Raw genomic sequence first — 57,671 nt, forward strand, 5'->3', positions numbered from 1 at the left:
ACGCGCGCAAACTTCCGCCGCATCATCGGCAACGAGCCGGCAAATCTTGCACCCGGATCACCTGTCGATCGTTTCCTCCCCTCAACGCTTGCCGCAGCGATCGAGCTTGGCCTGATCGAGCATCCCAACGTCACGGCTGCGATGTTCGGCATCGACGTCAATTACCTGCAGGTCAAGGTCGCCGAAGGTGCGTTGCTGCCCACGATGACGATCCAGGCATCGGCCACACAGGCCAACGAACAGTCCTTGATTTCGTTGCGCTCGTTCAACGCATCCGCGATCGCGCAGCTCTCGGTGCCGATCTATCAGGGCGGCAGTGAATACGCGCTGATCCGCCAGTCCAAGGAAAACCTGGCGCAGCAGCGACTCAACCTCGAAACGACCCGCGACCAGACCCGTGCGACGGTTGTGCAATGGTGGGGCTCGCTGCAGGCCACCAAGGCCCAGGTCCAGTCGGCCCAGGCGCAGGTGGCGGCATCCGAGATCGCCCTGAACGGCGTACGTGAGGAGGCCAAGGCCGGCCAGCGCACCACGCTGGACGTGCTCAACGCGCAGCAGGCGCTGGTGAATGCGCGCGTTGCGTTGGTGACCGCGCAGCACGATCGCGTCGTTGCATCCTATAACGTCCTCGCTGCGGTCGGGCGTCTCTCGCCGCAAGTCCTCGGCCTTGCGACCACGGTCTACGACCCCAGCGTTCACTACCATCAGGTCCGCGACAGCTGGGCCGGCGTGCGCACGCCTGACGGGCGCTGATCCCGCAATCATCCGGTCGATCTCGCCAACGGCCGAGGTCGACCGGTGCTTTGCTTGCAATCATCAAATTCCCTGACATAGCCTTGCCAAGATGATGCGGGTCGATTCGCCCCGCGTTGATGTCGTGTGCGTAACGCTTCGGTGCCGGGGGCAGGGGCACGCCGCTGCACGTTGAGCCGTGATCTGGGGACAAGTCGGGCTGCGGCGACGAAAATGACGGGCCTGTCGTTGCGGAACCGGCCAATCCTGCCGTGCTTGGTGTAAAACAACGCATGCGAGGGCGTTGATGATGTGGAGTCGGAGATGACGCAGCCTGCAAAGGTCACAGAACCCTCCATGGAGGAGATTCTGGCCTCGATCCGGCGCATCATTGCCGACGATGAGGCAAAGCCCCCGCCGGCCGAGGCCGCCAAGCCCGAGAAGGCGGCGGCGCCCGCCGCGCCGGCGAAGCCGCAGGCGATGAACGACATTCCGCCATCCAAGGTCGCTCCACCCAAACCCGCTGCCGAGAAGCCCGCTGCACCGCCGCCGGCCGCAAAGCCGGCGCCGCCACCTGCGCCGGCGCCCGCGGCGGACGCATCCAACAGCCAGGACGATATCGACGCGTTGCTGGCTGGCCTCGATGCGGCCACACCTGCGCCCGAGGTCCGCGCGCCCGAACCAGAGCCAGAGCCCGAGCCGGACGTGCTCGAGCTGACCGACGACATGGCGATGGACCCGACGCCGCCTCCGCCGCCGCCGAGCTTCCGCAAGGTCGAGCCGCGCGACGATCTCGAATTCGCCGAACCGCCGCGGCCCGCTCCGCCGCCGTCCTACGCGCCGGTGGACTTCGACGCGCCGCCGCTGCCCCCGCAGCAGCCGATCCTCGCGCAATCGACGGTCTCCGCGGTCGAATCCGCCTTCAACTCCCTGGCCCATACGGTGCTCAGCAGCAACGCGCGCACGCTGGAGGACCTGGTCAAGGAGATGCTGCGGCCGATGCTGAAGTCCTGGCTCGACGACAACCTGCCCGGCCTCGTTGAACGCATCGTGAAGGCCGAAATCGAGCGGGTCTCGCGCGGCGGCCGCTGAGGGCGGCCGACAGGCCCTCATAAAGCCCGGCTTGGGTGTCATATCCGCGCCCTGACCGGGCCGGAAAGCGCCGTTGCCGCCTCGTTTTTCCCTGACCTTTTCGTTGACTTGGCCCCCTCCCGCGGCTTTCTAGCAGCCCCATGATCGAGAAAAATTACCAGCCCGCCGATATCGAAACCCGCATGTCCGTGGTGTGGGAGGACAGCCTTGCGTTCAAGGCTGGCCGGCCCGACCGCCGTGATGCCGTGCCCTTCACCATCGTGATCCCGCCGCCGAACGTGACGGGCTCGCTGCACATGGGCCACGCGCTCAACAACACGCTGCAGGACATCCTGTGCCGGTTCGAGCGCATGCGCGGCCGCGACGTGCTGTGGCAGCCCGGCACCGACCATGCCGGCATCGCCACCCAGATGGTGGTCGAGCGGCAGCTGATGGAGCGCCAGCAGCCCGGCCGCCGCGAGATGGGGCGCGAGAAGTTTCTGGAGCGGGTCTGGCAGTGGAAGGCCGAGAGCGGCGACACCATCATCAACCAGCTCAAGCGGCTCGGTGCGTCCTGCGACTGGTCGCGCGAGCGCTTCACGATGGACGAGGGGCTGTCGAAGGCCGTCATCAAGGTGTTCGTCGAACTGCACCGCGAGGGCCTGATCTACAAGGACAAGCGGCTGGTGAATTGGGACACCAAGCTGCTCACTGCGATCTCGGATCTCGAGGTGCAGCAGACCGAGGTCAAGGGCAGCCTCTGGTATCTGCGCTATCCGATCGAGGGCAAGACCTTCAGCCCCGAGGATCCCTCGAGTTTCATCGTCGTCGCCACCACGCGGCCCGAGACCATGCTCGGCGACACCGGCGTGGCCGTGCATCCGGAGGATGAGCGCTATCAGAAGCTGATCGGCAAGAACGTCGTCCTGCCGCTGGTCGGCCGCAAGATCCAGATCGTCGCCGACGAGTACTCCGATCCCGAGAAGGGCTCGGGCGCGGTGAAGGTGACGCCGGCGCACGACTTCAACGATTTCGAGGTCGGCAATCGCCACGGCCTGCGTCGCATCAGCGTGCTCGACAGGGAAGGCTGCCTCGATCTCCTCGACAATGAGGACTATCTGCGCGACCTGCCCGAAGGCGCCGCGCAATTCGCCGAGGAGTTCCACAAGGTCGACCGCTTCGCCGCGCGCAAGCGCATCGTCGAGCGGCTGGAATCGTTCGGCTTCGTCGAGCGAATCGAGCCGCACACCCACATGGTGCCGCACGGCGATCGTTCTGGCAGCGTGATCGAGCCCTACCTGACCGACCAGTGGTACGTCGACGCCAAGACACTCGCAAAACCCGCGATCGCGGCGGTGCGTTCGGGCGAAACGACGTTCGTGCCGAAGAATTGGGAAAAGACCTATTTCGACTGGATGGAGAACATCCAGCCCTGGTGCATCTCGCGCCAGCTCTGGTGGGGCCACCAGATCCCGGCCTGGTACGGGCCGGACGGCAAGGTGTTCGTCGCCGAGACCGAGGAGGAGGCCGTCAGCCACGCGCTCGGCTATTACGTCGAGCAGGAGGTCATCACGGCCGAGCAGGGCCGCGAGATGGCGCTCGACCGCAACAAGCGCGAAGGCTTCATCACGCGCGACGAGGACGTGCTCGACACCTGGTTCTCCTCGGCGCTGTGGCCGTTCTCGACTCTCGGCTGGCCCGACGACACACCCGAGGTGCAGCGCTACTACCCGACCAATGCGCTGGTGACCGGCTTCGACATCATCTTCTTCTGGGTCGCCCGCATGATGATGATGGGCCTGCACTTCATGAAGGAGGTGCCGTTCTCGACCGTCTACATCCACGCCCTCGTCCGCGACGAGAAGGGCGCCAAGATGTCGAAGTCGAAGGGCAACGTCATCGATCCCCTCCACCTGATCGACGAATACGGCGCGGACGCGCTGCGCTTCACGCTGGCGGCGATGGCAGCGCAGGGCCGCGACATCAAGCTCGCCACCAGCCGCGTCGAAGGCTATCGCAATTTCGCGACCAAGCTCTGGAACGCGTGCCGCTTCGCGGAGATGAACCACTGCGCCGTGCCGGAAGGCTTCGAGCCGGCGAAGGCCAAGGAGACGCTGAACCGCTGGATCGCGCATGAGACCGCGCACACCACGCGCGAGGTGACCGAGGCGATCGAGGCCTATCGCTTCAACGATGCCGCCGGCAGCATCTACCGCTTCGTCTGGAACGTCTATTGCGACTGGTATGTCGAACTCGCCAAGCCCGTGCTGCTCGGTCCGGACAGCCCTGCCAAGGACGAGACCCGCGCCATGGTCGCCTGGGCGCGCGACGAGATCCTGAAGCTGCTGCATCCCTTCATGCCCTTCATCACCGAAGAGCTGTGGGAGGTGACGGCCAAGCGCGACGGCCTGCTCGCGCTGGCACCGTGGCCGCTGAGGCCGGTCGAGCCGACGCCGGAGCAGCTCGCGATGCTCGCGGTGACCACGGGACCGACCGATGCGCTCGTCTCGCCGGCCTGGGTGCTGCCGATCTTCGATCATGCCGACTTTGCCGATCCCAAGGCCGAGGCCGAGATCGGCTGGGTCATCGACCTCGTCACGCAGATCCGCTCGGTGCGCGCCGAGATGAACATCGCGCCGGCAACGCTGACGGCGCTGGTGCTTGCCGGCGCCTCCGCCGAGACGAAGGAGCGCGCGCCGCGCTGGACCGATGTCATCAAGCGCATGGCGCGGCTGTCGGATATCTCGTTCGCCGACCGCGCGCCTGATGGCGCGGTCCAGCTGCTGGTGCGCGGTGAAGTCGCCGCGCTGCCGCTCAAGGGCGTGATCGACGTCGCCGCCGAGCGCACGCGTCTCGACAAGGAGATCGCCAAGGCCGAGGCCGACATCAAGCGTGCCGAGTCCAAGCTGGCCAACGAAAAGTTCGTCGCCAACGCGGCCGAGGAGGTCGTCGAGGAGGAGCGCGAAAAGCGCGAGGCGGCGCTGGCCCGCAAGGCCAAGCTGCTGGAGGCGCTGGAGCGGCTGAAGCAGGCGTCTTAGGGCTACTTCGGAAACGGCTTGCTCAGAAACTTCGAGCCCCTGACGCCGTAGCGCCAGGGCAGCTCGACCGCCTTGGTGATGCCGATGCGGATGCCGGTTGCGACCTCCATCTCCTCCGTCCGCGCATGCAGTGAGATCGGCGGCCGATCCAGCGGCAGGGCGTTGTGCGCGATGGTGATGCCGAGTGCCTCGGTCAGCTTGCCCGGGCCCGAGCATAGCGCATGCACGTCCTGCAGGTGCCGGCGTCGGCGCATCGCAGCCAGGCCATGCGTCGGCTCCAGCGCACGGATCAGCACGGCGCTGGCCGAGCCTTCCTCCTCGCAAACGAAGTTCACGCACCAATGGATGCCGTAGGAGCGGTAGACATAGGCAAAGCCGGGCGGGCCAAACATGACCTGGTTCCGCGGCGTCGCCCCGCGGTAGGAGTGCGCGGCCGGGTCGGTATGATGATAGGCCTCGACCTCGACGATGATGCCGCCGACACCATCGACCAGCATGGTGGCACCGATCAGGTCGGGTGCGACCTCGTGCACGCTGCGTCCGAAGAAGGCGCGCTTCAGGGGCTTGCCGAGCCGCGGTGGAGAAGACTTCGAGATTGGAGCCATTCGAGGTGAGAATCGCCTGAGAACAGAGCAGGATATTGCCCATATCTGCCATGTTCCCTGAAGCGGGGCGAGCCGGGTTGCGATGCCGGGCCAGACCGACTAGGTAGGACCTGAACAGACCGGACACCCCATGGTCGTTATTGTCGATACCATCGCGAACCCGCTGCGCCCACGCCACCCCGAAAAGGTGAACCGCCCCGATTCCGCTTCGCCGCCGAAGCCGGACTGGATCCGCGTGCGCGCACCCAACACCCGCGGCTACGCCGACACCCGCAACATCGTGCGCGCGAACGGCCTGCATACGGTGTGCGAGGAGGCGGGCTGCCCGAATATCGGCGAGTGCTGGGACAAAAAGCACGCGACCTTCATGATCATGGGTGACACCTGCACCCGAGCCTGCGCTTTCTGCAACGTCAAGACCGGCCTGCCGAACGCACTGGATGCGGCCGAGCCGCAGAACGTCGCCGAGGCCGTGGCCAAGCTCGGCCTCGCCCACGTCGTCATCACCTCGGTCGACCGTGACGACCTCGCTGATGGCGGCGCCGAGCATTTCGCAGAGACCATCCGCGCCATCAGGGCCGCGTGTCCCTCGACGACGATCGAGATCCTGACGCCCGACTTCCTGCGTAAGGAGGGGGCACTCGAAATCGTCGTTGCGGCGAAGCCTGACGTGTTCAACCACAATCTCGAGACCGTGCCGTCGCGCTATCTCACGGTGCGGCCCGGCGCGCGCTATTTCCACTCGATCCGGCTGCTGCAGCGGGTCAAGGAGCTCGATCCCACCATCTTCACTAAGTCCGGCATCATGGTCGGCCTCGGCGAGGAGCGCCACGAGGTGCAGCAGGTGATGGACGATCTGCGTTCGGCCGACGTCGATTTCCTGACCATCGGGCAATATTTGCAACCGACCCGCAAGCATCACGCGGTGATGCGCTACGTGCCGCCGGACGAGTTCTCGTCCTACGAAAAGATCGCCTACACCAAGGGCTTCCTGACGGTGTCGGCGAGCCCGCTCACCCGCTCGTCGCATCATGCCGGCGAGGATTTCGCGAGACTGAAGGCTGCGCGGGCAGCTCACGCCAGCTGACGTACCATGCATCGAGTTTCGAGCAAGCACCGTGTCAACCACAGCGCGTCCGAGATGTTCGATCTGGTCGCCGATGTCGAGCGCTACCCGGAATTCGTGCCGCTGTGCAGCGCGCTGAAGGTGCGCCAGCGCATGGCGAAGCCCGACGGCACTGAGGTGCTGGTCGCCGACATGACGGTGTCGTTCAAGCTGGTCAAGGAATCCTTCACCAGCCGCGTGACGCTCGACCGCGCCAACCTGAAAATCCTCGTCGAGTACCTGCAAGGTCCGTTCAGGAATCTGGAAAATCGTTGGACGTTCGAGCCCAAGGGAGAGGGCGTCTGCGACGTCGGCTTCTTCCTCGCCTACGAATTCAAGAGCCGCATGCTGGCGATGCTGATGGGCTCGATGTTCGACGCCGCATTTGCGCGGTTCTCGACGGCGTTCGAGAAACGGGCAGACGCGATCTACGGTCGGCCGAAGGTGGCATCGACGTAGGCACACTCTTTCCGCCGTCATTGCGAGGAGCCCTTGCGACGAAGCAATCCAGAATCCCTCCGCGGAAAAGATTCTGGATTGCTTCGCTTCGCTCGCAATGACAGTGAGGCTCAATCCACCGCCTTCACCACATCCGGCGGCTGCGAGGCGTAATACGCCGCCGCCTGCTCGATATCCTGCGGCGTCATCGCGCGCGCGATGTTGCGCATCTGCTGGCTGATGTCGTTGCGGCGCTCGCCTGACGCGAAGGCCTGGAGCTGCGCCTTCATGTACGTCTCCGATTGTCCTTCGAGCCATGGGCTACCGGTCTTGTTGTCGAGGCTGCCATGGCAGGAGCCGCAGGGCGCGATCCCGCGCATCGGCGCGCCATAGATGACGATGTTGGGCTTCGGCAGTTGCGGCGTCGGATGATAGGCCGGCAGCCGCGGCAGATAGGCATAATAGTGAGAGAGATCGGCGATCTCCTGGTCGGTCAGATTGACCGCAAACGGCGACATCACGGCATTGGTGCGCGCGCCCGAGCGGAAGTCGTGCAGCTGCTTGTAGATGACCGCGGCATACTGGCCCGCAAGGTTGGGGGAGTCCGCGCGACTGATGCCGGTCGGGCCGTGACAGATGGCGCAACGCTGTGCCAGCGTCGCGCCGCGGCCGATCGCCTCCTGGCTCGGCCGTGAGAGCGTATTCGAGGTGAGCACGACCTCGGACAGACGCTTGGTCTGCTCGGGCGCCGTGACGGTTGCCGCTCGCTGTGGCAGGCCGGCGGCACTACAGATCGCATCCCAGACATTGGCGAACTGGACCCAGGGCTGCGCGAACGGCAGCACGATGAAGCCGCCGATCGCGGTCACGATGAGGATCGCGGCGGTGATGCCGACAGCCGTCGTAAAATGCGGGTTACGGAAGCTGAAGAGGTCGCGCGCACTCATCACTGCGCTCCCACATAGACGGCCGGCACCGAGGTGCCTTCGTTCAGCGCCAGCGTCAGGATCGGGTAACCGTAATTGGTGAGGGTGAGCGCGATCATCAGCCCGACCCACAGGGCGTAGGTGTTGAGCGCGACCGGCACGGTCGCCGGCTGGTGCACGGCCAGCGCAAACCGATAGGGCCCGGCGTCAGCCTGCGGCGCGCGCATGCCGCGCGCAAGAATGACCAGGAACAGAACCCCCGAGGCCAACAGGATGAATCCGCCGATCGCCGAAAGGGTCACGGACAGCGCCTGCGGCGAGATCGCTGGATCGGCGAAGTCGAAATAGGCCATGCGGCGCGGCATGCCCAGAATGCCGACCCAGTGCCACGGGAAGGTGGTGACCATCATGCCGACGAACCAGAGCCAGAGCTGGGTCCGGATCCGGCGGAGATCGATCAGCTCGCGGCCGGTCAGATGCGGCCACAGATCATAGGCGATCGCGAAATACATGATCACGATGGCGCCGCCGAAGATCAGGTGGAAATGGCCGGTGATCCACTGCGTATTGTGGATGGACGCATCGAGCTGGTAGCTCATGTTGATCAGGCCGCCGGCGCCGCCGAAGCCGAGCATGACGAACGAGAAGGCCAGCGCCAGCATCATCGGATTGTCCCAGGGCAGGGCCCTGATCCAGCCGAACAGGCCGCGCCCGCCGCGCAGCCGCGCAGCGATCTCGACCGAGGCGCAGATCGTGAACACGGTCAGCAGCGTCGGCAGCGCGACCAACGCGGTGAAGGCCGAATGGATGAACTTGAAGCCGGCGCCGACCTGCGGATCGGCAAAGGTATGGTGCATGCCGATCGGCATCGCGACCACCAGGAACAGGATGAAGGAGATGCGAGCCATGGTGTCGGAATAGACCCGCCCGCCGATCGCGCGCGGCACGATGGTGTAATAGGCAATGTAGGTCGGCATCAGCCAGAAATAGACGATGGCGTGAAGCGTCCAGGAGAAGAACACGCGGGCAAGGCCGGCATCGATTGTGCTCTTCAGGCCCGCCGCGACGGGAATGATCTGGAGCAGCAGCTCGAGCGCGGCGCCGACTGCGGTCCAGGCCCATAAATAGGAGCCTGCGACATTGGCGAACATGGCGAGCGGCACCGGCGCGCCGGGATGGGCCTTGCGCCAGACGCGCAAATTGATCGACATCAGCGCGACCCAGACCCACGAGCCGACCACGACCAGCACGACGCCGAGATAGTAGAACACGTTGCCGATCAGCGGCGGATAGAAAGTGTAGAGCACCGAGGCGCGGCCGAGCGCGATCGGGATCACCGCCATGATGCTGCCGGCGACGATCAGCCAGAACCCGGTCCAGGCCCAGCGCACCCCGACCAGGCGCTGCTCCAGCGCGGACTCGGCTATGGCATAGCCAAAACCCATCGCGACCAGCGTCGGGAAAACGTAGCCCATCACCGTGCCATGCGCGGTCAGCGAGCGGTAGTACAGTTCGGGATTGGACAGCCAGGTGCCGATCGGACTGCGGATGAACATCTGCCAGGCGCCGAGCGCGAGCGCGATGCCGAACACGGCAAAAGCGAGCCAGAAATGAGCTAGGATGAGCTTCCTATTGGCCAACACAGCTCAGCCTCCCGCCACCCTTCGCACGACCGGCGAATTCGGCCTTGTCGATCACCTTGACCTTGCCCCACATGCCTTCGTGGCCGAAGCTGCAAAACTCCTGGCAGGGCATCAGATAATCGCCGGTCTTCGTGAAACGCATGAGCTGTTCGGAGATGTAGCCCGGCACCAGCATGGCGTTGACGTTGGTGCCCTGGATCAGGATGCCGTGCACGACGTCGGCGCTGGTGGCGCGCAAGGTGATCGGCGTGTCCGCAGGAACCAGGATGCAGGCCGGTGTGAAGGAATATTGCTGGCCGATCGCGCGCACGGTCACATTGCCGTTCGCCTCGAGCACGCTGCCGAGATTGCTCTCGACGAATTCGCCTGAGAGATGCAGCCGGGATGGATCGGTCGTTTCGACGCGCGGCTGGGGCATGGTCGCGCGATGGATACCGGCGAATGCCGCGAGCAGCGCCATCATCACGATGATGATCACGGCAATGGTCGCCCAGCGCCGCTCGACGCGGGCCGCGACCTCGGCGCTGGCGCTGGCGTGAGTGTCCTGGGCGCTCATTGCAGCGGTCCGCGCGGCAGGAAGACGAACAGGTAGAAGGCAAACCACATTGCGACGACGCAGGCCGTGGCGATGCCGGCAAGCACGATCGCCCCGGACGGGCCTTGGGCGACGACCTCGTCGATCGCCTGGTCGGCGGCGGCTGGGCTGGTCGGCGGGTCGGAATTGATCATGACGGATCTCTGGGTCTCAGTTCAGCGGTGCGGAGCGCAGCTCGTTGGCCTCGCGCGCCGAGACCGGCGTGCCGCGATTGCCCCAGGCGGTGCGGATGTAGGAGACGACGGCAGCGATCTCGTTATCGGACAGAAGCCCCGCAAACGGCGGCATGCCGTAGGGCATCGGGTTGCCCTTGGTGCCCGGCGGATAGCCGCCATTGAGCACCATGCGGATCGGATTGACCGCCGACTGCATCTCGATCGACTGGTTGTTGGCGAGCGGCGGCCAGTGCGGCGGCTTGCCTTCGCCCTGAACGCCGTGACAGCTCGCGCAGTGCTTGTCGTAAACGGTCTTGCCGAGGCTGATCAAGAGGCTGCTCTCGCTGGTCGGCAGTGTCGAGCTTGCCGGCGGCGACGGCGAGGGCTCCGCAATGCTCTTGAGGTACACCGCCATGGCGCGCGTGTCCTCGTCGCTGAGATATTGCAGGCTGTTGTGCACGACCTCGGCCATCGGGCCGTAAACGACGCCGCGCATGGAGACGCCGGTCTGGAGCAGGTCGGTGATGTCCTTGATGCTCCAGTCGCCGAGCCCCGCTTCGCGATTTGAGGTGAGGGACGGCGCGTACCAGTTTTGCATCGGGATCAGGCCGCCCTTGAAGGCGTCCGATTGCGAGGTGCCGCCGAGCGCGTTGATCGGCGAATGGCACATGCCGCAATGGCCGAGGCCCTCGACGAGGTAGGCGCCGCGATTCCATTCCGCCGATTTCTTCGGATCCGGCTTGAACTCGCCCTCGGTGAAGAACAACGTGCGCCAGCCGAGGATGAGCTGGCGATTATCGTAGGGGAAGCGCAGCTCGTGCGGCTTGTTCTTCTGGTTCACAGGCTGAATCGAGCGCAGATAGGCGTAGATCGCGTCGCTGTCGGCGCGCGTGACCTTGGTGTAGGAGGCGAACGGCATCGCTGGATAGATCAGCCCGTCGTCCGGGAAGCGGCCGCTGTGCATGGTCTTGTAGAAATCGTCGGCGCTCCATTTGCCGATCCCCGTGTCGGGATCCGGCGTGATGTTGGAGGTGTAAAGCGTGCCGAACGGGGTCGGCATAGGCCGGCCGCCGGCGAACAGGCGTCCCTCGGGTGCAGTGTGGCACGCCGTGCAATCGCCGGCGCGGGCGAGATATTCGCCGCGCGCGACGACATCGCTGCTCTTGTCTTGCGCGTGCGCAATTGTCGTGAGCGCGACGATGGCAAAGAGCGTGATCGACAGTTTCGAGACCATCATCCGCCTCGTCAGTTGGGCTGGCTGCCGCAGCCGAAGGGCAGGGCGTAGGTGCCTCTCGGGAGGGGGGCCGGGTTGGCGGGCGCAGGCCGCGTCGCGAGCCAGGCGGCCACGGCCGTCACGTCGGCCTCGGTGAGATGACCGGCGACGAGCTGCATGCAGTCCGGCGACTTGGCCGTACGGGTGCCGTAACGCCAGGCGCCGAGCTGTGCGCTGATATAGGCGGCGCGCAAGCCCAACAGGCCGGGGATGCCTGGCTGCATGCCGGTCAGGTCGGGGCCGTGGCAGCTCACGCATGCCGGAATGTTGCGATTGGCATCGCCGCTGGTGGCGAGCTGTTCGCCCTGTGCGAGGACGTCCTTGCTGACCTCGCTCGGCGTCGGCTGCGGCAATGGCGGATGCTCGTTGGCAAAATACTCCGCCATTGCCTGAAGATACGGATCAGGCAGAAACTCCAGGAGATAGTTCATCGGCGGATATTTGCGCCGGCCGCTGCGGAAGGCCAGAAGCTGGTTGTAGAGATAGCCGGCCGGCTTGCCCGCGAGGCGCGGGAAATAGACGTCGCTGGTGCCTTCGCCCTTGTTGCCATGGCAGGGCGTGCACGCCTCCACCCGCGCTGCCATCGTGTCCGGCGGCTGGTTGGCCATTTGCGCGGACGCACCATCAATGGCGGCCAAAGTGATGATCACGGCGGCCGAGGCCGCGACGCGAGCGAACAATTGCGTCGCCCTCCACGATGCTGGTCCGGTTGATTCCGGAGCACAGCCTAAGTCGGCATTATTGCGCCAATATTTTTCCGTGCAAGATCGGACACCAGCGATGAGGTTTGGTCGCGCCGGTCGCATGGGCGTTCCGATCGGAATCGACGAATTTGCGTGCTTTCTGAAAACGGAACATAACGCTGCAGCCTCGCGACAGTTCCTGCCCGAGCTTTGCGTTGTCATGACGCCCTCAAATGTCAGAAGGCGCAGGGAAGACCGGGTGCCGGCCGGGCACCCACGGTCCACTGTGCGAAGGTTGCGCTACAAGAGGCTGCACAGCGGCATACAGGTGAAGCCCAACAACCGGCCTTCCCTGCGCAGTGGTTTGACGGCTTATGCCGAGTTCTCCCCGGGGAGCGATGCACTATTGCCCCCGTCGCCTTGCCGATAGCTGACGCGCGCGTCCGGTTGGACCGCCACATCACCGCAAGACTTGGCGCACAGACCCCGGGCGCCAGGACGACACGGTTTTGCCGTACGCAAATCACACCGGTCGTGTGCGCGACGGTTTTCGCTCACGGTTGCCCGCCCTGCGAACCCTTCGCGCCGATGTGACATGCGTCCACCGCAGCTCACCCCGCGTTCGTGACGATCGCGATGCGCCCCTCTGACCGGGATGAGGTGCAACGAGAATGCGACAAATCGGAAATTCTGTAAAGGCGAATCTTTTCGCGCACGCGGATTGACCAGCCGATCGGGTGTTTTGCCCGTCGGGCAACGCAAGATCTCGTTAGGGTGGATGAGCCGAAGGCGTAATCCACCGTGACTGCCGCCGCGGGGACAGACGAGGTGGATTACGCCGACCAGATGCGCGTGGCGCATCTGGTCGACTAATCCATCCTACCAAGAGTTTCCTCCCGTGTTCCGCCTCAGCCGTCGCGGGGATCATTTCGCATTGCGGCGCGTTCTCAACCGACGAGTCCGGGTTGGAGCCGCCATGACCATCAATTTCGACACGCTGAAAGCGTCGCTCGTCCTGTACGGCCTGAACGCGATCTACGCGATCCTGTTGCTCGCGGTCGGCTGGTATCTGTCCGGCGCCATGCAGCGTTTCGTCACGCGAGTCCTCAGCGTCACGCACCGCGTCGACCCGCTGGTGACGCTGTTCGTGGGCAGCCTTGCGCGCTATGGCGTCCTCGCGGTCGTCGGCATCGCCGTGCTGCAGCTCTTCGGCATCCAGACGGCGAGCCTGGTCGCCGTGCTGGGCGCGACCTCGCTCGCCATTGGTCTCGCCTTGCAGGGCACGTTGTCCAATCTCGCCGCCGGCGTGATGCTGCTCTTGTTCCGGCCCTTTCACATCGGCGACGATGTCGAGGTCGCCGGCAAGGCCGGCAAGGTGAGGTCGTTGTCGCTGTTCATGACCGAGCTGGTCGCGCCCGACAACACGCAGATCCTGTTGCCGAATGGACAGGTCTGGGGCGCGGCCATCATCAACCATAGCGCCTATCCCGGCACGGGTGAGGTCAAGGTGACGTTTCCGGTCCCCGCCGGCGCGGCCAATACGCTGGCCGATCGCATCCTGAAGGAATTGCGCAACGACTCCCGCATGGACGAGCAGGCTGCGCCTGCCGTCTCCGTCACCAAGGTTCTCGATGTCGCCAATCCCGCGGCACCGATCCTGGAATTGACGGTTCGCGCAAAGGCGAAGCCGTCTGAAGCCGACGCGGTCAAGCAGTGCGTGCTCGATCATGCGAGCGCGTTGCTTGCGGCGGCGGCCTGAGGCGTTTTATCCCCGCGGCGAACGTGGCGGCCGGCGCTTCACCACATGCCGGCGCGGCGAGCGGGTCACGCGCGGGCGCAGACGGCTTGCCGCGGCTCGTTGCGGCTTGGCCGCGACTTGCGGGCCGCGGGCCAGATCCATCAGCATGCGCAGCGCCTCGACGACCGAGCGGGCGCGCACCGCGCTGCGGCCGATGGCGCCGAAGCGGTGCTCGCGGTGGATGATGCGGCCGTCGCGCGCGGCGGCGGCGAAGTGCACGAGACCGACCGGCTTGCCGGGCGTGGCGCCGCCCGGGCCGGCGATGCCGGTGATGGCGACGGCGAGATCGACATCGGCGCGCTCCAGCGCACCGATCGCCATCGCGGTCGCGGTCTCCTTGCTCACCGCACCGAAATTCGCAAGCGTGCTCGCCTCGACGCCAAGCATCGCGCGCTTGGCCTCGTTGGAATAGGTGACGAAGCCGCGGTCGATGACATCCGACGAGCCGGGGATGTCGGTCAGCGCGCCCGCAACGAGACCGCCGGTGCAGGATTCGGCGGTCGCGATCGTCAGCTTGCGCATCCGACACAGATCGAGCAGCGAGCGGGAGAGGGCGCGTGCGTCGCTGCCGCCCATGGCCTTACACGCCCCAGGGCAGGCGGATGGTGGCGCTCGCGGTGGCCGCGATGCCTTCCTCACGGCCGGTGAAGCCGAGCCGCTCGCTGGTGGTCGCCTTTACCGCGACGCGCGAGATCTCGACGCCGGAGATCTCGGCGATGCGCGCGCGCATGGTGTCGCGCAATGGACCGATCTTCGGCCGCTCGCAGATCAGCGTCACCTCGAGATTGGCGACGCGGCCGCCGCGCGCTGCGACGCGCTCGATGGCATATTTCAGGAACTGGTCGGAGGAGGCGCCCTTCCATTTCGCATCGCTCGGCGGAAAGTGCGAGCCGATGTCGCCGTCGGCGAGCGCGCCGAGAATGGCGTCGACCAGCGCATGCAGGCCGACGTCGCCGTCGGAATGAGCCAAAAAGCCCTTGGTGTGCGGCACGCGCACGCCGCAGATCATGACATGGTCGCCTTCGCCGAAGGCGTGCACGTCGTAGCCGGTGCCGATCCTGATGTCGCCAAGCTGGGCGGCCAGGCGCGCTTCCTCGCGCACGAAATCCTCGGGAGTGGTGAGCTTCATGTTGGCAACATCGCCTTCAAAGGTTGCGACCGTCAATCCCGCCCATTCGGCAATCGCGGCATCGTCGGTGAAATCCGAGCGTCCATCCCTTGCCGCGCGACGATGCGCCTCGAGGATGACGTCGAAACGAAAGGATTGCGGCGTCTGTGCGATTCGCAAGGAAGCGCGGTCCGGCGTGGCCTCGACGTTGCCGCTCTCGCCGGTGACCTTGATGGTGTCGGTGACGGGAACAACGGGGATCGCAGCACCAGTGCGGCCCGCCGCCTCGATCGCGCGCGAGATTACGCCTTCCGAAACGAAGGGCCGCGCGGCGTCGTGGATCAGCACGATGTCCGGCTTGTGCTTGGCCAGGGCCTCGAGGCCGGCGAGCACCGAAGCCTGCCGCGTCGCGCCGCCATTGGCCGGCGGCTCATGCCTCAGCCCTGCGACCGCTGCCGTGAACATGGCGCTGTCGTCGGGGTTCACCACCGGCTGCACCGCAAACACATCGGCGTGGCGGCTGAAGGCTTCCATCGCGCGATAAATCACGGGCACGCCGCCGATCTCGCGATATTGCTTCGGCCCGCCGGCGCCGGCGCGCAATCCACGCCCGGCTGCGACGAGGACGACCGCGGTGCGCTGTGATTTCGCCATAGGACTCAAATACTCAGTTGCCAATGAAAGAGCAGGGGTGATTTGCCGGCATGCCTCTAGCACGGCAGGCCCGCAAAAAAAGGGGGTTTCCCTGGATTGTGGGAAACAGCATTTTGCTGCACTGCACTTGAAAGATCTACAGAACTGTCTAAACTGTAGGCATGACGCTTGACTGCACAAGAATTGTGCGCAAGATAGATCATGGCAGGCGCGATGAGGCCCTGCCCAGTCAACGAGACCCCCGTGACCGGCTCGGCAGTATCAGGCTCTAAGCCGTTGAAAATAGGCGATATTGAAGTCGCCGCCCCGGTCTTCCTGGCACCGATGTCGGGTGTGACTGACTCGCCCGTCCGCCGGCTGGCTGCCGAGCTTGGGGCTGGTCTGGTCGTGTCTGAAATGACCGCGAGCGATGAGCTCGCCAATGGCCACCGGATGTCCCGGTTGCGCTGCGAAGCCACCGGCATCGGCCCGCACGTGGTCCAGCTCGCCGGCTGCGAGACGCACTGGATGGCCGAAGGCGCCCGGATCGCCGAAGCGGAAGGCGCCGATATCATCGACATCAACATGGGCTGTCCCGCCCGCCACGTCACCGGCGGCCAGTCCGGCTCGGCCTTGATGCGCGACCTCGACCATGCCGTCAGCCTGATCGAGGCGACGATCGCGGCGGTGAAGGTGCCGGTGACGCTGAAGATGCGGCTCGGCTGGGACGACCGCAGCCGCAACGCGTCGGAGCTGGCGCGGCGCGCGCAGGCCGCCGGGGTCAAGCTCGTCACCGTGCACGGCCGCACCCGCTGCCAGTTCTACAAGGGCGAGGCCGATTGGGATGCGATCCGCGCCGTGCGCGAGGCCGTCTCCATTCCGCTCGTCGTCAACGGCGACATCACCTCCTACGAGAAGGCGCTCGCGGCATTGGACGCCTCGGGCGCCGACGCCGTGATGATCGGCCGCGGCGCGCAGGGCCAGCCCTGGCTGCCGGGCCAGATCGGCCGCCGCCTGAAGGGCGGGGCCGAGGAAGCCGCGCCCTCGCTCGAAACGCAGCTGCATTATGTCCGCACGCTCTATGACGGCGTTTGTGCGCTCTATGGTCTGCGCATCGGGCTGAGGCACGCCCGCAAGCATCTGGGCTGGGCGCTCGACGTCGCAGCGCAGGCGAGCCGTGCGCCGGCCGAGAAGCTGAAATCCTGGCGGCAGAAAATCCTGGTCTCGGAGGATCCGCGCCTCGTTCACGATTCACTGCAAGACGCCTTCGACGACTTCGCATGGAGCGCTGCTGCATGAGCTCAGCCGCTGAACATCGTCGGCCGCTTCAGTCCGACAGCGACGCCATCCTGGATGCCTTGCCCAACCCCGTGCTCATGATCGGGCCGGACGGCAAGATCGTCGCCGCCAACATCGCCACCGAAGCCTTCTTCGAGATCTCGACGCAATTCCTGAAGCGGCAGTCGTTGAAGGAGCTGGTGCCGTTCGGAAGTCCGTTGCTGGCGCTGATCGACCAGGTGCGCTCGTCGAACTCGCCGGTCAACGAATACAAGGTCGATCTCGGTACGCCGCGCATGGGCGGCGACCGCCAGGTCGACCTGCATGTCGCGCCGCTCACCGAGCGGCCCGGCCATATCGTCGTGATGCTGCAGGAGCGCACCATCGCCGACAAGATGGATCGGCAGCTCACTCACCGCAGCGCAGCGCGCTCGGTGATAGCGCTAGCAGCGATGCTCGCGCACGAAATCAAGAATCCGCTTTCGGGCATTCGCGGCGCAGCACAGCTACTGGAGCAGCAGGCCTCGTCCGAGGACCGCATGCTGACGCGGCTGATCTGCGACGAGGCCGACCGCATCGTGACGCTGGTGGACCGCATGGAGGTGTTCGGCGACGAGCGCCCCGTGGTGCGCGGCCCCGTCAACATCCATTCGGTGCTCGATCACGTGAAGCGGCTGGCGCAGTCGGGCTTTGCCCGCAACATCCGCTTCATCGAGGACTACGATCCCTCGCTGCCGCCGGTGCTGGCGAACCAGGACCAGCTGATCCAGGTGTTCCTCAATCTCGTGAAGAACGCCGCCGAAGCGTTGATCGACGTGCCCGACGCCGAGATCCAGCTCACCACCGCGTTCCGTCCCGGTGTGCGCCTGTCAGTCCCCGGTCAAAAATCCCGGGTATCCCTTCCGCTCGAATTCTGCGTGAAGGACAACGGACCCGGCGTGCCCGACGATCTTCTGCCCAACCTGTTCGACCCCTTCGTGACCACCAAGCAGACCGGCTCGGGTCTCGGCCTGGCGCTGGTTGCCAAGATCGTCGGCGATCACGGGGGCATCATCGAATGCGAATCTCAGCCGCGCAAGACCACCTTCCGCGTGCTGATGCCGATGTATTCCACATCGGTGAAACACGCCGATCAAAGCAGTCGCGACGGCTCTGCCGGGAAGTCGTCGCCTGCGTCACAGGGGGCAAAATGAGGATTAACAATGCCCGCAGGTAGCATTCTCGTAGCCGATGACGATACCGCCATCCGCACCGTTCTCAATCAGGCACTGTCCCGCGCCGGTTACGAAGTGCGGCTGACCGGCAATGCCGCGACGCTGTGGCGCTGGGTCAGCCAGGGCGAGGGCGATCTCGTCATCACCGACGTGGTGATGCCGGACGAAAACGCCTTCGACCTGTTGCCGCGGATCAAGAAGATGCGGCCGAACCTGCCCGTCATCGTCATGAGCGCGCAGAACACCTTCATGACGGCGATCCGCGCCTCCGAGCGCGGGGCTTACGAATATCTGCCGAAGCCCTTCGACCTCAAGGAGCTGATTGCCATCGTCGGCCGCGCGCTCGCCGAGCCGAAGGAGCGAACCTCGACGCCGGACGAGGACGCCGAGATGGAGGCGATCCCACTGGTCGGCCGTTCGCCGGCGATGCAGGAAATCTACCGCGTTCTGGCGCGCCTGATGCAGACCGACCTCACCGTGATGATCACGGGCGAGTCCGGCACCGGCAAGGAGCTGGTGGCGCGGGCGCTGCACGATTACGGCAAGCGCCGCAACGGCCCGTTCGTCGCGGTCAACATGGCGGCGATCCCGCGCGATCTCATCGAGTCCGAATTGTTCGGCCACGAGCGCGGTGCCTTCACCGGCGCCAACACCCGCGCCTCCGGCCGCTTCGAGCAGGCCGAGGGCGGCACGCTGTTCCTGGATGAGATCGGCGACATGCCGATGGAGGCGCAGACCCGCCTGCTGCGCGTATTGCAGCAGGGCGAATACACCACCGTCGGCGGCCGCACCCCGATCAAGACCGACGTGCGCATCGTCGCGGCCTCCAACAAGGATCTGCGCGTCCTGATCCAGCAGGGCCTGTTCCGGGAAGACCTGTTCTTCCGCCTCAATGTCGTGCCGCTGCGGCTGCCGCCGTTGCGCGAACGCATCGAGGACCTGCCGGATCTCGTGCGGCACTTCTTCACGCTGGCCGAGAAGGACGGACTGCCGCCGAAGAAACTGGATACGCTGGCGCTGGAGCGGCTGAAGCAGCACCGCTGGCCCGGCAACGTGCGCGAGCTAGAAAACCTCGCCCGACGCCTCGCCGCGCTCTATCCGCAGGACGTGATCACGTCCTCCGTCATCGATGGCGAGCTCGCACCGCCCTCGGTCAGCCCGGGCGCCGCGGTCCAGCAGGGCGTCGACAATCTCGGCGGCGCCGTGGAGGCGTATCTGTCCTCGCACTTCCAGGGCTTCCCGAACGGCGTGCCGCCGCCGGGCCTCTATCACCGCATCCTCAAGGAGATCGAGGTGCCGTTGCTGACGGCGGCGCTCGCCGCCACCCGCGGCAACCAGATCCGCGCCGCGGACCTGCTCGGTCTCAACCGCAACACGCTGCGGAAGAAGATCCGGGACCTCGACATCCAGGTGTATCGGAGCGGGGGCTAGTCTCTCGAAGCGGACGGTGGCTCAGCTCCCCCTACCAAGGCAGAGCTGAGCCTGTCCGGATCGCGCTGGCCGTTGTGGCTGACGCGGTGAGCAGAAGTCCGCGCTGGGCCCAAATGTTCCGGTCGCCCATTTAAATTTGTTAGGCCGCAGCGCGCGGCATCACATCTATCTGACCAGCCGCCCAGATGCCGGCATCACGCTGGCGAGAGTCACCGGGTCCTGCTTATGGCCGAGGCCGTTGACCAGGAGGTCGGAGGCCACGATCAGCAGCAGAACGGCCGAAACCATCGTCGCGAGACAGATCTTATCCATGCTGATCAAGCCGGAATGGCGGGAATCCGTTCCCGTCCCTCCGGCATGTGCCTGTGGATTGCGCGGGGCGGCCGCGGCCAAGGCGCCGCGGAATTGTCGCAATTCGGCAACAATGTGGTACGAATACATCAGTATCCGCGCGTCCGCGGACCCGTTTTCAGCACCACCATTGCCGGAATGACCAGCGCAGAGACCTCGGCCGCACACTTTGACACGGCCCCAGCGGAAGAGCCCCGGCGTTGGTCGGTGCGACGCTGGCTGGCGCCCTTTGCCGTCGCGCTGGCGCTGCTGTCGGCCTTCCTGACCTTCCTGGTCCTGACCGGTCTGAGCACGATCGAGCCGACGCCCGGGGTGGTCCGCACATTCTATCTGATCAATGCCGCCACGATCCTGCTGCTGGTCGGGATCATCGTCCGGGAACTCTGGCAGCTGATCCTGGCGCGGCGGCGGGGCAGGGCGGCGGCGCGTCTTCACGTCCAGATCGTCAGCCTGTTCTCGATCGTCGCGGTGCTGCCGGCGGTGCTGGTCGCCGTCGTCGCCAATGTCACCATCGAGCGCGGCCTCGACCGGCTTTTCTCCGGGCCGACCAAGCAGGTCATCCAGAACTCGCTGACGATCGCGCGGGCCTATATGCAGGACCATGCGCAGCTGATCCGCGGCGACATTCTCGGCATGGCCAACGACATCGCCCATGCCCGGCCGCTCTATGACCAGGACCGCCGCACGTTTCGCGAGATGCTGACGGCGAGCGCCGCGTCCCGCAACCTGCCGGGCGCGATGATCATCGACAAGAACACCAACATTCTGGAATCCGCCGACACCGGCATGCGGCTCGCTTATTCGCCGCCCGCGCCCGACTTTCTCAGCAACGTCAACGAGGCCGAGCCCGAGATCGCGGTGCTCCCCGATGCGAGCTTCGTCGCCGCGGTGATCCGCCTGCGTGCCTTCAACGACACCTTCCTCTATGTCGCCCGGCCGCTTGATCCGAATGTCGTCAATCAGCTCAAGCAGACCGAGGTCAGCGTCGCCGAATACGCCCAGATCGAATCGCGCCGGCTCGGTATCCAGGTCGCCTTCGCGCTGATGTTCGCGGTGATCGCGTTGACCATCTTGATGGCTTCGGTGCTGATCGGTCTCAATTTCGCCAACTCGCTGGTCTCGCCGATCCGGCGGCTGATGAATGCGGCCCACACGGTCTCGACCGGCGACCTGCACGTCCAGGTGCCCGTGCACCAGTCGGAAGGCGACCTCGCCCAGCTTGGCGAGACCTTCAACAAGATGACGCAGGAGTTGCGCAGCCAGCGCGACGAGCTCGTGAGCGCCAGCGACCTCATCGACAGCCGCCGCCGCTTCATCGAAGCGGTGCTGTCTTCGGCGAGCGCCGGCATCATCGGCGTCGACGCGTCCGGCAGCGTCGGCATCCTCAACCGCTCCGCCGAGAAGCTGATCGGGCATTCCGAAGCCGAGACGCTCGGCCACCCGCTCTCCGACGTGCTGCCCGAGCTGGACGAGATGATGAAGACCGCGCGGGAAGGGACCCAGCGCCTGGTGCAGGGCCAGATCACGATCACCCGCGACGGCACCGAGCGCAACCTCTCGGTCCGCGTCAGCGCCGAGAAGAACCAGCCGCACGACAGCTACATCATCACGCTCGACGACATCACCGAGCTGGTCTCGGCGCAGCGCACCTCGGCCTGGGGCGACGTCGCGCGCCGCATCGCCCACGAGATCAAGAACCCGCTGACCCCGATCCAGCTCTCGGCCGAGCGCATCCGCCGCAAGTTCGGCAAGACCATCACCGAGGACAAGGACAAGCAGATCTTCGATCAGTGCACCGACACCATTGTGCGCCAGGTCGACGACATCAGGCGCATGGTCGACGAGTTCTCGCGCTTTGCGCGGATGCCCAAGCCCGTGATGGAGGGTGAGGACGTCGCCGACACCGTGCGCCAGGCGGTGTTCCTGATGAAGGTCGCCCATCCCGAGATCGACATCGAGGCTGAGTTCAAGCAGGATCCGCTGCGCGCCCAGTTCGACCGGCGCCTGATCTCGCAGGCGGTCACCAACATCGTCAAGAACGCCACCGAGGCGATCGAGCAGGTCCCGCCCGAGGAGCTCGGCAAGGACGATGGCAAGGGCCGTATCGACGTCGTGGTGTCGCGCGAGGGCGACGACGTGCTGATCGACGTCATCGACAACGGCATCGGCCTGCCCAAGGTCGCGCGCTCGCGCCTGCTCGAGCCGTACGTCACCACGCGCGCCAAGGGCACCGGGCTCGGGCTCGCCATCGTCGGCCGCGTGCTGGAAGACCATGGCGGGCGGATCGAGCTGAAGGATGCCTCCGACTTCCGTGCAGGCCAGCGCGGCGCCTGGATGCGCATGCGCTTTGCCGTCTCAGGGCAACCCGCGAAAACGGAGCACGTGCCGGCGGCCAACGCCGCGACCGAGACGACCTCCAAAGCCGACATCACGCAAACGGTGACGGAATCCGTCGAGAACCGGGAAACAAAAGAGCCGGCCGCCGGAACCAAAGAGCCGGCTGAAAAGACCAATGATTCAACCAAAATCGAAGCCTCAACAGGCAGCTGACAAGACAGGCGCGATCCATGGCAAGTGAAATTCTGATTGTCGATGATGAGGCCGATATTCGGGATCTCGTTGCGGGCATTCTCGAAGACGAGGGATTCGTCACAAGGACCGCACGCGACAGCGACTCGGCGCTTGCCGAGATCGCCAATCGTCGGCCGCACCTGGTATTCCTCGACATCTGGCTGCAGGGCTCCAAGCTCGACGGCCTGCAGCTCCTGGAGCAGGTCAAGAAGGACAATGCCGATCTGCCCGTCGTGATGATCTCCGGCCACGGCAACATCGAGACCGCGGTCGCCGCGATCAAGCGTGGCGCCTACGATTTCATCGAGAAGCCGTTCAAGGCCGACCGCCTCATCCTGGTCGCGACCAGAGCGCTGGAGAACTCGCGGCTCAAGCGCGAGGTCAAGGAGCTGAAGCAGCTCGCGCCGAGCGCCAGCCAGCTGGTCGGCCGCTCGCCCAGCATGAACCAGCTGCGCCAGACCATCGAGCGGGCGGCCAAGGCCAACAGCCGCATCCTGATCGTCGGCCCCGCCGGCGCCGGCAAGGAGCTGACCGCGCGCACGCTGCATGCCGCCTCGGGCCGCGCCGACGGCCCCTTCGTCGTCATCAACGCCGCCGCGATCACACCCGAGCGGATGGAGCATGAGCTGTTCGGCGTCGAGCAGTCCAATGGCGAGCAGCCGCGCAAGCCTGGCGCGCTCGAAGAAGCGCATGGCGGCACGCTGTTCATCGACGAGATCGCGGACATGCCGCGCGAGACCCAGAACAAGATCCTGCGCGTGCTGGTGGAGCAGTCGTTCCAGCGCGTCGGCGGTACCGCCAAGGTGCAGGTCGACGTGCGCATCATCTCATCGACCGCCCGCAATCTCGAAGAGGAGATCACGGCCGGCCGCTTCCGCGAGGATCTCTACCACCGGCTCTCGGTGGTGCCGATCCGCGTGCCTGCACTGTCGGAGCGGCGCGAGGACATTCCGGAATTGATCGACTATTTCATGGAGCAGATCTCGGCGGGCAGCGGCCTGCCCAGGCGCCAGATCGGTCAGGACGCGATGGCGGTGCTGCAATCGCATGTCTGGCCCGGCAATGTGCGTCAGCTCCGCAATAATGTTGAAAGAGTCATGATTCTGGCCGCCGGTGGGCCGGAGGTCATCATCACCGCCGACATGCTGCCGCAGGACGTCGGCTCGATGGTGCCGGCGATGCCGACCAGCAACAATGGCGAGCACATCATGGGCCTGCCGCTGCGCGAGGCACGCGAAGTGTTCGAGCGCGACTATTTGATTGCACAGATCAGCCGTTTCTCAGGAAATATTTCCCGAACGGCCGAGTTCGTTGGCATGGAACGTTCGGCCTTGCACCGGAAGTTGAAAGCGCTCGGCGTCGGCTAAGGCTGCGACGCCGCGGCGGCATCTCGACAATAGGCGAAGAAAATCATCGATTTCCGTAATTTTTCGGGGCAATAGGGCCGGGCCTGCCGCTTGAAGCGGCTTGCCTAATATCCCGACCTGTCCTCTAATCGAACCGCTGTTCCTTCCGAGGGGGATCTCATGAGGGACGGCAACCGGAGGAGGCCCCGAACTCCACAAAGAGGGCCGCATCCGGCGCAATAAAAAGAAACTCAAAGCGAGAAAAAAACAATGGCGGCAGACCGCGCACAAAACCTACAGGACACCTTCCTAAATCACGTTCGCAAAACCAAGACGCCACTGACGATCTTTCTGGTCAACGGAGTGAAGCTCCAGGGCATCGTGACCTGGTTCGACAATTTCTGTTTGCTGCTTCGGCGCGACGGTCATTCGCAGCTCGTCTACAAGCATGCGATCTCGACCATCATGCCGGGCGCTCCGATTCAGCTGTTCGAAGGCGGCGAGGACCAGCCGGCTTGAGAGTGATCTGATTGGAACCCCGGAATTTCGACGGGGATGCCGACCGTCCACGGTCGGCAGGGGCTACGCAGACGGGGCGGGTGCTTGTCATCGGTCCCTACTTGCGCGTGCGCGCGGGCGGTGCCGACGCGCAATCGGAGACTCATGCCTTGCGAGACACCGAGGCCCGGCTCGATGAAGCCGCGGGCCTTGCGCGCGCGATCGATCTCGTCATTGCCGACGCCACCGTCGCCCCGGTCAGCCAGATCCGGCCCGCGACCTATATCGGCAAGGGCAAGGTCGAGGAGATCGCCGGGCTGATCAAGACCCTCGAGGTCGAGCTCGTGGTGATGGATTGCGCGCTGTCGCCGATCCAGCAGCGCAACCTCGAGAAGGAATGGCACGCCAAGGTGCTCGACCGAACCGGGCTCATCCTCGAAATCTTCGGCCGTCGCGCCAAGACCAGGGAAGGCTCGCTGCAGGTCGAGCTTGCGCATCTCAACTACCAGCGCTCGCGCCTGGTGCGCTCCTGGACCCATCTCGAACGCCAGCGCGGCGGTTTCGGCTTCATGGGCGGTCCCGGCGAGACCCAGATCGAGGCCGACCGTCGCCTGATCCAGGAGCGCATCTCCAAGCTGGAGAGCGAGCTGAAAAAGGTGCAGGCGACGCGGCGGCTGCATCGCGCCGGCCGCCAACGCGTGCCGTATCGCGTCGTCGCGCTGGTCGGTTACACCAATGCCGGCAAGTCGACGCTGTTCAATCGCCTGACCCGCGCCGACGTGCAGGCGGCCGACATGCTGTTTGCGACGCTCGATCCCACCTTGCGGGCGCTCAACCTGCCGCATGGCGGCAAGGCGATGCTGTCGGACACCGTCGGCTTCATCTCCAACCTGCCGACGCAGCTCGTCGCCGCCTTCCGCGCCACGCTGGAGGAGGTGCTGGAGGCCGACGTCATCCTGCATGTCCGCGACATCTCGCATGAAGACGCCGAGGCGCAGCAGAGCGACGTTGACGCGGTGCTGCGCCAGCTCGGCATCAACCCCGACGATTCCGGCCGCATCATCGAGGTCTGGAACAAGATCGACCGTTTCGATCCCGAGCAACGTGAAGAGCTGCTCAACATCGCCGCGCGCAGGCCGGAGGATCATCCGGCGATGCTGGTCTCAGCCGTGTCGGGCGAGGGCATCGATGCTCTGCTCGCCGCGATCGAGCAACGCCTGGCCGCCAAGCGCACCACGCTCGATCTCTCGATCGACGCCGCCGACGGCGCCGGCATCAGCTGGCTGCACCGCAATGCCGAGGTGCTGTCGAAGGAGCTGCACGACGGCCGCTTCGATATGACGGTGCGGGTGGACGAGACCAAGCGGGATATCGTGGTGAACAGGTTCGACGCCGTGCCGCATCACGCCACATAACGGCGCGATGCCATTGGTGCGCGGCATCGATCGCATCTGGCGACGAGAGATCACACGCGGCATGGATCTATACACCCTCGTGCGCTCTGCGCACGGGGCACGGGGCACGGACGGCAGCCGACCTGGCGGCGTGCTGACGCTGGTCGGTTGCGGGCTTGATCAGCACATCAGAACGGAATTGTCAGGCCCGGATGTTTGGCTTGCGCCCTGGTATAGGCGACGCCGTGAACCTTGATACCACGCGTGTCCAGCAGCGAGATAATGCCGCCCTGGTTCGACAATTCCATCGGCTTCTCCACGACGACGGCGAGCGTTCCTCCGGCTGCGATCGTCCCCGACAGCGTCATCTTCTTCTTCTGCTTGTCGGCCAGCTTCCAGCCGGTGAGATCGATGTCGCGATCGGCCGTGTTGAGCAGTGTGACGACTTCGCGCTCCGGCGTCTTCACGGCGTTGACGATTGCCGCAATGATCCGCACGAGCCCATCCGGCATTTCCTCTGTCGGAGGGGCCGTCGGATCCAGCGGCGCTGTCGGCGTGCCGCCGCCGAGATCAATCGGATGACCGGTCTCGTCGTCAGTGTGCCAGGCCTGCGTCTGGAATTTGAGAAGGACTGCCGTCCATAAATTTTGCTCCGGGAATTCGAACACGAGCCCGCCGTCCTGCCACGGCCCGTTGTCGCCCGAGAACCTTCCGATGGGATTTCCCTGGTTCATATGGATGTCGTGAATGCCGCGTCCCGGCCTGAAGCCGAAATAATTGTCCGCCTTGGTCTCGGGGCCCCATGTCTCGCCGAACGCGTAGACCATCGCGCTTTCGTCCGAGAGTGCGCGCTGGACGAACTGGTCGAGCTTCTCGTTGAGGTCGTTGTCCGGCCCAGGTACGGACAGCGGTAGCGGCACCATCTCCTGGGGCTGCATCAGATTACCGCGGATGAAGTCCAGCGCGATGCTGTTGGGCTGGGGGGCCTGCGGGTGCAGCCCCTCCGGGAGTGCCGCGAGTCGTTCGGTGATCGGATGGACGAAACGAGATCGCACCAGGAATTCGACCTCGCTTCCGTCGGCCGACTGCACGTTGACGGCAATACGGAAATCTTCACCGCCGGCGACGATATGGACTTGATAGTGCGGCGACCTGCCGGTGCCGAAACGCATCGCAATCGGGCGTCCCTTGAGGACTGAATAATGTTTCAATGGCATCGCGCTTCACCTGCCGTAGGGGGGGGTGGCTGCGTCAGAACTATACAACTTTAGACTGTCTGCGGTGACAATTTCATGGCGGCGGCTTGACGCATCTTTCCGTGCGAGCCGCTGGGGGCGGTCAATCGGGGTACATTGCTGACCGATCGGCGGTGGATGGTGTTGCCGGATCTCTCTGCCACCGCACCCGGCTAAGTGGCGGTCTTCGCCGCATTCCACAGCGCGTCCATCTCCGCCAGCGAGGCCTGCTCGAGCGTGCGGCCCTGCGCCGCCAGCGCCCGCTCGATATAGGCAAAGCGCCGCTCGAATTTGGCGTTGGTCGCGCGCAGCGCGGCTTCCGGATCGGCGTCGACGTGGCGGGCGAGATTGACGAGGGCGAACATCAGGTCGCCGGTCTCTTCCGCCAGGCCCGCGCGGTCGTTGCGGTCCAGCGCGGCTTCGATCTCGTCGGCTTCCTCGCGGATCTTCTGCAGGACCGCGCGCGGGTCGTTCCAGTCGAAGCCGACGGTGGAGGCCTTGCGCTGCAGCTCCATCGCGCGCGTCAACGCCGGCTGGCCGGCCTTCACGCCCGACAGCAGCGACTTGTGCGTCGGCGTCGCTTCCGGCGGCCGGCGCGCGGCGCGTTCGGCCTTTTCCTCGGCCTTGATGCGGTCCCAGACCTCCTTGACGTGGTGCGGGGCGAGATTGCCGTCCTTGTCGGCGAAGACGTGGGGATGGCGGCGGATCATCTTGCGGGTGATGGCCTCGACCACGTCACCAAAATCGAACGCGTTCTGCTCTGAGGCCATCTGCGCGTGGAACACAACCTGAAGGAGGAGATCGCCGAGCTCCTCTCTGAGATCGTCGAGATCGCCGCGGGTGATGGCGTCGACCACCTCATAGGCTTCCTCGATCGTGTAGGGCGCAATCGTCGCAAAGTCCTGCTCGAGGTCCCAAGGGCAGCCGGTCACCGGGGTGCGCAGTGCCGCCATGATCTCGATCAGGCGGGAGATATCGCGGGAGGGGGTCATTGCCGGGCAGTCTCCTGGGGTCCAGAGCCTTATGCCAAAAGCGGACCCCCGATCCCAGCGCAAGGCGGCGGAACAGGCCGATTTCCACCGATTGGCGAGCAAGTCGCGCAATGCTAAAGCGCGGGCCATGAGCGACGCATTTTCTTCCGAAACCGCGCTGGTGCTGTTCTCCGGCGGCCAGGATTCCACCACCTGCCTCGCCTGGGCTTTGAGCCGCTTCGCCCGCGTGGAGACGCTGGGGTTCGAGTACGGCCAGCGCCACGCCATCGAGCTTGACTGCCGCGACCGCCTGCTCGACGGCATCAAGGGCCTGCGCGCCGATTGGGCCGCAAAGCTGGGCGAGAGCCACACGCTGTCGATCCCGACGCTGGCGGCCGTCTCCGAGACGGCGCTAACCCGCGACGTCGCGATCGCGATGGGCGCGGACGGCCTGCCCAACACCTTCGTGCCGGGCCGCAACCTCGTGTTCCTGACCTTCGCCGCAGCGCTCGCTTACCGGCGCGGCATCCGCCACATCGTCGGCGGCATGTGCGAGACCGACTATTCCGGCTATCCCGATTGCCGCGACGAGACCATCCGCGCCGTGCAGGCCGCGCTCTCGCTTGGCATGGCGAGGCCCTTCGAGCTGCACACGCCATTGATGTGGATCGATAAGGCCGCGACCTGGAAGCTGGCGCACGATCTCGGCGGCGAGGGGCTGGTCGATTTGATCCGTGAGCAATCGCACACCTGCTATCTCGGCGAACGCGGCGCGCGGCACGAATGGGGTTATGGCTGCGGCGAGTGCCCGGCCTGCAGTTTGCGGGCGAGGGGGTGGAACGAGTACGTGGCAGGGCGGTAGGGTCGCTCCGCCGTCATTGCGAGGAGCTCGCGACAAAATTGCGCAGCAATTTTGCGCTGATGCGACGAAGCAATCCAGACTGCCGCCGCGGAGGATTCTGGATTGCTTCGCTTCGCTCGCAGTGACGAACTCAGCGATCAGCTACTGAAAATCCTCGTCCCGCAGCTCAATCGGCTTGCCGTGCGGCGTGCGATCGGCGGCGTGGTCCCAGGCATCGCGGTAGCGGTGCAGCGTCTCCAGCGAGGCGACGCCCTTGCGCGCGACGAGGCCTTCCAGCGTGGCGAGCCAGTGCAGATAGTAGGTCTCGCCGGTGTCAGGGTCGCCCGCGGCCTGGGCACGCTTGATCTCGGAGGCCAAGGCTGCGGCCCATTCCGGCCAGGTGAACACGCCGCGCTCGTGCAGGCTCAAGGCCATCGCGAACGCATGCGCCTCCCAGGGTGCGCGGAACACCGGGCCGTCATCGTCGCGCGGAATGCTCGGGATTGCCGCCGTCGCCGCGGCCGCAAGTGCGCCGCTCATCACGCCGGATCCAGATAGGGCTCGAACGCGTCGATCGAGACCTTCAGCGTGGGATCGCCGTCCTCGCCCCAGAGATCGCGGCCCTCGAACACCACGGTATAGAGCCATTGCGGGTTCTCGCCGCGCTCCATCGCCGCCGTATCCGGAAACACGTGACAGCCGTGATTCAGCTCGACGACACCGACATGGCCGCGGACATAGCGAGGCAGCCGCGTGTGGGTCGCAGGATGGATGTTCTTCGCCCGCACGCGATCGCCGATCTTGAATTTCGCCGGAGCCGGGGCAGGGCGGTCGAACTTGCCGCGCACCATCACGCGCTCGACATTGGCGCGGTCGAACGTGCCGTGCTTGAGCGCCTTTGCGGGCTGCATCGCATGGCCGGCAGCAACCTCCTCGCGGGTGAGATAGCCCTTGTCGATCAGCATCTGCTCGAGCCCGAGAAACCATTTCTTGTAATAGGAGCTCGACAGATAGACCTGCGGCGGCAAGGTCTCGCGATAGAAGCGCGAGGTGTCGATGTTGAAGGCGCCGGCCGCGCCCATCGCGCGCACCATGGCCAGCACGCGCGATTCCCATTCCCAGTGAAACATCGGCTCGTTCGGCTCGGGCTCGACCTTGCCGAACCCGTCCATGCCGCCCATGTCGTGCACGCCGTTCACGACGGGGCTCCCGGCGTCTTGGGAAAACCAGTGCCGATCATGGAATCGCGCGTCACGAGCTCGGCGAGCTGCTCCTCGCTCCAGCCTTCCGTGCCGGCGGGCCGCATCGGCAGTACCAGGAAGCGTGTCTCGGCGGTGGAATCCCAGACACGAACCTCGATGTCCTTGGGCAGCGCGACCCCGAAATCGGCGAGCACGCCGCGCGGATCCTTCACCGCGCGCGAGCGGTAGGGCGCAGCCTTGTACCAGACCGGCGGCAGCCCCAGCATTTCCCAGGGGTAGCAGGAGCACAGCGTGCACACGACCATGTTGTGTCGCTGCGGCGTGTTCTCGACCACGACGAGATGATCGCCGACCCGGCTGACATGGCCGAGCGTGCCGATGGCCTTGGAGCCATCCTCCAGCAGCGCCTTCTTGAACGCCGGATCGGTCCAGGCCTTGGCGACGACGCGCGCGCCATTGTGCGGGCCGATCTTGGTCTCATAGGCCTGGATGATGGCATCGAGCGCAGCCGGCTCGACATAGCCCTTCTCGGTCAGGATCGTCTCGAGCGCGCGCACGCGCAGCTCGGTCTCGGACAGCTCGGAATGGTCGTGATCGTGGTGATGGTCGTGATCGTGGCTCATGGCGCGAAGATAGGCGCAAGGGTCCGTTTCTGTCGAGCGTTCGTTGCAGCCCAATCAGGCCACGTGTTCGTGACGCTGTTGTGCGCTGACATTGCTGTCGGCAACCTGGCGAAGCCATCGCAAAAGATGGTCCAGACGGCCATTGATTGCACCGAGGACAATCCGTATACGCGGCGCAAAGACAAAAGGGCTCCGTCAGGCCGGAACGACGCGACGGCAATCGAGGGATCTACTTCGCATGCCACCGCAGTGCTGCCGGTGGGTGCTGGCGGTCGGCTCGGGCATCGCCGACCTACCAGTCACGACGCTGGCCATGCTTTACATGTATTCGCTCGGCCTGATGGCGTGATCTCGCTTCTTACGCACCGGACCTGCGCCGGTGTATTTCGGCAGCGGCTATATCCGGAAGGGCAGTTCTGGGCCTTCGGACTGCTCTATTTCGCGGGCACCTGCTGATCGTGCTGCCCTGGCTGAGGGTCTACCGAGCCAGTGTGGAGGCTGATGCGGCGGAGGAATTTTCTGCTTCAGGGAGTGATAGGGAAATCTTCGTCCAACTCCTGCCAAATATCTGAAATTGCAAGAAAGACTGGAAAAGGCGATGGTGCGTGCTGCGGTGCAGCGCGTTCGTTCCGGATCCTCGCCGCTGTCTTTCTCCCGTCGCGCGATGCGACTTGGTTCCCGAGCGCGCAACCGGGAACGCGAACTATTGTGCATGAAGGCTGCCTCCATGAATGCCCACCAATCGCTCGCGATCGGACAACCGATCGAAACGCTTGAAGCGATTTCACCCGCGCCGGCCGAGCCCGACGCGATGGTCCGTTTCGCCGGTATCTCGAAGACCTATCCGGCCTATCGCGGCAAGCCCGGCGTCGACGCGCTGCAAGACATCGACTTCGCGATACCGCGCGGTTCCATCACAGGCGTGATCGGCCGCTCCGGCGCCGGCAAATCGAGCCTGGTCCGGCTCATCAACGGGCTGGAGAAGCCGACCACGGGCCGCGCGATCGTGGACAACAGGGATATCTCGGCGCTCGCCGGCCGCGAGCTGCGGCTGGCGCAGCGCTCGATCGGCATGATCTTCCAGCATTTCAATCTGCTGTCCTCGCGCACTGCCGCCGACAACATCGCGCTGCCGCTGGAGATCGCCGGCTGGGCCAAGGCCGACATCAAGGCCCGCGTCGCCGAGCTGCTCACACTGGTCGGTATCGCCGACAAGCACGATCGCTATCCTTCAGAACTATCGGGCGGCCAGAAGCAGCGCGTCGGCATCGCCCGCGCGCTGGCGACGCGGCCGAGCGTGCTGTTGTCGGATGAAGCGACCTCGGCGCTCGATCCGCAGACCACGCGGGCGATCCTCGATCTGCTTGCGAGCATCAACCGCGAGCTCGGGGTGACCATCGTGCTGATCACGCATGAGATGTCCGTGGTGCGCCAACTCGCCAAGGAGGTGGTGGTGTTAGACGCCGGCCGCGTCGTCGAGAGCGGCCACGTCGCCGACATCTTCACGCATCCCAAACATCCGATTACGCAGTCCTTCCTGGCCGAGGTGATCGGCGACAGCCTGCCGGTGTCGCTGGCGAGCCGGATCGTTTCGGAGCAGCCTGCCGGCGGGCAGGCCGTGATCCGGGTCCAGGTGCGCGGGGCAGGGGCCGGCGACACATTGGTAGCCCGGCTCGCGCGCGAGCTCGGGCTCGACGTCGCGCTGCTGTCGGCGCGCATCGACGAGATCGGCGGCCAGCATGTGGGCTCGCTCACGCTCGGACTTCCCGGCGGCGAGGACGCGGTGACGCGGACGCTCGCCTGGCTCTCTCAATATCAACTCTCGGCGGAGCGTCTCGGCTATGTCGCCTGAACTCATCAACCTGATCATCCAGGCCACCTTCGAAAGCCTGTACATGGTCGGCATCGCCGCGCTGCTCGGCACCGCCTTCGGCCTGCCGCTCGGCGTGTTCCTGGCCACCAGCCGCAAAGGCGAGCTGTTCGCGGCACCCATCGTCAATCGCGTGCTCGGCATCGTCGTCAATGCGACGCGCTCGACGCCCTTCATCATCCTGGTCGTTGCCATCATCCCGTTCACGCGCCTCGTTGCCGGCACCTCGATCGGCTCGACGGCGGCGATCGTGCCGCTGACGATTGCCTCGACGCCTTTCATCGCGCGCCTCGTCGAGGCTGCGATCCGCGAGGTCGACGGCGGCCTGATCGAGACCGCGTCCTCGTTCGGCGCTTCGCCGCTCCAGATCGTGTTCAAGGTGCTGATACCGGAGGCGCTGCCGGGACTGCTGCTGGCGCTGACGCTCGCCGTCGTCAGCCTGCTCGGCTACTCCGCGATGGTCGGCGCGGTGGGCGGCGGGGGCCTTGGCGATCTCGGCATCCGCTACGGCTATCAGCGCTTCATGCCGGAGATGATGCTGGCCGTCGTGGTCGTGCTGATCGCCCTGGTGCAGATCGTCCAGAGCGCGGGCGATTACCTGGCACGCCGGGTCAATCGCCGGCTGCGGCATCGCTGAAACATTTCCCGATGTTTCAGACAGGGCGATTCTGCTTCTGCCTGGAAACATTCCAAACTGCGAAGCGCGCCTGAGCGCATTCGTCGCAGGTGCGGCGCACACGTCTGGAGAAATTCTAACGCGGTTCCTATCGCACTCGAAAACCGGCTGAGCTAGGGCGGGGCATCAAAAACGGTACCGGCGAAGCCGGCAGTGCGTGGGGCCTCGAAAGACGTGAGCGACTTTCAATTTTCTTCGCGTGGCGACACGCGTCGTCGACAGATTCAGGTGCTTTTCCTCGGGGCGGTCAGCACATTCTCTCTCGTCATTCCCTTCGCTACCGTGGAGGCGCAGACGCAAATTCCCGCGGTCACCGTCGAAGCGCCGGCGCAGCGCGCCCGTCCTGCGGCCATTGCGTCCTCGCGACGGGCGGCGGCGGCGCGAACCGCACGCGCCAATCGCAGCGGCCCGGCGCAGCAGGCTGCGCCAACGCAGTCGGCGTCATCGAATGGCGCCACAGGCGAACGCGCCAATGGTCCGGTACGCGGTTTTGTCGCCACGCGCAGCGGTACCGCGACCAAGACCGACACACCCCTGATCGAAACGCCGCAGTCGGTGTCCGTCATCACCACCGACCAGGTCAGGAACCAGGGCGCGGTCTCGATCGGCGAGGCCCTGCGCTACACCGCCGGCGTCAGCGGCGACGTCAATGGCGGCTCCGACACCCGCTTCGGCGGCCTCCAGATCCGCGGCTTCGACATGACCATGCCGGGCCTCTACGTCGACGGCTTGCGGATTCCCTCCAGCAATTACGTGCATTTCAACGGCCTCGATCCCTATGGGGCGGAGCGGCTCGAGGTGCTCAAGGGCCCGTCCTCCGCGATGTATGGCGGCAGCGGCACCGGGGGCATCCTCAATTACGTGACCAAGCTGCCGACCGCGCAGCAGTTCGGCGAGGTCTCGATCTCCGGCGGCAGCTTCAACCGCTATCAGGGCCAGTTCGACATGGGCGGCCCCGCCAACAATGAAGGCACCGTGCTGTGGCGCCTGACCGGCGTCGTGCGCGACGGCGAAACCCAGGTCGACTTCAGCAAGGACAATCGCGTCTTCATCGCGCCCGCCGTCACCTTCAAGCCGAACGAGGACACCACCATCACCTTGCTCGCCAACTACCAGAGGGATCGGGCAGGGTGGGGCCTCCAGTTCCTGCCGGCCTCGGGCACGGTGTGGCCGAACAACGGCCGCACCATCCCGGTCTCGTTCTTCGCAGGCGTGCCGAGCTTCGACGCGTTCAACACCGAGATCGCAACAATCGGCTACCAGCTCTCGCACGATTTCACCGACTACCTCACGTTCCGGCAGAACCTGCGCTACGCCTATCAGCACAACGAGGAAAAGGTGTTCTACGGCGGCGGCTATGCCGATGAAGCCGCAGGGCAGCTCGCGCGCTATGGCAGCTACAGCAACTCCTACATCAATTCCTTCGCCGTCGATAATCAGCTCCAGGGCAAGTTCACCACCGGCATTCTCAGCCACACCACGCTGGTCGGCGTCGACTACCGCAACACGTCGTTCCGCGACACCGCCTATGGCGTGACGACCTCGTCTCCGACGATCAACGTCTTCAATCCGGTGTACAGCTACGACTATGCCGTGGACGGCCTGCCGAGCGACAAGACCGGCGTCAAGCAGTCGCAGGTGGGAGTTTACGCGCAGGATCAGATCAAGCTCGGCCGGCTCTCGTTCCAGCTCGGCGGCCGCCAGGATTTCGTGACGACGCAGGTCGACAACGGCATCTTCAACACCACGGTCGCGAAGGACGCCTCGGCCTTCACCGGCCGCGCCGCCGTGATGTACAATTTCGACAACGGCATCGCGCCCTATTTCAGCTACTCGGAATCGTTTTTGCCCCTGCTCGCGACCGGATTTGGCGGACAGATGCTCAATCCCGAGACCGGCGTCCAGTACGAGGTCGGCGTCAAGTACCAGCCGATCGGCTGGAACGCGCTGCTCACCTTCGCCGCGTTCGACCTGACGCGCGACAACCTCGCTGTGTACGTGCCTGCAGCCACCTTTTACGAACAGATCGGGCAGGTGAAGTCGCGCGGCATCGAGCTCGAAGGCACGATGTCGCTCGCCGACGGCTGGAACCTGCGCGCGGCCTATGCCTATGTCGACGCCATGGTCACGCAGGATCCGGTCAACGTCGGCAAGGCGCCGGTCACCGTGCCGCTCAACCGCGCTTCGCTGTGGAGCGACTACACGCTGCAGAACGGGCCGCTCGCGGGCCTGCAGTTCGGCGGCGGCATCCGCTATGTCGGCGCGACCTGGGGCGACGACGCCAACACCTTCAAGGTGGGCGCCTCGACCGTGCTGGACGCGCTGCTGGCCTACACCCATGACAATTGGCGCCTGTCGCTGAACGTGACCAACCTTGCCGACACGCGCTACGTCGCTGCGTGCTACAGCCTCGCGGGCTGCTTCTATGCCGAGGGACGCAAGGCGATCGGCAAGCTGACTTATCGCTGGTGAAATCAAAGACGGTCCGGCACCCGGGGGCCGGACCCGCTGGATGAGAGTGGAAGACGATGAGAGCGATATTCGGCAGGCTGCATCGCTGGGCTGGACTGCTCACGGCCGGATTCCTGTTCTTCTCCGGCATCACCGGCGCGATCATCTCCTGGGATCACGAGATCGACGACGTCCTGAACAGCCATCTGTTCGATGTCTCGACGAAGGGGCCGGCCATTCCCTCGCTCGAGCTCGCCAAGATGATCGAGCAGCGTGATCCCCGCGCGCGCGTCGTCTACCTCTTCATGACGCCGGAGCAGGGCCACTCGCTGTGGTTCTTCGTCATGCCGCGGATCGATCCCGCGACGGGCAAGCGCTACCCGCTCAACTACAATCAGGTCTTCCTCGATCCCAACACCGGCGCGGAGCTTGGCCGGCGCTATTGGGGGGCGGTGTGGCCCGTCACGCGGGAAAATTTCGTCTCGTTTCTCTACAAGCTGCACTACACGATGCACATTCCGGAATTCTGGGGCAGCGACCGCTGGGGCATGCGCGTGCTCGGCATCATTGCCATCATCTGGACCATCGATTGCTTCGTCGGCTTCTACCTGACACTACCTTCGCGCCGGCGCGCCAAGGCGGCGCGGGCGCCCGAGGTCGCGCGCCAGCTCGAGCGCGGCTTCTGGGCGCGCTGGGCGCCGGCCTGGACCATCAAGACCTCAGGGAGCGCCTACCGGATCAACTTCGACATTCACCGCGCGTTCAGCCTGTGGACCTGGGGCGTGCTGTTCATCATCGCCTTCACGGCGTTCTCGCTGAACCTCTATTTTGAGGTGTTCTCGCCGCTGATGAAGATGGTGTCGAACTACACCCCGACTCCCTATGAGCAGCGGCCGTATCGCGATCTCGACGATCCCATCGAGCCCAAGGTCACCTTCGCCGACATCGCCGCGCGCGCCGCGGCCGACGGCAAGGCGCGTGGATGGACGGTCCCGGTCGGGTCGATCAATTACGGCCCGGCCCATGGCGTCTATGCCGCCGCCTTCTTCCACCCCGGCGACGATCACGGCGCCGGCGGCGTCGGCCCGGCGCAGCTCTATTACGACAGCGAGGACGGCCGTCCCATCGGCGAGCGACTGCCCTGGGTCGGCACCGCCGCCGACATCTTCGTGCAGGCGCAGTTTCCGCTGCATTCGGGCCGCATCGTCGGATTGTTCGGGCGCATCCTGATCTCGGTGATGGGCCTCGTGGTCGCCGCGCTCTCGGTCACCGGCGTCGTGATCTGGTGGCGCAAGCGCCGCGCCCGGGTTCGCGTGCGCGAGACCGCGGCCCTGCGGCTGAACCGGCAGCAACTCACGCCGGCAGAGTAGGGCACCCGCGTTCTGCCAGCGGATGAACCTTCGCACCCGGCGTCGGCACAAAGATGGGAAATCGCTCTCCAGTCTTCCGGAATTGCAATGAGATTGCTTGCCTTGCTCTGCCTGCTCGTCCTGGCCGCGCCTGCCCGTGCTGCCGCGCCCGAGCAGCACTATCTCGACCTGCGCGACCGCTACATCGCAAAATTCTCCAGCGCCAAGGAGAGCGACGAGATCTACAAGCAGCATGATGCGGCCCTGAAGGAGCTGGCCGGCGTGCTGCGCGGCCTGGTCGGTCCGGTCGCGATCAAGGGACTGCCGGCCGAGGGCAAGTCGAACGTCGATACGCTGTTCAAGAGCGACATCGGCTTCGGCCATCTCGACGGGCTGAGCTTCGCTTCCGAAGGCGACAAGATGCAGGCCGTGGTGACCACGACCGGGCTGCTCAGGCACTGGCTGGGCGAGCATCGCGAGGACGGCATGCCGCAGGAGAGCGGCGCAGCGTTGAAATCCGACCGCTTCTATTATTATGCGATCCAGGACGCCGCCTTCGCGATCTATGCGGAGCTGCCGATCACCAGGCCGGCAAAGGCAAGCGCCGCAGCCGCTGTGCTCGGCGTGCGCGGCAATGGCGACCTCAAGGGTCCCCCGGACGAAATCGACGTCGTCGCGATCCAGGGCGACAAGGTCTATTTCCTCGCGGCAAGGGAGGTCGTGAAGACCGCCCCGATTCCGGCCTGCGAGAAGGTCTGGAAGCAGATGATGGCAAAGCCCGTCGACAAGAAGGATCCGCGCGGCGAGATGACCCGCGAAGACAAGGCGATGACCGCCTTCACTTCGTGCTTCGCCAAGGAAGCCCCGAGCCAGAGCTGGTATGCGGCCGCCGTCAAGAAGGCGCAGAGCCAGTTGGAGCGGCTGCCGCTTCCCTAGAACGCCAGCTCAAGATCCTCCACCTTGATACTCCGCCTTGGCCTGTGCCGGCGAGGCGGCCGACGCGCCGTCCGGCAAAGGGCAAGACATGAGATTTTTGAGCAAGTTAGACCGATAAGCGCCGTGTTCTGCGGATGCAATCCGCGAGCTTCCACTTGCGGGTTAGGCGAGATACTATGGCCTTTTGTCATACTTGCTGCATCCGGTCTGGCACCAGCTGGGGACCGTTCTTGCGGTTCGTCAACGATTTGGCTGCGATTGACGATGAGTACGCAAACCCGCGATCCAAAAGGCGAACGTCATCGATTGACGGTGCTGTTCTCTGACCTTGTGGGGTCCACGGCCCTGGGCAGAGATGTCGAGTCCGAGCACCTTTCCGAGCTCCTCAGCCAATTGCGGCAGATCTGGCATCGCGCGGTGGCGAAGCACGGCGGTCACATCATCAGAACACAGGGAGACGGTGCCCTCGCTATTTTCGGCCATCCCCAGTCGGGCGAGGACGACGGTCGTCGTGCTGCGGAAGCAGCGCTCGATATTCACCAATGGGTCGGGCAGCTGCGCCACGATGGCGTGTCGCCGGCGCTGATGCCGCTGCGAATGCATTCGGGTATCCATGCCGGCACCGTGCTCCTGACCCAAGGCGACATCGAGTCCGGCCGGTATGACCTGATCGGCGATGTCGTAAACACGGCGGCGCACCTGTCGCGTCACGCCGGTCCGGATCAGATCCTCGCCAGCCTCGATGCCCTTGGGCCGCACGCCAACTTCTTCGAGCTCGGTGCCCACCTCCCATCGGGAGGGATTTCCGGAATGCCGCAGGCGAGGCTGGTGCTGAGACGAAGCACGGCGACCCGACGCTTCGAGGCAACCTCGCGCCGCGGCTTGACACCCTTCATCGGTCGCAACGAGGTATTCGGCTTCCTGACACGCTTTCTGAGCGAGGCACCTCCGCCCGCGCAACGCTGCACGGTCGTCGTGGGCGGCCCCGGCCTCGGCAAGACACGCCTTCTGGAAGAAGTGCTGGAGCACGTCGGCACCGAGCGCTTCAGGCTGCTGCGGGGCAGTTGCGAGAGTTATGTCGGTGCCGAGGTTCTGCAACCGTTCCTGCAAATGCTGCGCTCCGCACTCGGAATAGGCCCGGATGCTTCCATCGTTGAGGCCAAGGAGACCGCGCGCACGGCTCTGGAGCCATGGGCCGCCCAGCTCGGCCCGCATGCAGAATCGATCCTCGCTCTGGCGTCGGCCGGCGCCGATGCGCGCGGCGGCCGCATCACCGTCGACGGCGTCGTCGGCGATCTCCTCGCGTTCTTCACCGGCGTGTCGGCGCAAGGCCCGCTGGTGCTGGTGATCGACGATTGGCAATGGTCCGACGATGCAAGCCGCCAATTGCTCCAGGCCTTGCTGGAATTGCCCAACGGACCTCGTGTCATCCTCGCCAGCCGGCCGCGCGAGGACGGCACCGAATGGATTTCAGGCGCGCCGCACCTGCTCCTCGAACCGTTTCAGGGGCCGGAAACCGACCTTGCCGTACGCCGCTGGGTGCCGCAGGCCGATCCGTTCCTCGTCGCCCGCATCCACGCCTACGCGGGCGGAGTGCCGTTGTTCATCGAAGAGCTCTGCCATTCCGTCGCCGCCAACGATCCTGCTTCATTCGAAGCGCGCAGCAAACAGGGCTGGATCGCAACACTGGTCGCCTCGCGCCTGGCACGCCTGCCGTCCGATGAGGCAAAGGTGGTCCGCGCCGCGGCCGTCATCGGCAACACCGTGCCGCACCGCTTGCTGGTTTCGGCCTGCGGCAGCGAACCCGACCCGGCCATCGTGCGGGCATTGGCCGATGCGGACTTTCTCTATGCCGATCCAGGGGGCGACGTCCTGCGCTTCAAGCACGGCATCACGCGCGACGCGGTCTACGACAGCATTAGCCTGCACGAGCGTCAGGCATTGCACAAGCGGATCGAAGCCACCTTGCTGGCGCGGTCCGAGCAGGCTGATCGCGAGGATGCGATGGAAGCTCTGGCCTACCATTCGCGAGGCGCAGGTCATTGGGAAAGCGCAGCCCGCTATGCCGAACGCGCCGGCGACAAGGCCATGGCTGCATTCGCGCTCGATCGTGCCAGTGCGCAGTATCAGGTTGCCATGCAAGCGCTGGATCGCGTGCCGGATCGCTCGCGCGAGCAATCGCTGCGCTGGTGCTTGCTGGCCAACAAGCTGGGTATGGCCAACATCTTCGACCCGCTGTCGCTGACCGACGATACCTCCGTGTTCGAACGCGCGGTTGCGATCGCGTCCTCCCTCGGCGAGACCGCCGCGATGGCCAGCGCCTATGAATGGCTCGGCTACATGTGCTACGGGTTCGGCCGTTTCCGGGAAGCTGTGACGCACACGCGGACGGCACTGGAATTGGCGCGCAAGCTCGGTGATCATCGCTTGATCGCCCAGATCGAAGCAACGCTCGGGCAGATTCTGGCCGCAAGCTGTCAGTACGACGAAGCCATCGCCCTGATCGACGCTGCCATTTCGACCAAGCAGCAGCGCACCCGGCGGCACGGCGCGATATCCTTCGGAGCGGCCTACGCGCTGTCGTGCAAGGGCGGCATCCTCGCCGATCGCGGCGATTTCGACGGCGCCCACGCATGTTTCCGCGAAGCCATGGCTCTGGTCGAAGGCTCGACCCATCCGGTCGTCAATTCCGTACGCAACTGGATTGCGGTCGCGCTGAACTGGCAGGGCCGCTGGCGCGAGGCGGAGCAGCTTGCCGTCGAAGGCGCGCGCATCGCCGAGAACACCCGCAGTCTGCTGCTGCTGGCGGATTGCCGGGCCGCCTCCGGATTTGCCCGCTGGTCGGCGACCGCCGACGCCGATGGCTTGCTGCAGCTGCGCAACGCCGCGGAATGGATGGAGCGGCGCAACTTTCAATTCTACACGTCGGTTCAATATAGCTGGCTCGTCGAGGCGGCGACGGCCGAAGGCGACGTCGAGACGGCACGGCGGTATGCCGCCCATGTCCTGCGCCGGGCGCGCGAAGGCGAGCGGCTGGGCGAGGCGGCGGCGTGCCGCTCGCTGGCGAGGCTCGCAGCCCGGCGCCAGGATCTCGGCCTCAGCGAACGCTGGTTGCAGCGGGCCGAGGCCTCCGCAGGCTGGCGCGGTTCGCTGCGCGATGCGGCCCTGAACCTGGCCCTGCGCGGCGAGCTTCTCGCGGGGCAGGGGCAGGGCGAGGCGGCCCGCCAGACCATTATGGAGGCCGCCGAGAAACTGCAGGCGCTCGGCATGCACTGGCATGCGGAGCAGACGATCCGGCTCTTCATCGGCACACCCGTCGTCTACGCCAACGATCAACTCGGTCGTGCTCAGCCTTGCGCCGTCTAGTCGCTGCGCCGCCTGTCCTGAAACGGCTCTAGCGCGGAGCTGGACTCGGCGGCGCGGGAACCCTTCCGTCCATCGTCAGGCTCATTGGAATGGGGCCGGCCCGCAAGGGTAGCGGCGTCTCCACCAATGCGCTGAAGAAACCCAGCATCACTGCCAATGCCGGATCTGCCCCGGGACATGAATGCGTGGGATGCCCCGCGACCCTGCGGTTGCCGCCGAAGGCGTGATAGAGATCCTGACGACCTTCGGCGAGATTTTGCTGGGTGGCGGAGACCGCGCCCGCGACGATGACGTCTCCCGGCCTGACCTCGACACCTCCGATGGTTTGCGAAACGACGGCTGTCCGCCAGATCAGTTCGGGCACCGCGCGAAGCTGCATCGCGGGGATGAAGTCGTCTCTCAGCCGGTTGAGGGCGTCCATGTAGTTCTTTGCCTCCGTGCCGGCATAGCGAGCGCGCAACGCCCACAGCGTTCCTTCGCGCAGCCATTCGTTCAGTATCCTGCGCAGGTTGCCGTCGACGGTCGGAATGAAGCCCATCATGGCGCCGGCGATGGTACGTGCCACGAACGGAATGTCGCCGGTGCCTCGCGGCGAATTATAAACCGCCTTCGTCACGGGTCCGCTCGTCGGCCCGAACTGCGTCAGGAAACTCTCCATGGCGCGGCGCGCAGCGTCGCCATGTGCCGCGCCGATCGCCTCCACCGTCGTGTTCGGGTGGGGCTGGAAGATGTAGCGCGAAGGGGAGAGGAAATGGCCGGGATAACCGGGCGGCTCGCCTGGCTTCCAATCCCAGCGATAGCCGATGCGGCGGAAATGCCCCCCGTCTTCGCTCAACCCGAACCACGCTTCGCAGAAGGCGGCGAGCAGCGGATCCACCAATTCGTGCACGTCGACGGTCAGTTCCCAGCTCGCTTCGCCGTCGCTAGCGGCATAGTCAATCATCTGCTTGACCATGAAGCCCAGCACCTTCTGTGTGATTGCGCGCGCCAGCTCGAATGCGGCGGGTTGGTCGAGGGCCATGATCGCAGCGTTGCAGGCTGCGGATTCCTGCTCATAGACCTGGTCGGGCTGTCCGGCGTCGCGGCCAAGATAGAGGATGCCGAACGACCGCAGCATGCGGGGAAGGTAGCCGGTGATGGTCAGCTTGGTGTCGGAATCGGCAAAGACCTGGTAGACCATGTCGCGGTCGGCGACCAAGACACCGAAGGGCGTGCGGAGCGCGCCGCCGTGGCGCTCGCGGATCGCAGCCCAGATCGACGCGTTGACGAAATGCGAGGCCGAATCCGGATCTTCGAGCGCCGTCTTCCATGCGGCCATCGCCGCGGCTTCGCCCTGCCGGCTCTCGATCAGGCGTAGACGCGCGATCTCCTTTTCCCCCTGATCGACGCTCCACGTCACCACCGGTTTGTGCCCCTGGCTCGCCGCCCATTGCTGAAGATCGGCAAGCGCCTTCTTGGATGGCGCGAAGAAATACGCTCCCCATTCCAGACGCACGAACGGACGGGGTTCGTCGTGGAGCCGGTCCGAGCCGTCCAGCGCCACGCGAATGGTTTGGCCTCCATGCTCGAAACGGAAATGTCGGAGCCGGCCAGGCTCGGCGAGGCCGAGGAAAGGATCGCTTACCCCCGAGGACGACCCCGAGCTGTTGCCGCCGGCCAGCCAGCTCTGCACCACCTCGAACTGCTCACCGAGGCTGGCATTGTAGGCCATGAAGACCAGGCCGCGTTCTGGTTGCGGAGCGGATTTGGCGGCTTGCGCGTCGACGGGCGGACCGTAGGACATGCCGCGTCTGACGATCCGTGGGGGCCTGGCGCCGGCATCCGCCTTGGTGATCGAGAGGCGCGGATTGGCGCGCCGTATGTGCGCGTGAAATGGGCACAGTTGGGCCTGCGGATCGGCGTCGTAGTTGAAGTCGTTGTAGCCTTTGTCAGGGGGCGGAGTAGGGGTCAGGGGTTGGCCGGCCTGGGGATGGCCCGTCGGCCAGCGTCCCATCATCTTGGCCATCAACATCTCGCGCGTCAGGGCAGGTGCGTCCGGTCCGGCCGTCTCGGTCGCCTGTCGCGTCGCGCGGCACAGGACGTCCTCGAGCTGCTCGACATCCTGTCGCAGCTTGCGCAGCGCCATGAAGCTGCCGTCGCGGAGCATTGCGTGAGCACGATTGGTGGCGTCGCCGAGCGGCGCGGTCTCGTCGGCGAGGTTGGGGTAGCCGCACAGAATCTCGCCAAGATGCACCCGATTGGAATAGACCTCGCCGGCCTCGCTCGCGTCCAGCACCGGGTTCGAACTGCCATCGGCGAAACCAAAATGGTCCTTCATGTTCTCAGAGGACCCAACACGTTGCCGCTGCATCCACTGAATCGACAGCGGCCTGACGCCTGGATCCACCTCGACCAGGCGGTTCATTTCGGCCATCAACGGTTTTCTCGCATCCGCCGCCGTCTGCGGGTCCTTGTTCGGGTCCTTGGTCAGCAGGCGAAGCTGAAGGACGGCATGGACGGAGCTCATGCTGATGCGCGGCGCCGGGGCGCCTTCGGGCAGGTCCGGCGCGTTGATCCCGAGCGCCCAGTTGCTGGCCGGAAGGCGCCATCGCTGGGGATGATTCCAGCGCACGTCGCCGAGCAGGCCGGCGCGTCTTTCCATGCCCTGCACAAACTCTTCCGGCAGTGTGCGCACCTCTTCGTCCGACAGGCCGGCCTGACGCAGCCCCTCGACCGTGAATGCGATGTTGGTGACGATCTGCCCCGGTGTCAGAACGTCGGCTGCGGACGTCACCTGCAGGACGTCGAGAAACGCCGCCAGCGCGGCCGGATTGGCGAACTGCAACAGCAGCAGGCAGCCGTGATCCGAAGCGGGGTAGGCCGAGAGAATCCCGCCTTGCACGTTGCAGCGATCCTGCAACGGCGATTGGGGCGGCAGGGCGAGCGGCAGCTTTTGTCGCACCGGCGCCACGTCGGGTGGGGTCATCAACCAGTGCAGCGCTTCTTCATAGCGCCGGCTGGCGCGCTTGACGCCTTCCGCATAGGCGGGGGTGTTGATCATGGTGACGAATTCCGGCAGCAGCTCGTGGGCGGCCCGATGCAGAACCACTCCGTCGTGCGTGCCCGGCGGATAGAAGTCGGCCAGACGGTAGAGCCCCGCCAGCGCAAGGATGCCGTGGCGAAAGGCGGGCCGGCCGGCCGCTTCGGGAGTGAGCGTTTCGCTGAAGCCGGCATTGGTCGGATCGACGCCCTGGAATACCGAGCCTCGCGCGATCTCTTCCGGCGACGGAATCCTCATCCGCGTGACGATCTGATCGGCACCTGCGCCCGAGGCGCGCCGATAGACCCGCTCCTCCATGCGCAGGAAGCGCGTGTCGTCCACGGTCAGGTCGGGGGTGGCATAAAGGAAATAGGCTTCGGTCTGCCTGCTCTTGAGCCAGATACCCCAGTTCTCGTAGGTGTTCTCGTGCCCGAGCACGTAGCCCTCGGTATTGCAGAAGATGAGGTCGAGCAGCCGGGCGGCCTTCTGCCAGATGACGCGGACATAGGCTTCCCAGGAGCCGTCGAACGTCGCGGTCAGCAGCACGTAGTCCACGGCATCGACGGAATCGTCCTCGGGTTCGAGCACGGCGATGCCTACCGAGTGGATCCGTCCGACGCGATCCACGGAATCGGACAGCACGCGGGCGAGCTCGCATTCATACGCGTTGGCGCGTCCGCTATTCAGCGCCCGCAATACATATTTGACCCGGGTCTTGTACGTGGTCGCATCCAGGGAGGGCACGAACCCCTTCTTGATCGGAGCCATCACCCTGAAATCGGACGTGCCGGCCATGCTGCCGGTCTTGATGGTCAAATCACGACGCATGTCTCTGGCTCCCCCGGGTCGCACGCGGGCTGGAGGCGCCTTCGCGCCTGGGCCCGGCAACCGAAACGTGTTTCGTTATGCAACGCTATTAGGAATAGTGCGGCTCTCGGCCGTTCAATTGTATGAACTGGCCCACACTCTTCGAACTTTCGGGCGCGGCGCGCAGGCGGAAGTTTCGCCGGGGCAATGCGATCAGCTAGCCTGCGAGAGCGGCATAGGTTTGAGCCCGGGAAGGGGCCGCAATCGCTCGCGCGCGAGCTAGCGGTGCAGCTCACAGGCCGTGCAGACAGCGGTCGGCATCCATATCCCTGATTCGCATAAGGTATATTATGGAATATTTTTATCTACAATCCGATCAATAGTTTAGCCAAAACTCCTCCAACGGTATCTCCACTTGAGCGCTGGTTGCGGCCTGCGCCTCGACCGTCGCCTGAGCTCGTGTCGGCTACTGTGCATGGGGGTTGTTTTTGCAGATTTGAAATCGGGTCTCCTGTGCCGAAAGCCGATATTGCCGTGACCTTGTCCGGCTGCAATAAGCGAGGCTTCCGCGAGATCGCAGATGACCTTAGGGCGACCGTCCGTATAGGTTTGCATCTCAGAACAACAACAAACCTTCCGAGGAAGCAGACCCATGGTCTTTTCGACGCGCTTTTCCCGACGCACGCTTCTCAAGGCCTCCGCCGCGACCGCGGTCCTGGGCGGCATCGGTGCGCCCCATGTGGCCCGTGCCCAGAGCGCCGAGTTCACCTACAAGTACGCCAATAACCTGCCCGACACCCATCCGCTCAACGTCCGCGCCAAGGAGATGGCGGCGGCGATCAAGACCGAGACAGGTGGCAAGTTCGACCTGCAGATCTTCCCGAACAACCAGCTCGGCTCGGACACCGACATGCTGAGCCAGATCCGCTCCGGCGGCGTCGAGTTCTTCACGCTGTCGGGCCTGATCCTGTCGACCCTGGTGCCGGCAGCGTCGATCAACGGCATCGGCTTCGCGTTCCCGGACTACGATACGGTCTGGAAGGCCATGGACGGCGATCTCGGCGCCCATGTCCGCGGCGAGATCAAGAAGGCCGGTCTCGAGGTCATGGACAAGATCTGGGACAACGGCTTCCGCCAGACCACGTCCTCGACCAAGCCGATCACCGGGCCTGACGACCTCAAGGGCTTCAAGATCCGGGTGCCGGTGTCGCCGCTGTGGACCTCGATGTTCAAGGCGTTCGATGCCGCACCGGCCTCGATCAATTTCAGCGAAGTCTATTCGGCGCTGCAGACCAAGATCGTCGAGGGCCAGGAGAACCCGCTGGCCATCATCTCGACCGCCAAGCTCTACGAGGTGCAGAAATACTGCTCGCTGACCAACCACATGTGGGACGGCTTCTGGTTCCTGGCCAACCGCAGAGCCTGGGAAAAGCTGCCGCAGGACGTGCGCACCGTGGTCGCCAAGAACATCAATGCCGCCGCGGTCAAGGAGCGCGAGGATACCGCCAAGCTCAACGCCAACCTGCAGCAGGAGCTCGCCGGCAAGGGCCTGGCGTTCAACCAGCCGGCCGTGGCGCCGTTCCGCGACAAGCTGCGCTCTGCCGGCTTCTATGCCGAATGGAAAGGCAAGTATGGCGATCAGGCCTGGGAGCTCCTGGAGAAGGCCGTCGGCAAGCTGTCGTAACGCGTTGGGTCCGTTATGGCTCACGTCGAGATCGAGGTGACCGAAGTGGTGGGCGAGGTGACGTTGCAGTCCCCTCGCCGACCTTCGCTGCTGACTTCGCTCGAGCGCGTGCTCGGTCTCGTCGTCGAAATCCCGGCGGCGACCCTGGTCGTCGCCGAGATCGTGATCCTGTTTGCCGGTGTGGTCGCGCGCTACGGCCTGCACCGGCCGCTGATCTGGTCGGACGAGCTCGCCTCGATCCTGTTCCTGTGGCTCGCGATGCTCGGCGCGGCGGTCGCATTCCGCCGCTCCGAGCATATGCGCATGACCGCGATCGTCGCCAGCGCCAGGCCGGCGATGCGGGCCTATCTCGATCTGGTCGCGACCTCGGCCGCGCTGGCATTCCTGGCGCTGATCGTCTGGCCGTCCTGCGACTATGCCTACGAAGAGAGCTACATCACCACGCCGGCGCTGCAGATCTCCAACATGTGGCGCGCCGCGGCGCTGCCGGCCGGCATCGGGCTGATGGCGGCCTTTGCCTTGCTGCGGCTGCTGCGCGCCGCCGACCACCGTGTGGTGGCAGCCGCCGTGCTGTCGGTTGCGATCGTGATCGGCCTGTTCTGGCTGGCGGAGCCGCTCCTGCGCCCGCTCGGCAATCTCAACCTCGTCATCTTCTTCGTCGGCGTCGCCGGCTTCTGCGTTTTTGCCGGCGTTCCCATTGCGTTCGGCTTTGGCCTCGCGATCTTCGGCTATCTCGCGCTGACCACGCGCACGCCCGTCATGGTGCTGATCGGGCGGATGGACGAGGGCATGAGCCACCTCATCCTGCTTTCCGTGCCGCTGTTCGTGTTCCTCGGGCTGCTGATCGAGATGACCGGCATGGCGCGGGCCATGGTGGCGTTCCTGGCGAGCCTGCTCGGCCACATCAGGGGCGGCCTGCATTACGTGCTGGTCGGCGCGATGTACCTGGTCTCAGGCATTTCCGGCGCCAAGGCGGCCGACATGGCCGCTGTCGCGCCCGTGCTGTTTCCCGAGATGAAGCAGCGTGGCGCCAAGCCCGGCGACCTCGTCGCGCTGCTGGCGGCGACGGGCGCCCAGACCGAGACGATTCCGCCGAGCCTCGTACTGATCACGATCGGCTCGGTCACGGGTGTGTCGATCGCCGCCCTCTTCACCGGCGGCCTCCTGCCCGGCGTCGTGCTCGCGGTCACGCTCTGCATGCTGGTGTGGTGGCGCTACCGCCACGAGGACATGAGCCATGTCCGCCGTGCCACGGGATCCGAGATCGGCAAGACCTTCGTCATCGCCCTACCCGCGCTCGCGCTGCCCTTCGTGATCCGCTATGCCGTGGTCGAGGGCATCGCGACCGCCACCGAGGTCTCGACCATCGGCATCGTCTATGGCGCGCTCGTCGGCCTCCTGGTCTACCGCCGCTTCGACTGGCGGCGGCTGTTTCCGATGCTGGTCGAGACCGCCGCACTGTCGGGCGCGATCCTCCTGATCATCGGCACGGCGACCGGCATGGCCTGGGGCCTGACGCAGTCCGGCTTCTCGCGCTCGCTGGCTGCGGCCATGACGGGTTTGCCGGGTGGAGCTGCGACCTTCATTGCCGTGTCCATCCTGGCCTTCACCGTCCTCGGCAGCGTGCTGGAGGGCATTCCGGCCATCGTGCTGTTCGGGCCGCTGTTGTTCCCGATCGCCCGCGCCGTCGGCGTGCACGAGGTGCACTATGCCATGGTGATCATTCTGGCCATGGGTATCGGGCTATTCGCCCCGCCGTTCGGTGTCGGCTATTATGCCGCCTGCGCCATCGGACGCGTCGATCCGGCCGAAGGCATCAAGCCGATCTGGGGCTATCTGCTGGCGCTGCTGGTGGGATTGATCATCGTCGCGATCTTCCCCTGGATCTCGATCGGATTTCTTTGACGCGGTTTAAGGAGGGTGTCGATGAGTGAGCGACCGAACCCGTACAATATCGGCCTCGACAAGACGCAAGCCAATTATGTGCCGCTGAGCCCGCTCAGCTTCCTCGCGCGCAGCGCCGCCGTCTATCCCGATCACGTCAGCACGGTCTATGAAGGCCGCAGCTTCACCTGGGCGCAGACCTATGAGCGCTGCCGGCGCTTTGCGTCCTGGCTCGCAGGCAAGGGCATCGGCGTCGGCGACACGGTCGCGGCGATGCTGCCGAACATTCCCGCGATGAACGAGGCGCACTTCGCCGTGCCCATGACGGGCGCGGCGCTCAACGCGCTCAACATCCGCCTCGATGCGCCTTCGATCGCGTTCCAGCTCGACCATGGCGGCGCGAAAATCATCCTGGTCGATCCCGAGTTTTCAGGCGTCATCAGCGACGCGCTGGCGAAGATGACCGGCCCCACGCCGTTGGTGATCGACGTCGACGATGCATCGTTCAAGGGCGGCAAGCGCATCGGCGAGATCGAATATGAGACGGCGGTCGCCGAAGGCGATCCAGGCTTCGCGCCGATCACGCCACGCGATGAATGGGACGCGATCGCACTGAGCTACACCTCGGGCACGACGGGCAATCCCAAGGGCGTCGTCACCCACCATCGCGGCGCCTATCTGAACGCCGTCAGCAACATCCTCGCAGGCAATCTCGGCCAGCATCCGGTCTATCTCTGGACCCTGCCGATGTTCCACTGCAACGGCTGGTGCTTTCCGTGGACCATCGCGGCCGCCGCCGGCATCAATGTCTGCCTGCGCAAGGTCGAGCCGACAAAGATATTCGAGCTGATCAAGAGCCAGGGCGTGACCCATATGTGCGGCGCGCCGATCGTCTACAACACGCTGATCAACGCCCCCGATGCGCCCAAAGGCAATGCCGCCCGCCGCGTCGTCGGCCTGATCGCGGGCGCTGCGCCGCCGGTCGCCGTGCTGGAAGGCGCCGAAAGCATCGGCATCAAGCTGACGCATGTCTACGGCCTGACCGAGGTCTACGGCCCCGCCTCCGTCTGCGCCGAGCAGCCGGGCTGGGACGAGCTCCCTCCCGCCGAGCGCGCCCGCATGAAGCGCCGGCAGGGCGTGCCCTACCCGCTCGAGGAAGCCGTCACTGTGATCAATCCGCAGACCATGCTGGAGGTGCCGCGCGACGGCGAGACCATCGGCGAGGTCATGTTCCGCGGCAACATCGTGATGAAGGGTTACCTCAAGAACGAGAAGGCGACCAAGGAAGCATTCGAAGGCGGCTGGTTTCACACCGGCGATCTCGGCGTGCTCGACGAGCACGGCTACGTCATCATCAAGGACCGCTCCAAGGACATCATCATCTCCGGCGGCGAGAACATCTCCTCCGTCGAGGTCGAGGACGTCCTCTACAAGCACCCGGCGGTGCTGTTCGCCGCCGTGGTGGCAAAGCCCGATCCGAAATGGGGTGAAGTACCTTGCGCCTTCGTCGAGCTGAAGGACGGCGCGAGCGCAACCGAGGCCGAGATCATTGCGTTCTGCCGAACGCACATGAGCGGCTTCAAGACGCCGAAGGCGGTCGTGTTTGGGCCGATCCCGAAGACGTCCACCGGCAAGATCCAGAAATTCCTGCTGCGTAACCAGGTGGACTCCGCGAAGGCGATCTCAGCGTGAGCTTCTCGCGGCCTCACAAAGGGATCTGAAAGTCTCCGCCCGCGCGATGATTGTGCGCAGGACACGTCGGAGACGCATTCCCGCCGCAGCCCGAGGCAGGCTTCGACCGCCTCGGGTAGCATCCTTATCGACAGCCACACCAGGGCTCCCGCTTGCAAGTGAGCCTGACGACTGAAACGCGTGTAGCGGAGGAACCTCCCGCATGCGGGACCATTGGTGTTCGACCTTTCCCGAACCACGCTCGGAATGCACGTTGCCAAAGGCTGAGAACGACGGCGAACAATCTGAAGCTCCCTCCCCAAACCCGAAGCGACGTGGTCTCGCGCGCTCGCTCGGGCTAGGTGTGGTCACCGGAGCCGCTGACGACGATTGCTCGGCCATAGGAACCTATGCGAGCGCCGGAGCGCAATTTGGAACATCGCTGTTGTGGACTGCCCCCATCACGTTTCCAATGATGTTCGCGGTCGTCTACCTCTCCTCCAAGCTCGGGCAGGTCAGCGGCAAGGGGCTGTTTCACGTCATCAAAGATCACTATTCAAGCTGGGTCCTCTGGCCGACGCTGATAGGTGTGCTGGTTGGGAACACCATCGAAGCGGCCGCGGATCTCGGAGGCATGGCAGCAGCGCTCGGACTGTTCGTTCCGTTGCCTGCTCCGGTCATCGTGTCCGGCGTCGCCCTCGCGATTCTCGCGCTTCAGGTTTGGGGTTCGTACGAGACCATCCGCAACATTTTCAGATGGCTCGCCCTGGTGCTGTTTGCCTATGTCGGTTCGGCCCTTCTCGCCAAGCCGGACCCGTGGGAGGTGCTGCGCGGCACCTTGGTTCCGACCGTGCAATTCTCAGGCGAATTTCTCTCGATCCTCGTTGCGATTATCGGCACGAGCCTGTCGGCGTACCTCTACACCTGGCAATCCAATGTCGAGGTCGAGGAGAAGATTCAGCAGGGACGCACCACGCTGGAGGAGCGGCGCGGAACGACGCAGGGCGATTTGCGCCGATCGCGCAATGATATCCTGACCGGAATGCTGTTCTCCAACATCATCATGTATTTCATCATCCTTTCGACCGGCGCCACCCTTCACAAGGCGGGCCAAACCAATATCGACACGGCGGCACAGGCCGCCGAAGCCTTGCGCCCGATCGCCGGGGACACAGCAGGCATCCTGTTCGCGGTCGGAATTATCGCAGTCGGCTTCCTCGCTGTGCCGATCATGACCACCGGCGCGGCCTACGATCTCTGTCAGGTGATAGGCTGGAAGAGCAGCCTGCACGCGCGTCCCAAGGAGGCCAAGAAATTCTATGCAGTGATCGCCGGTTTTACGCTGGTTGCGGTTGTCCTGAATTTTCTTGGCTTCAATCCCATGCGCGCGCTGGTCTATTCCGGGATCGTACAGGGCTTTTCGACCCCACCGCTGCTGTTGTTCATCCTGTTGATGACAAACAACCGCAAGATCATGGGTGATAAAGTCAACACCCTGCCGCTCAACATCCTCTCGTGGATCACGGTGGGCGCAATCTTCGCGGCGACGGCGGGCCTCGTCGCTTCCTGGTTCATCTAGTCTGGGCTAAGCGCGATCGGATCGGGATGGATCCTTACCGCGCCTTACCTCATGGCTCGCGCATGGTCGTTTCGTAAATCGCTGCACCCTTGCCCGGATCATGCTTTAACGTTTCACTGACCAGAATTCTTGCTCGCCTCAGTGCGTCTCCAGCCGCAGCCCGTCATAGGCCGGCACCACGCCAGGGGGCAGCGACTGCCGGATGACCTCGTAGTCGACATCGGCGGTCATGTTGGTGATGACCGCACGCTTCGGCTTGAAGCGCTCGATCCAGGACAGCGCATCGTTGATGCTGAAATGGCTGACATGGCTGGTATAGCGCAGGCCGTCGACGATCCAGAGATCGAGATTCTCCAGCGCGCCCCAGCTCTCGCGCGGGATATCATTGAGATCCGGCGTATAGGCCGCATTCCCGATGCGGTAGCCGAGCGCGGGAATGTTGCCGTGCTGCACCAGAAACGCAGTCATCGTCACGGCGCCGCCCTTCCCCAGAATGGTCTGGCTTTCGCCCGCCTCGATCGAATGCCGGGTCAGGATCGGCGGATAATCGCTGCCCTCGGGCGAGATGAAGCAATACGAGAACCGCGACAGGATGTCCTTGGCGGTCGACTGGTTGAAATAGGTCGGAATGCGCCGGCGCATGTGCATGACGACCGACCGCAGATCATCCATGCCGTGAGTCTGGTCGGCATGCTCGTGCGTCAGGAACACCGCATCGATGTGGTCGACATTGGTCGAGAGCAATTGCTCGCGCAGGTCCGGCGAGGTGTCGATCACGATGCGTGTCGTGCCGTGCTCGGACGTCCGTTCGACCAGCAGCGAGCAGCGGCGACGGCGGTTCTTGGGATTGTTGGGATCACAGGCGCCCCAGCCGAGCGCCGGGCGCGGCACGCCGGCGGAGGAGCCGCAGCCCAGAATCGTCAGCGTCAGCGTCATGCGGCTCCCAGTCTCAAGCTTTCACCTTCGAGAACAGGCGGAAGAAATTTTCGCTGGTCTGGCGCGCAACCTCGTCAAGCGACACGCCGCGCGTCTCGGCGAGTACTTTTGCGACCTCGACCACGTAGGCCGGCTCATTGCGCTTGCCCCGAAACTTGCCGGGCGCAAGATAGGGCGAGTCTGTTTCAACCAGAATACGGTCGGGCGGCAGTTCGGCTGCGAGCGCGCGCAATGCCTCCGATTTTTTGAAGGTCAGGATTCCCGTGAAACCGATATAGAGCCCGAGCGACACCGCCTTCAGCGCCAGCTCGCGCCCGCCCGTGTAACAATGCAGCACGGCGCGAAACGATCCCTTTGCCGCCTCCTCTTCCAGAATGCGCGCGCAGTCCTCGTCGGCCTCGCGGGTATGGATCACCAGCGGCAGGCCGGTGGCACGGGCGGCGGCGATGTGGGCGCGAAAGCCCCTCGCCTGCGCTTCCGGCGAGCCGTTGTCGTAGAAATAATCGAGCCCGGCTTCACCGAGCGCGACGACCTTGGGATGCTGGGTCAACGCAATCAGCTCGTCCGGCGCGATGCCGTCCTCCTCGTCCGCATGATGCGGATGGGTGCCGACCGAGCAATAGACGTCGTCATAGCGCTCGGCGATGGCGAGCAAGTCCTTTAGCCGCCGCACCCGCGTCGAGATCGTGACCATGCGTGCGATGCCGGCGGCTCGCGCCCGCGACACGATCCCGTCGAGATCTTCCGCAAAGTCCGGAAAATCCAGATGGCAATGACTGTCGACCAGCATCGTGCGAGCGCCTTCAGGCCGCCGGCTCAATGTAGCGCGGAAACGCCGGCGTCGGCGCCGGCAGCGTCGAATCGGGCGCGATGCGCTTTGCGCCGCCGAGCATGGCGAAGTTGCGCTCGGCTTCGGGGATACCGAGGCTGTCGAGCAGCTTGCCGGAGGCGGTCGGCATCGCTGGCTGAGCCAGGATCGCGATCTGGCGCACGACTTCGGCGGTGACGTAGAGCACCGTCTTCTGCCTGGCGGGATCGGTCTTGGCGAGCGCCCACGGCGCCTCGCCCGCAAAATAGCGGTTGGCCTCCGCGACCACGGCCCAGACGGCGTTGAGCCATTGATGGATCTGCTGCGTCGCCATGGCCTCGCGGGACGCTGCAATCATGCCGTCGGCCATCGAAAGGATCGCCTTGTCGTTGTCGCTGAACTCGCCCGGCTCAGGCAGCACGCCGCCGAGCTGCTTTGCGATCATCGACAGCGAGCGCTGTGCGAGGTTGCCGAGATCGTTGGCGAGATCGGCATTGATGCGCGCCACGATGGCCTCGTGATTGTAGTTGCCGTCCTGGCCGAACGGCACCTCGCGCAGGAAGAAGTAGCGCATCTGGTCGACGCCGTACTGCTCGGCCAGGTTGAAGGGATCGACGACGTTGCCGACCGACTTCGACATCTTCTCGCCCCTGTTGAACAGGAAGCCGTGGGCATAGACCCGCTTCGGCAGCGGAATGCCGGCCGAGAGCAGGAAGGCGGGCCAGTACACCGCATGGAAGCGGATGATGTCCTTGCCGATGATGTGCACATCGGCCGGCCAGTAGCGCCAGTTCTTGTCGCTCTCGTCGGGGAAGCCGACGCCGGTGATGTAGTTGGTCAGCGCGTCGACCCAGACATACATCACATGCTCTTCGTCGCCGGGCACCTTCACGCCCCAATCGAACGTGGTGCGCGAGATCGAGAGATCGCGCAGGCCGCCCTTGACGAAGCTCACCACCTCGTTCTTGCGGGAATCCGGCCCGATGAAATCGGGGTGGTCCGCATAGAGCTTGAGCAGCTTGTCCTGGTAGGCCGACAGGCGGAAGAAATAGCTCTTCTCCTCCACCCATTCCACCGGCGTGCCCTGTGGTCCGAGCCGCACGCCGTCGTCGTTCACGCGCGTCTCGTCCTCGGCGTAATAGGCCTCGTCGCGGACCGAGTACCAGCCCGAATAGGTGTCGGCGTAGATGTCGCCGCTCGCTTCCATGCGCCGCCAGATCTCCTGGCTGGAGCGATGGTGCTGCTCCTCGGTGGTGCGAATGAAGCGGTCGAACGACACGTCCAGGCGCTCGTCCATCTCCTTGAAGCGGCCGGCATTACGCGTCGCGAGCGCGGCAGCGGACATGCCTTCGTTCGCCGCCGTCTGGATCATCTTCTGACCGTGCTCGTCGGTGCCGGTCAGGAAGAACACATCCTTGCCGTCGAGGCGCGCAAAGCGCGCCAGCGTGTCGGTCGCAATCGCCTCATAGGCATGGCCGATATGCGGGCTGCCGTTGGGATAAGCGATCGCGGTTGTGATGTAGAAGACGTTGTCGCGCGCGACCGCGGGCGCGGCAACTTGCGGCGAAGTGACGGGCTTTGGCGCACGCGGGGCCTTTGGCTTCGTCGGCTTTGGCTTCACAGGCGTGACGACGGGAGCCGGCGCGGCGGCCACGGCAGGCGCAGTCGCCTCTTTCGCGACCTTCTTCGCCGGAGCCTTGGCCGGCCGCTTGGCAGCCTTCTTTACCGCCTTCTTGGCGACGACCTGCTTCTTCGCGGCCTTCTTGCCCGCCTTCTTTGCTGCGCCCTTCTTCACGCTCTTCTTGACGGCACCCTTCTTGGTCTTTTTGACCTTCTTGGCGGCTTTGCTCGCGCGCGCCTTCACGGCCTTTTTCGCGGCTTTCTTGACGGCCTTCTTCGTAGACTTCTTGCCGCTCTTGCGTTTGACGGATTTCTTAGCTCGCGTTGCCACCACGAATTCCTTTACCGGCTTCTCGAATTTTGGAAACGGCTCGGCGCTTAGCGCGTTGCGTCCGCCAGCCAGCCAAACACCGAGAAAACCAAGGGCTTGCGCTCCAGATTGTAGGTTTCGGTGTCGCGCGCGGCGCGGACGATCTTTTCCCATACCTCAGCTAGCCGCGCAAGGCGCGGCAGGTTCTGGTTGGCATTGGCCTCATCCGCATGCAGGCGCTCCGCAATCCAGCGGTCGATGCCGTCGATGAAGGCCGCAAGCGCCACGCGGTCGCTGGTGCCAAGCGAATCGCCGAGCGTGTGCAATTCGCGCGGGTCGACCTGCGGCAGGCGCGCGAGCAGCGCCGCCGTGCGCTGCTGAAGTTTCAGGGCGTCGCCACCGAGCAACGTCAGCGCCCGTGCGACGCTGCCCTCGGAGGCCTCGGCCGCCTCGCGCAGCGCGGCATCGTTCGGATCGAGCCCGGCCGCTGAAGCCGCAGCGTCGATCACCTCGTTCGTGGCGAGCGGCCGCAGGCGCAGCTTGCGGCAGCGCGACTGAATCGTGGCGAGCACCCGCGCGGGCGCGTGGCTGACCAGCAGGAACAGTGATTGCTGCGGCGGCTCCTCGAGAATTTTCAGAAGCGCGTTGGCCGCGTTTGGATTGAGTTCGTCGACGGTGTCGACGATGCAAACGCGCCAGCCTTCGGCCGCCGCGGTCGATCCGAAGAAACCGATCGTCTCGCGCGTCTCGTCCACGGTGATCACGGTGCGCATCACGCCGCGCTCGTTGGCGGTGCGCTCGAGCGTCAGCAGGCCACCATGTGAGCCGGCCGCCACCTGCCGCGCCACGGCGTCGTCGGGACCGATCGCAAGGCTCTCGGCGCGCTGCACGGCCGGCGCCAACGGCTGCGCATGGGCGAGCACGAAGCGCGCCATCCGATAAGCCAGCGTGGCCTTGCCGATCCCCTGCGGCCCGCCGATCAGCCAGGCATGCGGAATGCGCCCGCTGCGATAGGCATCGAGCAGCGCAGCCTCCGCCTCGCGATGGCCGAACAGCTGCGAGGTCTCGCGCGGATGCGGTATGGCGGTTTCCCGCTCGGCCTGACGCGGACTCATACCGACACCACTGACGCAGGCGTTGGCAGCAGACGCTCCCGCAGCGCTGTCCAGACCCGCGCGGCAACCGTGTCCGGATCGGAATTGGCGTCGATCAGCACGCAGCGCGCCGGATCCTCCGCCGCGATCCTGCGATAGGCCTCGCGCAAGTCCTCGTGGAAGCTGAGCTTCTCGGCCTCGAACCGGTCAGGCGTACTGCTGCCGCGGCGCGCGGCGGCGCGTTGCAAGCCAATCTCGACCGGCAAGTCGAGGATGATGGTGAGGTCCGGCTTGAGATCGCCGATGGTGACCCGCTGCATGGCGTTGATCAGGCCCTCAGGTACGCGGCCCAGGCTGCCCTGATAGGCCCGCGTCGAGTCGGCGAAGCGGTCGCACAGCACCCAGACGCCCTGGCTCAATGCCGGCTGAATCACGGTGTGGACATGATCATCGCGCGCGGCGGCAAACAGCAGCGTCTCGGCTTCGGGACCGAGCAGCTTGCCCATGCCCGACAGCACCAGATGGCGCATGATCTCGGCGCCCGGCGAGCCGCCCGGCTCACGCGTGACCCGGATGCGAAGCTTGGCCGCCGTGAGGCGATCGGCGAGCTTCTTGATCTGGGTCGACTTGCCCGTGCCCTCGCCGCCTTCAAAGGTGACGAAGCGTCCCCGTCCGGACGGCCGCTGTGCAGCACTCTCACTCATGATCAGAGCTTCTCGGCACCTGCGCGGAACATGCCGATCACGAGCTCGCTGGCGCCGTCGATCGCGCGGCGCATGGTCGAGCCGGTGCTGATCGCCTCGGCGGCATAGACCGGCGTCTCGACCGCGATGTTGCCGCTGCGCCAGACCCT

Annotated in this window: 46 protein-coding genes and 1 pseudogene (2 of these 47 only partly in view); 25 read left to right on the plus strand and 22 right to left on the minus strand. The window is 65.1% G+C overall.

What is annotated here, in order from left to right:
- The 3 genes from N2602_RS19605 to N2602_RS19615 form a co-directional block, all read left to right on the plus strand.
- Positions 1-753, plus strand: partial view of a TolC family outer membrane protein gene (locus N2602_RS19605; RefSeq protein ID WP_260379132.1) — the 3' portion only. 633 nt of this gene lie to the left of the window's left edge; 753 of the gene's 1,386 nt are visible here — the last part of the coding sequence; its start codon lies off the left edge, out of view; the stop codon is at positions 751-753.
- Positions 754-1,056: 303 nt separating this feature from the next.
- The gene (locus N2602_RS19610) at positions 1,057-1,824 is read left to right on the plus strand and encodes a PopZ family protein (protein WP_172789083.1); all 768 of its coding nucleotides are present in this window, start codon (positions 1,057-1,059) and stop codon (positions 1,822-1,824) included.
- A 140-nt stretch (positions 1,825-1,964) separates the two neighbouring features.
- A complete protein-coding gene (locus N2602_RS19615; protein WP_260379133.1) occupies positions 1,965-4,841 on the plus strand; it encodes a valine--tRNA ligase in 2,877 nt (958 codons plus the stop codon).
- Between the two features lie 2 nt (positions 4,842-4,843).
- On the opposite strand, the gene N2602_RS19620 is transcribed toward N2602_RS19615, so the two are convergent.
- Positions 4,844-5,446 carry a DNA-3-methyladenine glycosylase gene (locus N2602_RS19620; RefSeq protein ID WP_260379134.1) on the minus strand — a complete coding sequence of 201 codons (603 nt, stop codon included), beginning with the start codon at positions 5,444-5,446 and terminating at the stop codon, positions 4,844-4,846.
- 130 nt (positions 5,447-5,576) lie between these two features.
- On the opposite strand from N2602_RS19620, the gene lipA reads away from it, so the two are divergent.
- Positions 5,577-6,533 (plus strand): lipoyl synthase, encoded by a 957-nt coding sequence (lipA, locus tag N2602_RS19625; RefSeq protein ID WP_260379135.1) that lies wholly within the window; start codon positions 5,577-5,579, stop codon positions 6,531-6,533.
- A gap of 6 nt (positions 6,534-6,539) precedes the next feature.
- Entirely contained in the window at positions 6,540-7,010 is a 471-nt protein-coding gene (locus N2602_RS19630; protein ID WP_172789079.1) for a type II toxin-antitoxin system RatA family toxin, read from the plus strand.
- A 110-nt stretch (positions 7,011-7,120) separates the two neighbouring features.
- On the opposite strand, the gene N2602_RS19635 is transcribed toward N2602_RS19630, so the two are convergent.
- From N2602_RS19635 to N2602_RS19660, 6 genes are read right to left on the minus strand one after another with little or no spacing between them, the layout of a single operon-like run.
- Positions 7,121-7,936 (minus strand): cytochrome c, encoded by an 816-nt coding sequence (locus tag N2602_RS19635; protein ID WP_260379136.1) that lies wholly within the window; start codon positions 7,934-7,936, stop codon positions 7,121-7,123.
- Positions 7,936-9,558, minus strand: a complete 1,623-nt coding sequence (locus N2602_RS19640; RefSeq protein ID WP_260379137.1) for a b(o/a)3-type cytochrome-c oxidase subunit 1 — start codon at positions 9,556-9,558, stop codon at positions 7,936-7,938. Before N2602_RS19640 ends, N2602_RS19635 begins: the two co-directional genes overlap by 1 nt.
- Positions 9,545-10,114: a cytochrome C oxidase subunit II gene (locus tag N2602_RS19645; protein WP_172789076.1), complete on the minus strand. Its 570-nt coding sequence runs from the start codon at positions 10,112-10,114 to the stop codon at positions 9,545-9,547. Before N2602_RS19645 ends, N2602_RS19640 begins: the two co-directional genes overlap by 14 nt.
- Complete coding sequence (locus N2602_RS19650) at positions 10,111-10,287, minus strand: hypothetical protein (protein WP_260379138.1); 177 nt, start codon at positions 10,285-10,287, stop codon at positions 10,111-10,113. The genes N2602_RS19645 and N2602_RS19650 overlap by 4 nt, the downstream gene beginning before the upstream one ends.
- 16 nt (positions 10,288-10,303) lie before the next feature.
- Positions 10,304-11,545 carry a cytochrome c gene (locus N2602_RS19655; protein WP_260379139.1) on the minus strand — a complete coding sequence of 414 codons (1,242 nt, stop codon included), beginning with the start codon at positions 11,543-11,545 and terminating at the stop codon, positions 10,304-10,306.
- A gap of 8 nt (positions 11,546-11,553) precedes the next feature.
- A complete protein-coding gene (locus N2602_RS19660) occupies positions 11,554-12,261 on the minus strand; it encodes a c-type cytochrome (protein ID WP_175421764.1) in 708 nt (235 codons plus the stop codon).
- Between the two features lie 979 nt (positions 12,262-13,240).
- Between N2602_RS19660 and N2602_RS19665 the strand changes: the two genes are divergently transcribed.
- A complete protein-coding gene (locus N2602_RS19665) occupies positions 13,241-14,023 on the plus strand; it encodes a mechanosensitive ion channel family protein (protein WP_260379140.1) in 783 nt (260 codons plus the stop codon).
- Positions 14,024-14,029: 6 nt separating this feature from the next.
- Here the strand turns inward: N2602_RS19665 and N2602_RS19670 are convergent, their stop codons facing one another.
- Positions 14,030-14,638 carry a CinA family protein gene (locus tag N2602_RS19670; protein WP_157284384.1) on the minus strand — a complete coding sequence of 203 codons (609 nt, stop codon included), beginning with the start codon at positions 14,636-14,638 and terminating at the stop codon, positions 14,030-14,032.
- Positions 14,639-14,642: 4 nt separating this feature from the next.
- Positions 14,643-15,824 (minus strand): bifunctional 2-C-methyl-D-erythritol 4-phosphate cytidylyltransferase/2-C-methyl-D-erythritol 2,4-cyclodiphosphate synthase, encoded by a 1,182-nt coding sequence (locus tag N2602_RS19675; RefSeq protein ID WP_260379141.1) that lies wholly within the window; start codon positions 15,822-15,824, stop codon positions 14,643-14,645.
- Positions 15,825-16,100: 276 nt separating this feature from the next.
- Here N2602_RS19675 and dusB point away from each other — a divergent pair, with 276 nt between their 5' ends.
- From dusB to ntrC, 3 genes are read left to right on the plus strand one after another with little or no spacing between them, the layout of a single operon-like run.
- Positions 16,101-17,102 (plus strand): tRNA dihydrouridine synthase DusB, encoded by a 1,002-nt coding sequence (gene dusB / locus N2602_RS19680; RefSeq protein ID WP_260383684.1) that lies wholly within the window; start codon positions 16,101-16,103, stop codon positions 17,100-17,102.
- On the plus strand, positions 17,099-18,274 hold the full coding sequence (locus N2602_RS19685) for a nitrogen regulation protein NR(II) (RefSeq protein WP_172788966.1): 1,176 nt from the start codon (positions 17,099-17,101) through the stop codon (positions 18,272-18,274). Before dusB ends, N2602_RS19685 begins: the two co-directional genes overlap by 4 nt.
- A gap of 9 nt (positions 18,275-18,283) precedes the next feature.
- A complete protein-coding gene (gene ntrC / locus N2602_RS19690; protein ID WP_128261688.1) occupies positions 18,284-19,726 on the plus strand; it encodes a nitrogen regulation protein NR(I) in 1,443 nt (480 codons plus the stop codon).
- A gap of 165 nt (positions 19,727-19,891) precedes the next feature.
- Here ntrC and N2602_RS19695 read toward each other — a convergent pair whose 3' ends face one another.
- The gene (locus N2602_RS19695; RefSeq protein WP_172788964.1) at positions 19,892-20,038 is read right to left on the minus strand and encodes a hypothetical protein; all 147 of its coding nucleotides are present in this window, start codon (positions 20,036-20,038) and stop codon (positions 19,892-19,894) included.
- A gap of 177 nt (positions 20,039-20,215) precedes the next feature.
- Between N2602_RS19695 and N2602_RS19700 the strand changes: the two genes are divergently transcribed.
- The 4 genes from N2602_RS19700 (at position 20,216) to hflX (ending at position 25,907) form a co-directional block, all read left to right on the plus strand.
- Positions 20,216-22,627 carry a PAS domain-containing sensor histidine kinase gene (locus N2602_RS19700; RefSeq protein WP_260379142.1) on the plus strand — a complete coding sequence of 804 codons (2,412 nt, stop codon included), beginning with the start codon at positions 20,216-20,218 and terminating at the stop codon, positions 22,625-22,627.
- Positions 22,628-22,644: 17 nt separating this feature from the next.
- The gene (locus tag N2602_RS19705) at positions 22,645-24,015 is read left to right on the plus strand and encodes a sigma-54 dependent transcriptional regulator (RefSeq protein ID WP_172788962.1); all 1,371 of its coding nucleotides are present in this window, start codon (positions 22,645-22,647) and stop codon (positions 24,013-24,015) included.
- A gap of 249 nt (positions 24,016-24,264) precedes the next feature.
- Positions 24,265-24,513: an RNA chaperone Hfq gene (hfq, locus tag N2602_RS19710; protein ID WP_007591126.1), complete on the plus strand. Its 249-nt coding sequence runs from the start codon at positions 24,265-24,267 to the stop codon at positions 24,511-24,513.
- 11 nt (positions 24,514-24,524) lie between these two features.
- The gene (gene hflX, locus N2602_RS19715) at positions 24,525-25,907 is read left to right on the plus strand and encodes a GTPase HflX (protein ID WP_260379143.1); all 1,383 of its coding nucleotides are present in this window, start codon (positions 24,525-24,527) and stop codon (positions 25,905-25,907) included.
- A 167-nt stretch (positions 25,908-26,074) separates the two neighbouring features.
- Here the strand turns inward: hflX and N2602_RS19720 are convergent, their stop codons facing one another.
- Together N2602_RS19720 and mazG are read right to left on the minus strand one after the other, a co-directional pair.
- Positions 26,075-27,103 carry a DUF2278 family protein gene (locus N2602_RS19720; RefSeq protein ID WP_260379144.1) on the minus strand — a complete coding sequence of 343 codons (1,029 nt, stop codon included), beginning with the start codon at positions 27,101-27,103 and terminating at the stop codon, positions 26,075-26,077.
- A 191-nt stretch (positions 27,104-27,294) separates the two neighbouring features.
- On the minus strand, positions 27,295-28,113 hold the full coding sequence (gene mazG / locus N2602_RS19725; RefSeq protein WP_260379145.1) for a nucleoside triphosphate pyrophosphohydrolase: 819 nt from the start codon (positions 28,111-28,113) through the stop codon (positions 27,295-27,297).
- Between the two features lie 127 nt (positions 28,114-28,240).
- Between mazG and queC the strand changes: the two genes are divergently transcribed.
- Positions 28,241-28,954: a 7-cyano-7-deazaguanine synthase QueC gene (gene queC, locus N2602_RS19730; protein WP_260379146.1), complete on the plus strand. Its 714-nt coding sequence runs from the start codon at positions 28,241-28,243 to the stop codon at positions 28,952-28,954.
- Positions 28,955-29,095: 141 nt separating this feature from the next.
- On the opposite strand, the gene N2602_RS19735 is transcribed toward queC, so the two are convergent.
- Genes N2602_RS19735 through nthA form a run of 3 tightly spaced genes read right to left on the minus strand, consistent with a single transcriptional unit; the run spans position 29,096 to position 30,758 of the window.
- Entirely contained in the window at positions 29,096-29,473 is a 378-nt protein-coding gene (locus tag N2602_RS19735; protein WP_260379147.1) for a nitrile hydratase accessory protein, read from the minus strand.
- Positions 29,473-30,132: a nitrile hydratase subunit beta gene (nthB, locus tag N2602_RS19740; RefSeq protein ID WP_260379148.1), complete on the minus strand. Its 660-nt coding sequence runs from the start codon at positions 30,130-30,132 to the stop codon at positions 29,473-29,475. Before nthB ends, N2602_RS19735 begins: the two co-directional genes overlap by 1 nt.
- The gene (gene nthA / locus N2602_RS19745) at positions 30,129-30,758 is read right to left on the minus strand and encodes a nitrile hydratase subunit alpha (RefSeq protein WP_260379149.1); all 630 of its coding nucleotides are present in this window, start codon (positions 30,756-30,758) and stop codon (positions 30,129-30,131) included. Before nthA ends, nthB begins: the two co-directional genes overlap by 4 nt.
- A gap of 231 nt (positions 30,759-30,989) precedes the next feature.
- On the opposite strand from nthA, the pseudogene N2602_RS19750 reads away from it, so the two are divergent.
- From N2602_RS19750 to N2602_RS19780, 7 genes and pseudogenes are all read left to right on the plus strand, one after another.
- A pseudogene (locus N2602_RS19750) lies at positions 30,990-31,237 on the plus strand (anion permease); the annotation flags it as partial.
- A gap of 233 nt (positions 31,238-31,470) precedes the next feature.
- Positions 31,471-32,610 (plus strand): methionine ABC transporter ATP-binding protein, encoded by a 1,140-nt coding sequence (locus N2602_RS19755; protein WP_260379150.1) that lies wholly within the window; start codon positions 31,471-31,473, stop codon positions 32,608-32,610.
- On the plus strand, positions 32,600-33,265 hold the full coding sequence (locus N2602_RS19760) for a methionine ABC transporter permease (RefSeq protein WP_212257066.1): 666 nt from the start codon (positions 32,600-32,602) through the stop codon (positions 33,263-33,265). The genes N2602_RS19755 and N2602_RS19760 overlap by 11 nt, the downstream gene beginning before the upstream one ends.
- Before the next feature lie 192 nt (positions 33,266-33,457).
- Positions 33,458-35,776, plus strand: a complete 2,319-nt coding sequence (locus N2602_RS19765; RefSeq protein WP_260379152.1) for a TonB-dependent siderophore receptor — start codon at positions 33,458-33,460, stop codon at positions 35,774-35,776.
- A gap of 56 nt (positions 35,777-35,832) precedes the next feature.
- Positions 35,833-37,125 carry a siderophore utilization protein FsrB gene (fsrB, locus tag N2602_RS19770; protein ID WP_260379153.1) on the plus strand — a complete coding sequence of 431 codons (1,293 nt, stop codon included), beginning with the start codon at positions 35,833-35,835 and terminating at the stop codon, positions 37,123-37,125.
- A gap of 87 nt (positions 37,126-37,212) precedes the next feature.
- Positions 37,213-38,040: a hypothetical protein gene (locus tag N2602_RS19775; RefSeq protein WP_260379154.1), complete on the plus strand. Its 828-nt coding sequence runs from the start codon at positions 37,213-37,215 to the stop codon at positions 38,038-38,040.
- A gap of 264 nt (positions 38,041-38,304) precedes the next feature.
- Positions 38,305-41,406, plus strand: coding sequence for an AAA family ATPase (locus tag N2602_RS19780; RefSeq protein ID WP_260379155.1), 3,102 nt, complete (start codon positions 38,305-38,307; stop codon positions 41,404-41,406).
- Positions 41,407-41,434: 28 nt separating this feature from the next.
- Here N2602_RS19780 and N2602_RS19785 read toward each other — a convergent pair whose 3' ends face one another.
- Positions 41,435-45,253 carry a Dyp-type peroxidase domain-containing protein gene (locus N2602_RS19785; RefSeq protein WP_260379156.1) on the minus strand — a complete coding sequence of 1,273 codons (3,819 nt, stop codon included), beginning with the start codon at positions 45,251-45,253 and terminating at the stop codon, positions 41,435-41,437.
- A 631-nt stretch (positions 45,254-45,884) separates the two neighbouring features.
- Between N2602_RS19785 and N2602_RS19790 the strand changes: the two genes are divergently transcribed.
- The 4 genes from N2602_RS19790 to N2602_RS19805 all read left to right on the plus strand — a co-directional run bounded on the left by N2602_RS19790 (position 45,885) and on the right by N2602_RS19805 (position 52,050).
- Positions 45,885-46,916, plus strand: a complete 1,032-nt coding sequence (locus N2602_RS19790; protein ID WP_260379157.1) for a TRAP transporter substrate-binding protein — start codon at positions 45,885-45,887, stop codon at positions 46,914-46,916.
- Positions 46,917-46,931: 15 nt separating this feature from the next.
- Positions 46,932-48,821, plus strand: coding sequence for a TRAP transporter large permease subunit (locus N2602_RS19795; protein ID WP_260379158.1), 1,890 nt, complete (start codon positions 46,932-46,934; stop codon positions 48,819-48,821).
- Positions 48,822-48,842: 21 nt separating this feature from the next.
- The gene (locus N2602_RS19800) at positions 48,843-50,492 is read left to right on the plus strand and encodes an acyl-CoA synthetase (RefSeq protein WP_260379159.1); all 1,650 of its coding nucleotides are present in this window, start codon (positions 48,843-48,845) and stop codon (positions 50,490-50,492) included.
- Between the two features lie 202 nt (positions 50,493-50,694).
- Positions 50,695-52,050 (plus strand): Nramp family divalent metal transporter, encoded by a 1,356-nt coding sequence (locus N2602_RS19805; RefSeq protein WP_172788943.1) that lies wholly within the window; start codon positions 50,695-50,697, stop codon positions 52,048-52,050.
- 138 nt (positions 52,051-52,188) lie between these two features.
- On the opposite strand, the gene N2602_RS19810 is transcribed toward N2602_RS19805, so the two are convergent.
- The 6 genes in view from N2602_RS19810 to N2602_RS19835 are tightly spaced (at most 47 nt apart) and all read right to left on the minus strand, a layout consistent with a single transcriptional unit that may run on beyond the window.
- Entirely contained in the window at positions 52,189-52,986 is a 798-nt protein-coding gene (locus tag N2602_RS19810; RefSeq protein ID WP_172788942.1) for an MBL fold metallo-hydrolase, read from the minus strand.
- 13 nt (positions 52,987-52,999) lie between these two features.
- The gene (locus N2602_RS19815; protein ID WP_212257076.1) at positions 53,000-53,776 is read right to left on the minus strand and encodes a TatD family hydrolase; all 777 of its coding nucleotides are present in this window, start codon (positions 53,774-53,776) and stop codon (positions 53,000-53,002) included.
- Positions 53,777-53,789: 13 nt separating this feature from the next.
- Positions 53,790-55,745: a methionine--tRNA ligase gene (gene metG, locus N2602_RS19820; RefSeq protein ID WP_260379160.1), complete on the minus strand. Its 1,956-nt coding sequence runs from the start codon at positions 55,743-55,745 to the stop codon at positions 53,790-53,792.
- Between the two features lie 47 nt (positions 55,746-55,792).
- Entirely contained in the window at positions 55,793-56,839 is a 1,047-nt protein-coding gene (locus tag N2602_RS19825) for a DNA polymerase III subunit delta' (protein WP_260379161.1), read from the minus strand.
- Positions 56,836-57,522 (minus strand): dTMP kinase, encoded by a 687-nt coding sequence (tmk, locus tag N2602_RS19830; RefSeq protein ID WP_260379162.1) that lies wholly within the window; start codon positions 57,520-57,522, stop codon positions 56,836-56,838. The genes N2602_RS19825 and tmk overlap by 4 nt, the downstream gene beginning before the upstream one ends.
- A gap of 2 nt (positions 57,523-57,524) precedes the next feature.
- Positions 57,525-57,671: the end of a D-alanyl-D-alanine carboxypeptidase family protein gene (locus tag N2602_RS19835; RefSeq protein ID WP_260379163.1), read on the minus strand. 1,116 nt of this gene lie beyond the right edge of the window; 147 of the gene's 1,263 nt are visible here — the last part of the coding sequence; the start codon falls outside the window, past its right edge; its stop codon occupies positions 57,525-57,527.

The organism is Bradyrhizobium sp. NC92 (assembly GCF_025200865.1).
In the GTDB taxonomy this organism is placed as follows: Bacteria; Pseudomonadota; Alphaproteobacteria; order Rhizobiales; family Xanthobacteraceae; genus Bradyrhizobium.

What these genes read in the sequence shown, in the direction of transcription:
- N2602_RS19650 (WP_260379138.1), bottom strand. Translation starts at nt 10,287, where the DNA reads ATGATCAATTCCGACCCGCCGACCAGCCCAGCCGCCGCCGACCAGGCG.
- N2602_RS19780 (WP_260379155.1), top strand. Translation starts at nt 38,305, where the DNA reads ATGAGTACGCAAACCCGCGATCCAAAAGGCGAACGTCATCGATTGACG.
- N2602_RS19795 (WP_260379158.1), top strand. Translation starts at nt 46,932, where the DNA reads ATGGCTCACGTCGAGATCGAGGTGACCGAAGTGGTGGGCGAGGTGACG.
- N2602_RS19675 (WP_260379141.1), bottom strand. Translation starts at nt 15,824, where the DNA reads ATGGCGAAATCACAGCGCACCGCGGTCGTCCTCGTCGCAGCCGGGCGT.
- N2602_RS19720 (WP_260379144.1), bottom strand. Translation starts at nt 27,103, where the DNA reads ATGCCATTGAAACATTATTCAGTCCTCAAGGGACGCCCGATTGCGATG.
- N2602_RS19790 (WP_260379157.1), top strand. Translation starts at nt 45,885, where the DNA reads ATGGTCTTTTCGACGCGCTTTTCCCGACGCACGCTTCTCAAGGCCTCC.
- N2602_RS19825 (WP_260379161.1), bottom strand. Translation starts at nt 56,839, where the DNA reads ATGAGTCCGCGTCAGGCCGAGCGGGAAACCGCCATACCGCATCCGCGC.
- fsrB (WP_260379153.1), top strand. Translation starts at nt 35,833, where the DNA reads ATGAGAGCGATATTCGGCAGGCTGCATCGCTGGGCTGGACTGCTCACG.
- N2602_RS19735 (WP_260379147.1), bottom strand. Translation starts at nt 29,473, where the DNA reads ATGAGCGGCGCACTTGCGGCCGCGGCGACGGCGGCAATCCCGAGCATT.
- N2602_RS19805 (WP_172788943.1), top strand. Translation starts at nt 50,695, where the DNA reads ATGCGGGACCATTGGTGTTCGACCTTTCCCGAACCACGCTCGGAATGC.
- N2602_RS19810 (WP_172788942.1), bottom strand. Translation starts at nt 52,986, where the DNA reads ATGACGCTGACGCTGACGATTCTGGGCTGCGGCTCCTCCGCCGGCGTG.
- tmk (WP_260379162.1), bottom strand. Translation starts at nt 57,522, where the DNA reads ATGAGTGAGAGTGCTGCACAGCGGCCGTCCGGACGGGGACGCTTCGTC.
- nthA (WP_260379149.1), bottom strand. Translation starts at nt 30,758, where the DNA reads ATGAGCCACGATCACGACCATCACCACGATCACGACCATTCCGAGCTG.
- N2602_RS19635 (WP_260379136.1), bottom strand. Translation starts at nt 7,936, where the DNA reads ATGAGTGCGCGCGACCTCTTCAGCTTCCGTAACCCGCATTTTACGACG.
- N2602_RS19655 (WP_260379139.1), bottom strand. Translation starts at nt 11,545, where the DNA reads ATGATGGTCTCGAAACTGTCGATCACGCTCTTTGCCATCGTCGCGCTC.
- N2602_RS19665 (WP_260379140.1), top strand. Translation starts at nt 13,241, where the DNA reads ATGACCATCAATTTCGACACGCTGAAAGCGTCGCTCGTCCTGTACGGC.
- N2602_RS19610 (WP_172789083.1), top strand. Translation starts at nt 1,057, where the DNA reads ATGACGCAGCCTGCAAAGGTCACAGAACCCTCCATGGAGGAGATTCTG.
- N2602_RS19620 (WP_260379134.1), bottom strand. Translation starts at nt 5,446, where the DNA reads ATGGCTCCAATCTCGAAGTCTTCTCCACCGCGGCTCGGCAAGCCCCTG.
- N2602_RS19815 (WP_212257076.1), bottom strand. Translation starts at nt 53,776, where the DNA reads ATGCTGGTCGACAGTCATTGCCATCTGGATTTTCCGGACTTTGCGGAA.
- N2602_RS19705 (WP_172788962.1), top strand. Translation starts at nt 22,645, where the DNA reads ATGGCAAGTGAAATTCTGATTGTCGATGATGAGGCCGATATTCGGGAT.
- N2602_RS19800 (WP_260379159.1), top strand. Translation starts at nt 48,843, where the DNA reads ATGAGTGAGCGACCGAACCCGTACAATATCGGCCTCGACAAGACGCAA.
- N2602_RS19775 (WP_260379154.1), top strand. Translation starts at nt 37,213, where the DNA reads ATGAGATTGCTTGCCTTGCTCTGCCTGCTCGTCCTGGCCGCGCCTGCC.
- N2602_RS19645 (WP_172789076.1), bottom strand. Translation starts at nt 10,114, where the DNA reads ATGAGCGCCCAGGACACTCACGCCAGCGCCAGCGCCGAGGTCGCGGCC.
- hfq (WP_007591126.1), top strand. Translation starts at nt 24,265, where the DNA reads ATGGCGGCAGACCGCGCACAAAACCTACAGGACACCTTCCTAAATCAC.
- N2602_RS19695 (WP_172788964.1), bottom strand. Translation starts at nt 20,038, where the DNA reads ATGGATAAGATCTGTCTCGCGACGATGGTTTCGGCCGTTCTGCTGCTG.
- N2602_RS19755 (WP_260379150.1), top strand. Translation starts at nt 31,471, where the DNA reads ATGAAGGCTGCCTCCATGAATGCCCACCAATCGCTCGCGATCGGACAA.
- N2602_RS19685 (WP_172788966.1), top strand. Translation starts at nt 17,099, where the DNA reads ATGAGCTCAGCCGCTGAACATCGTCGGCCGCTTCAGTCCGACAGCGAC.
- ntrC (WP_128261688.1), top strand. Translation starts at nt 18,284, where the DNA reads ATGCCCGCAGGTAGCATTCTCGTAGCCGATGACGATACCGCCATCCGC.
- N2602_RS19760 (WP_212257066.1), top strand. Translation starts at nt 32,600, where the DNA reads ATGTCGCCTGAACTCATCAACCTGATCATCCAGGCCACCTTCGAAAGC.
- lipA (WP_260379135.1), top strand. Translation starts at nt 5,577, where the DNA reads ATGGTCGTTATTGTCGATACCATCGCGAACCCGCTGCGCCCACGCCAC.
- N2602_RS19785 (WP_260379156.1), bottom strand. Translation starts at nt 45,253, where the DNA reads ATGCGTCGTGATTTGACCATCAAGACCGGCAGCATGGCCGGCACGTCC.
- N2602_RS19615 (WP_260379133.1), top strand. Translation starts at nt 1,965, where the DNA reads ATGATCGAGAAAAATTACCAGCCCGCCGATATCGAAACCCGCATGTCC.
- mazG (WP_260379145.1), bottom strand. Translation starts at nt 28,113, where the DNA reads ATGACCCCCTCCCGCGATATCTCCCGCCTGATCGAGATCATGGCGGCA.
- queC (WP_260379146.1), top strand. Translation starts at nt 28,241, where the DNA reads ATGAGCGACGCATTTTCTTCCGAAACCGCGCTGGTGCTGTTCTCCGGC.
- N2602_RS19630 (WP_172789079.1), top strand. Translation starts at nt 6,540, where the DNA reads ATGCATCGAGTTTCGAGCAAGCACCGTGTCAACCACAGCGCGTCCGAG.
- N2602_RS19700 (WP_260379142.1), top strand. Translation starts at nt 20,216, where the DNA reads ATGACCAGCGCAGAGACCTCGGCCGCACACTTTGACACGGCCCCAGCG.
- N2602_RS19670 (WP_157284384.1), bottom strand. Translation starts at nt 14,638, where the DNA reads ATGGGCGGCAGCGACGCACGCGCCCTCTCCCGCTCGCTGCTCGATCTG.